The organism is Erysipelothrix sp. strain 2 (EsS2-6-Brazil) (assembly GCF_016617625.1).
GTDB lineage: Bacteria > Bacillota_I > Bacilli_A > Erysipelotrichales > Erysipelotrichaceae > Erysipelothrix > Erysipelothrix piscisicarius.
Genome location: NZ_SBAR01000010.1, coordinates 1 through 57,671, shown reverse-complemented (window position 1 = coordinate 57,671; position 57,671 = coordinate 1). Strand labels below are relative to the sequence as shown.

The window sequence follows — 57,671 nt, the reverse complement described above, 5'->3', positions numbered from 1 at the left end:
CCCATCAACACCCATCGCAAGCATTCGATTGACATAATTCTCTTCGTTTTCGATATCGTAGTTGGTATTCCCTACGATAAGTTGATATTTCCCCTCTTTTGCTGCTTCATCAATTCCTTTAACAATTTGATTTGCAAATGCATTGGTGATATCACCGATAATTACACCGATGAGTTTCATGCTTTTTGCATTTAATGAGCGCGCGACCACACTGGGACTGTAATTTGTTTCCTCAATGACTTTCTCAATGCGTTCGCGTGTTTCCGCACTCATTTTATCAAATTTTCCGTTCAAGAAAAATGAGATGGTGGTTTTCGATGTACCCGCCAACGAAGCGATTTCTTTAATCGTTAACTTCTTTTCCTGAGTCATGTTTAATTCCTTTCATCAACTTATTCTTTTTTTACATCATAACGTACTTATTATATTACTAAGTAAACCGATTAACAAGTTGTTAGCGCTTTGATTTAAGCGCGCATTACCTTTTGTCCGAAGCGATTTGAGCGTACAACACATTTCGCGTGGAATGGTTTTCCATTACAGTACATAATTTTTTTCCCTTGCCAAATCTCTTCGTGAAGCACACAAACCTCAATCACTTCATCATCATTTTCAAAAGCATACGCGCAACCTCGTTCATCAGCGATGGGCGTCTCGCCATTTTGAAGAATGGGTAGACGTGTTACCGTCCACTTTGGATCTACAAAGAGTGTCACGTTTACACATGCATCCACAAAATCCTGTTCTTGGACTAAAACAGAATGTGTTGATGCCTTATTGTATGTATATGAAATTACATCTGAAGCCACGGTGATCGGACTTGTACTCAATACATTTAATTTCGATTCATCTTCAAACTTTATTATACCATTTTGATACAGTAATGATTCATCTAAGTGATACTTCGTTGTAGCAACATGGTTTCCTTCAGCTTTAACTTCATCGACAATCATCCAAATACCATCATCAATAACAATCAATTTGCGTTGGTGCACGGAAGCATCCGAAACCACAACGCCTTCATAGTAATGGCAATTTCCCTCATGACGCACATAATTTTTAAGTGGTTTATAAAAAGAAGCATACGTCCATGAGGTATCAGGAATTGCGGAAGGCTTTCCATCGAGAATAACGGTATTATGACTTTCCATGCCTTTAAGGTGCATGCGACGTGGGTCATCTTCACGATAAGTTAAACGCCCTGGATCAACTAATACAGGTTTTCCTTGGAAATATGTTGAAACATGGAGATTATCTGCATGCCCGTGTCCACTTCCTAAAGACCCATTCGTAAACATAGTGAAATGCGCATCCGAACCCCAATCACTTCGCGTGGTAAAGATACCACTATCCACGCCATCGTAGTTTAAGGAAACTGGAACTTCCGTTTCCAATGCCTCAAAAGCATCCTGCATCATTACGCCGTACGCATAACAAACCTCAAAATCAAGCACATCATGAGCTTTTGATTTATACATTGGATTTTGTAACGCTACAGCGCAATACCCCAAAATGCCACCTAAAACCGTTCGATCACTATCCCCAAATGCCACAATATCGCCCTGTGGGGTTGCTTGATAATAAAGCGCGTATGCCATTTGATCAAGTGTTTGCTTAAATCCTTCTTGGTCTTTCACATACGGTAACGCCTTGAGTCCATAATTTAGAACTTCGACGTGATACATCGTTGACTGTTCCCAATGCATACCATCTGGATATACTTGAATCTCAAATTGGGTCTGTATTTCTTCATGAACCCATGTTTTAAAGTCTGTATCGGCATCGTGTTTAAGCCACCCCAAATACTTGGCCAAAACACAGGTTTGAATACTACCCCAATTACTCAATGTGTACTTGGTTAGATAGTGTTCTTTAAGATAGTTTGCTTGTGTTTCAAGACTGGTTTGAATGCGTGCAAAGACATCCTCATCTAAAAGATGATACGCCTTTAAATAAGGGCATAAATCCAACCAATTATTCATCCGCATCGCAGTATCCAGAGTACGTGTAGAGGGTCCTGAAGTGAGTGGTGTATGTTCATCAATCCAATGCAACACTCGATCTTTGGCATGGTTTATATACTTTAAATCGTCCGTTAAAACGGTCGCCATTACTAATGACGGAAGATAATCCATTCGATTCAACATAAATATCCACTCATCATCGCCATTTGGTGTGGTTGTCCATCCAAATGGATTTAAGGTGTAAGGTGTATCACATGGTTCCATATCCCAATCACGAGTGAATGTAAAGATATTCATCATCAGTTGATCTGCATAAGCGACCACTTCTTTTTCCTTAAAATTATACATTGATTTTAAGCGTTTGAGATCAAGGACGTTCGATTTGTGTTCAATTGTTTGATATAAAGAATTCTTTACCATCTTATGTTCTCCTTATGAATAAAAAAGAGAACTACTTATCGAAGTAGCTCTCTAAAGTTAAATACTAAGCTAAGATTCCGAAGAAGCTTAAGGCAACACCAAGTATTACTGTAAGAATAACAAGTTTGTATGTATTCCAACCTTTTTTCTTAATTAGGTAGTACATTAAACCTGTATAAAGCATTGGTAACAATGCAGGAGCAACTTTGTCTAAAAGACCTTGGATGTTAACGGTTGATTGTTTAACACCTTCTTGGATTTCTCCAGCTGCGAATGAAATATCAACTTTCATCTTAACAAATGTAGCTGCAAGACCTGAAATAACTGTAACACCAACAATGTTTGCTGCTGTTGAGATTTGTTCCATCTTTTCACTTAATTTATCAATAATGCTTGTACCAACTTTATAACCATAAACACCCATTCCGTAACGAATACCGAATAATACAGCGTTAATAGTGATTAAGAATAGAAGCGGAGCAATTGAAACACCATCCATTGCAAGTGATGCAAAGATTGTTGAGAAAAGTGGTGCAATCGCAAATTGTGATAAGGAATCACCGATACCAGCAAGAGGACCCATTAAAGCCATCTTGATTGGACGAATTTCTGACTCAGGACGTCCTTCATCAGCCATTACTAAGTGTAATGAAGTAATGAAAGGAAGTAATTGAGGGTTTGTGTTATAGAATTCACAGTTTGCACCAAGTGCTGCTGCGAAATCATCATCGTTTGTATGTACTTTTCTTAATGCTGGATAAAGAACTAAAGCATAACCAAGACCTTGGTAGTTACTGTAGTTAAATCCGTTTTGTAAAAAGTATGAACGTGCTGTTGTTTTAAAATAATCTTTTTTTGTTAATTTATTAGATCCAGTCATCGTTACCTGCCTCCACTTCTGTTCCTGATACATTTACTGTGTTTTGTGAATCATTGTATTGTTTTACTGCAAAGATAGCACCTACTAGAGCAATACCGATAACTGGTAATTGGAAGTAAGCTGCACATACGTAACCTAAGATTACGAAAGGAATTAATTCTTTCTTAACCATTACAGATAAGATCATTGCGAATCCAATTGCAGGTAACATACCACCAGCAACGTTTAAGCCTTTTAATAACCATTCTGGAATTAATCCAACAAGTTGTGTTAGAAGTTCCATACTGTAAGCACCTAAGAATCCTAATAGGAAACCTACGATAGCAAATAGTAATACTGTAAAGTTTGTAGTCATACGGAATTTCTTGAAATCTTTGTTTTCTAATGCTTTTGCAGCACTCTCAGGAGCACCAGCGCGGATTGTGTAAACAAATGTTTGTAAGAATTGAATTGCAACAGCAAATGGAATTGACAATGCTAATGCACTTTCAGGTGTAATTGAAGAGTTTGTAATCGCCATCAATGTACCGATGATACCAGGACCGATTGGGTTAGGTGGAACAGTTCCTCCGGCTCCAACACCGAATCCCATAAATGCTAATTCAGAAATAGCACCAACTTGTAAAGCTGTTTGAAGTGCACCTGGGTGACTTCCGTTTAAGATTAACCCAACACCAAATGCTAAGAATAAAGCACGGTTTGAGTAGATACCCCATAACATACCTGCGTAACAGAATGCAGTCCATAGACCGATTAGTATCGCTTGAAATAATGTAATATTCATTATTAAATTCCTCTCTTTTCCTTTTAGAAATAAATAGTTATTGCCTTAATGCTTAAATATATTTACGGATGTCAACTGGTGCTGCACCGTCTCCACCATTAGGTGTTGTTTGAGTGTTGAAAGCAATATCTTTTGCTACCATTTTTCTTAGGCAGTCTTTATCATCTTCACCTAAGAAGATTGAACGTGTAACTTTTTCTTTGCCTTCACAATTGTGAATGTTTCCAATATTGATCTCTGAAATTGGAACACCACCTTCAACTAAACGTAAAGCATCTTTTGTATCTTTCACAATCAAGAAAATGGATTGTTGTGGAGACGCTTTATGAATAACTTCGATAACTTTGTCAACGGGGAAGAAACGCATTGCAACTGATTTTGGAATTACAGTTTTCATGAGTGTCTGAGCCATGACATCTTGTGCAGCTTCATCATTTGCCACGATAACGGTGTTAACGCCAAGTGATTTAATCCAAAGCTGACCTTGACCGTGAACGAGACGTTCATCGATACGTGTCATTACAATATTTGGAGTACTCATAATTTTACCTCTTTCTTACCAATACAATTCCCAGTCTTTATAAAGACGCATTAGAGCTTCTAGATAATAGTAGTCGCCCCAGATGTTTCCTTCATCCACACCTTTTCCACTGTGCCATGAATAGACACCGTGATAAAGCACTGGATTTCCTGGTTCATGTGTTGTTTTTGTATAGTTGTCGATCAACGATCTTAAGATTGTGTGTGATGCTCCCTCATACACAGTTTTAAGTTCATCATTTTTCATATATTTGATCATTTCTAGCATACCACATACTGCAATCGCTGCAGCACTTGAATCACGTGATTGGTCATCACCATCTGTAAAGATGAGATCCCAATAACATACGAAATCTTTTGGTAAACGGTTTAAGAAATAATTTGTCATTCCTTCATGCAGTGGGAACACTTCGTCTTCATGTGTATAACGATAGTTTAATGGAATACCATATACACCCCAAGCTTGGCCTCGTGCCCAGGATGATTCATCATTATAACCTTGACGTGTTGCTCCACGTACTGGACCACCTGTTTCAGGATCCATGTAGAATGTGTGGAATGCACTTGCATCATCACGAATTACGTATTGACAGCTTGTGTAGAAATGACGCTCTGCGATATCCGCATATTTGTCATCACCCGTAACTTCTGTTGCCCAATATAATAGTGGGATGTTCAATAAGCAATCAATAATGAAACGGTAATGCTCAGGATTATTATACTCGCCCCAGGCTTGTATAAATTCTCCCTTTTCTTGCCAACGGGTAAGGAGCTTATCAGCCGCTAAAATAGCAGCTTCTTTTGCTTTTTCAGAACCTGTTAGTTTGTAACTTGCCACACATGATAATGAATATAGGAATCCAAGATCATGGTGATCAATTTCAATATCATTTACAACACGATGGTGGAAAGAATCAACATTTTTATCTGCGAGCTCACGATACTTCTCATCACCTGTGTATTCATACGCCAACCACAATAGACCGGTCCAAAATCCGTCTGTCCATTCGATATTATCGATGATCGGATATTTCAGATCTTTTGTTGCTGACCATGGGAAGCGCTCACCAATGTGCTCCATATTGAGATCAATCTTTTTAATGGTATCTTCAATTGCTTGCTTCACTTCTTCTTTTGTAAGCAGTGTTGCATTCTTGAAAATATCAATATCGCGGATTGGCTCAATGGTCACTTGCTTAATATGCTTTTCCATGTAAGTACCTCCTTGAAAAACGTTTATAAACTGGTTTACTGGACATACGCATTATAGCCCTTGAATTTTGTCATGTCAACGGTTTTTTTTAATAAATCTAACCGCTTTCATGTGAAATTATCATTTTTTTCACAATTTAGTCCTTATATATAGGCGAAACATTATTTTTTTGGTAAACCAGTTGACAAAACCGGTTTACTCACCTATTATTGTCTTAGCTGGTTTGCTAGAGACCGACTGGACATTGGTCAAAATAAAAGGGAGACTACTATATGAGTGAAGTTTTAAATAGAGTTGAAAAAATCGGTATCGTTCCCGTAGTTAAAATAACTGAAATCGAAGATGCGTTGCCAATGGCACAAGCACTTTATAACGGTGGCATCGATTGTATGGAAATCACATTCCGAAGTGAATTTGCGTTACCCGGAATCGAAATCATCGCTAAAGAATTACCAGATATGTTAATTGGAGCGGGTACCGTCTCATCAGTTTCCCAAGCCGAAACTGCAATCAAGGCTGGGGCACAGTTCATTGTAACACCTGGATTTAATCATGACGTTGTGAAATGGTGTGTTGAAAATGATGTTCTTGTATTACCTGGAATTTCTACAGCATCAGAACTTGAAACAGCAATCTCTTATGGATTGACAAACGTTAAGTTCTTCCCTGCAGAATCAAGTGGTGGTGCTAAGAAGATCAAAGACCTCAGTGCACCGTATGCTGACATTACATTTATGCCAACAGGCGGAATTAATGCTAAGAACATGCATGATTACTTAGCTTTACCTTGCATTAATGCTATTGGTGGTAGCTTCATGTTGCCTGCTGATGCGATTGCAGCTAAAGATTGGGATACTGTTGAACGCCTAAGCCGTGAGGCAGTGGATGCATTGTTATCATATGAATTAATTCATATTGGTTTCAATAACAACACTAGTGAAGAAGCCAAAGAAAATGCTGAAGTATTATGTAATTTGTTTGGATTTAAGTATTATGGAAAACCTAAGAGTCATTTCGCAGGTCGCGGTTTTGAATTCCTTAACTCAGTTGGACGTGGTGAACACGGACACTTTGGAATTTACACACCTTACCCAGAACGTGCTCTTTATCAATTAGAGAAAAAAGGCATCCATGTTGTAGAAGATACAATTACTCGCAATAAGAAAACAAACAAAATCAACTTTGCATACTTAGATAAAGAAATCGCAGGATTTGCCATTCATTTGATTAATCCTGACGTAAAGATGTAGAGAGGGTATTTAAATGAAAAAAGTAATTACATTTGGAGAAATTATGCTTCGTCTTGCTCCAGAAGGTTACCTCCGTTTCTCGCAAGCTGATCGATATCAAGCGACTTACGGTGGTGGCGAAGCAAACGTTGCCGTTTCACTTTCAAACTTTGGAGTGGACGCAGCATTTGTAACAAAATTACCAACACATGCAATTGGACAAAACGCTGTTAACGATTTACGTCGTTACGGTGTCGATACAAGCAAGATTACACGCGGTGGCGATCGTGTTGGTATCTACTTCTTGGAAAAAGGTGCTTCACAACGTGCAAGTCAAGTTGTTTATGACCGTGCACATTCCGCAATCGCTGAAGCAACACCAGAAGATTTTGATTGGGATGCAATTTTTGAAGGATACGACTGGTTCCATACAACAGGAATCACACCTGCTTTAGGTGAAAACGTAGCCGAGATTACACTACAAGCTGCAAAAGCAGCTAAAAAACACGGTTTAACTGTAAGTTGTGATCTTAACTTCCGTAAGAAGTTATGGAGTAATGAACAAGCAAATAAAACAATGGGTGAATTAATGGAGTATGTTGATGTTGTCATCGCTAACGAAGAAGATTCACACGATGTATTTGGAATTTCAGCTTCAAACACAGATATCACAACAGGTGAAATCAACCATGATGGTTATATTGATGTTGCAAAACAACTTCACGAGCGCTTTAACTTTAAAGCAGTTGCAATCACATTACGTGAAAGCATCTCAGCAAGTGATAACAATTGGTCAACAATGCTTTATACAGGCGATCAAGCTTATTTCTCAAAGAAATATAACGTTCGTATTGTAGACCGCGTTGGTGGTGGCGATTCATTTGGTGCTGGATTAATTTACTCCATGCTCAATGATTATGCACCTCAAGATGCAATTGAGTTTGCTACAGCAGCGAGCTGTCTAAAACACTCTGTAGAGGGTGATTACAACCGTGTTACTGTTCAGGAAGTGGAAACACTTGCTAAAGGTGACGGTTCAGGTCGTGTACAACGATAGGAAAGGAATTGAATATGAGTAACTTTAAAATGGAAAACTTCCGTTTAGACGGAAAAATCGCTCTTGTAACAGGAGCATCATACGGAATTGGTTTTGCTTTAGCTCAAGGATATGCTGAAGCAGGCGCAACAATCGTATTTAACGATATTAATCAAGACCTTGTAAACAAAGGACTTGCAGCATACGAAGCAGAAGGCATTAAAGCTCATGGTTATGTATGTGACGTAACAAATGAAGAACAAGTTACAGCAATGATCAAACAAATTGAAACAGAAGTTGGAACAATCGATATTCTTGTAAATAACGCTGGAATCATCAAACGTGTACCAATGATCGAAATGTCTGTAGAAGATTGGCGTCAAGTTATTGACATCGACCTTAATGGACCATTCATCATGTCAAAAGCTGTTCTTCCTTCAATGATCGAAAAAGGACACGGTAAAATCATTAACATCTGTTCAATGATGAGTGAGCTTGGACGTGAAACAGTAAGTGCTTATGCTGCTGCTAAGGGTGGTTTAAAAATGCTTACTAAGAATATTGCATCAGAATACGGTGAACACAATATTCAATGTAATGGAATTGGACCTGGTTATATTGAGACACCTCAAACAGCTCCATTACGCGTTGATGGACATCCATTCAACAGCTTCATTATTTCAAAAACACCAGCTGCACGTTGGGGTAAACCAGAAGATTTAATGGGACCTGCTGTATTCTTAGCTTCAGAAGCATCAGACTTCGTAAACGGACACATCCTTTATGTTGATGGTGGTATCTTAGCTTACATTGGTAAACAACCAGCATAGTTTAAAACCAAAACGATGTATCGAACGCCACGTGGTGGACACATCACGTGGATTATTAGAAAGAGGATTAAATATGAAAATCGCATTAATTAACGAAAACTCACAAGCTGCTAAAAACGGAATTATCTTAGCATCATTAACACAAGAGGCTGAAAAAGCTGGACACACAGTTGTAAACTACGGTATGTACAACGGTGAACAAGAACACCAATTAACATATGTTAAAAACGGTCTTCTTGCTTCAATCTTATTAACAACAAAAGCAGTTGACTTTGTTGTTACAGGATGTGGAACAGGTCAAGGTGCTATGTTAGCATGTAACTCATTCCCAAATGTACTTTGTGGACACGTTACAAACCCATTAGACGCTTACCTATTCGGTCAAGTAAACGATGGTAACTGTATTGCAATGCCATTTGCACAAGGATTCGGTTGGGGTGGAGAATTAAACCTTAACTACACATTCGAAAAATTATTCTCAGAATCATTTGGTGGTGGATATCCTAAAGATCGCGTTATCCCTGAACAACGCAACAAAAAAATCTTAGATGGTGTTAAAGAAGTTACACACCAACCATTAATTAAAATCCTTAAAGAAATCGATCAAGACTTCTTAAAAGAAACAATTGACTATCCTGAATTCAAAGAATTATTCTTTGAAAGCTGTCAAGATGCAGAAATTGCTGAATACCTTAAATCAGTATTAGCTGCTTAGTAAAATAATTATTTATACGAAGGCTCCACAAATCATTCGTATAAACATTTCTCCAAATATTACACTGAATCTGTGTCTTACAACTTGTAATTTCTCCTTTATCACAATTCAGTGCCCTTCTACCGGCTTCCAATCGTAGAGGGTCAACTCAATCTTAATTCTCCGATATAGTTAAGGTTAAGTTATGATAGCAGATAGACGTTTACGTCGCTCTTCCTTAATTACACTGCTATCAGTAAGCGCAATGCTATCGCCTATATCCCGTCTTAGTCGATAGCACAAATAATATAATAATATGAAAAAGACCCTGCTTCCTGGGTCTTTTTTTTATCGTTTTGATCGTAACAAGATACCTAGGACGCACAGTAAGGAGCCTAGAAACCAAGAAGATTGCTCTGTCACACCCGTAGCGGGTAAGTGCTTCGGTTTACTGTAAAGAGGATCTTGTTGTTTTGAAGCGTTAGATTGCGATGGTAACATCTGTTGTGGATTCGCATGAGTTTCTGATTTAACGGTTTCCATTGGATTTTGAACACCCATCTTGCCTCCCGAAATATTGAATGTGGCTGTTGGTATGTTTTGATGCGGTTGAGATGCAATGGATTGATTCGCATTCGCATTTCGAACAAGTGGACGCTTAAGTTCCAATGACACCAATTGATTTTGAGTTTGTGTATAAACGTTACCGCCTTGTTGTGCCAATGGCAATTGAGTCGTTTCGAAATTTTGTTCTTGCTTTAACATCTCAGTTACCAAGTGATGCATATCCGAATGCGATGAAGGCTCAATCTTCCCTGCTTTCCCATCTTTCAATACAACCATTGCAGATGCGATGGTTGCTTTAAGATTACTTGACTGTCCTTTTTCTGGCTCTACTAAACTAAGGGGTGAACGTGTCGTTTTCACCGTATCTGTTACAGAATGTCTTGGCCCTACTCGATGACGTAATCTTTCATGTTGAAGTTCTGTGGACAATTCAACAGGTTTTATTTCAAGGTGATCCTGATGTTCAATGATCGAATTGACTGGTGGTAGTGACTCCGTTAACTTAATGGGATAACGTGGCGCTTGCATCGTATGCTTAGCCACTGCACTTGCCCCCGCTTGAGGAGCAGGCGCTACATTTTGAAGTCTTGTAGATGATTCAACATGTAATGTTTTCGATTGATCTGGTTCCCCGATGGATTGACCCACAGGATCGTTTAAATCCGTTGATTGAGTCAAAACATCCTCAGTTGTTTTTGGAGTCATTGATATCAGGGTTTTAGGCTTTGGATTAAATGGATAGATATTCAGATCATAGTGCTCCATTAAATCAGCTAACGCTTGACTCGTCTTGACCGAATATTTCTCACTCAAACTTTGCTTGGTACTTTCATCAAGTTGATTGAATCGACCTACCATTCGGTTTACAAGAGCATCCACACGTTTATCATGTTTTTTCTTTAAGTCTGATAAGCTGCATCCCGGTTTGCGATCATTGCTATACACATGATGAACCATTTGACCAATCGGTGTTTGATGTTCTTCCAATATTCGAACTTCATCCAGCTTCTCAAATTCTTTCCCTTTACGTTTTTGATCAAAAAAATCAAAACGTGCTCGAATTCCCATGGGTAAATCGTTCAAAGGTTTGCTTGGATCTTTGGTAACGGATGCGCTGCTTCCTTCCACCTCAAACTTTAATTGACCGTATCCATAGGTGCCATCATCCACAAGGCGAATGTGTTTCATTCCTTGCTCGAGAGTCACTTCAATGCGACCTCCTTCAAAGCTCATCGATGGTCTTGACTTAGAGAGTGTATACCGTTTTACATCCGGTTCTTGCTCTGCTCTTGGACGAATAACCGTCACCGCGATATCCACAAGTTCCTTAAACAGCAAATTATTATGATCATCATTTTCAATATGGAATGGACTGAGGAACAAATCATATCCCACCATCCCTTTACCACCTTTTTGAACACCTCGATAATCATCATTTACATCCACATACCATTGTGTCGTTCCCTCATCTTTTTTAAGACTTCGAATTTTAAACGGGAGTCGATTCGGTAACGACGCATCATATTGAGGCATAGAAATTGCTTGTTTTCGGACTAAACCTCTCATATCATAACGATTTGTACGAATTACAGGATCCTCCCGTCCTGTATCAATGAGATAGGCATAATTCTGATAATTATCAATCCCTTCATCCAAATCATCTTGTAAGAGTGTGAAATAGTAGTCCAATTCTACCTTGTCACAGACAAACGCTTGCGAACCATCTTCAAACAGTTGGATAACAGGTCTAAAACTATCTTCATGAATCGTATATTTGTCACGTAAGTGCTGACGTGCGGCTGCATCCATTGCATTATCCGCTGCCACAGGCATGATTAAAAACGAACCAATTATTGTAAGTAATATTGCTTTAAATTTCATTGCTAACTCCTTTCGACGCAAGTATAGCATTGAAATATATTAATCAATCTTAAATCGAAACCGTTTGCGTATAAAAAAATGCCCGAAGGCATTAAGACGTTGGAGAACAGGTAAGGTTGTTATCTTGAAGCTCAAGCAAAACATTTTCCAAGGATTGTTGATTTGAGACAGGTTGCATCGGCATCAGCATCGACTCATCAATTTGGTCCCCTTCCAGCATCAAGTTTGTATAACCTGAAGCAATCGCATATGCTTTATGTTTATGTTCATACTGATACACAAACATCAATGTCCCATTTACATAAGATTGTTGCGAGTCACGATCACGTGCATTTGCGATGTTCTTAGGGAGAATTCCATAACAAACATATACTTCTTGCGCGTCCGCATTAACCGTTTCCTCGACACGTTTTTTCGCATCACTTCGAAGCACATCCAGATTATTAATGTGCTCAATGTTTTTAGGTACGACCGCTAACGCATCTACATCAAAAGCCATACTTGTTTGTGCCAACATAATTTGATGTTCTAACATAAACGTTTTCCCTGCTGTAGAAGGTTTAACCGTAACAGTTACAGAATCTCCAATTGATAATTCAGATGGATTGACAATGGCATACTCTAACATCGAAAACAATTCCTTCATCGTATCATCAGCCAGCGTAACCCCTGATGTATCCAATTCCGCAATGCCTTCACCATTGGTTCCACTAAATCGCAATTTAAAACCATCAAAAGGATCAAACACGACCTCATTGTGAATTTCTTGAACGGTAAATACTTTTTCAGTATCCGTAAATACAAGTTTATTGGAGTCCATAAAACGTTGCGTAGACTCGGGAACACGCGCTTTTAAAACAACACGATCGCCAATTTTTAAATTTTCATTTGGTTCTAGCGAATACTTAATCGCTTTGTGAACGCGATTGAGCTGTGGATCGGACTCAATTAATTTTTTATTGATATCAATGTAGCCGCTTGCCCCTTCTTCATCCCCTTGAAATCGAACACTTACATTGGCAAATGGATCAATTTTCGTAATGCGATAGATATGATCCCAAAGAAAATAACCGCCAACAGAAATAAAACCGAGAATCAACAAGATAATCACACAGCGCGTCCGATTCTTATTAGATTCGCTGGGCAAAAAGGTTTGTGTCTTTTCATGTGTACTCAGAGTTTCAGAATGATCATTTTGATTTTGCTGATGATGTGACATAGGACCTCCTTTTCTATAATAATAGCATGGAATGAATTGTTATTGTACCTATATACTGTCCTTTACGATACTTTTATTGAACAAAGAAAAAGCACACCGTAGTGTACTAATCTTCGAGCGCAAAAAGCCCTGCTGTATAGCCTGTTGAAAAAGCGGATGTAATATTAAATCCTCCAGTATATGCATTATAATCCATCAACTCACCACAAAATGAAATGGTTGGATTAATTTTTGATCGCATTGTCTTTGGATCAATTTCTTTAAGATTGACGCCACCATTCGTAACAAATGCATGTGCGAACCCACGTGTAGCATAAACGGTCATTGGGAATTTCTTAAGTGTTTGAATTATCTCATGATCATTCTTACAGAATGTTTTGAAGTACGCGATTAAGCGCTTTGGAATGCCTTTTTCTTGTACAAATGCTTCCCAATCCTCATGAAGCTGTAGTTGTTCAAGTGAAACATTGGGCAAGAAATCGATACTTAAATTGACAGGACTCTCCTTATCGAGAATGCGCATGACATAAAAACTTGCCCGTAATGCCGCAGGTCCTGATATTCCAAAATGCGTAAACAGAAGATCATGCGTAATACTGTGCTTAATTTTTTGACCCTTATAAACATGAATGGTTACATCATGGAAGGACAGCCCTTGTAAGGTCTTCTCTTGAACAAATAGATCATTGGAAACTAAAGGAACCTCAGCAGGCACTAAGTCCGTAATTGAGTGCCCAATCGATTCTGATAAGGCATAGCCGTTACCATCTGAACCCGTTCCGGGTAAAGTACGGCTTCCCGTCGCAAGAATCAGATGATCATAAGGGAATTTTTTTGCTTCCGTATAAACAACATTCCGATCCGTATCAATTCCGGTTACAAATGCATGAAGATGTACTTCCACATCTGAATTTTGAAGTTTTCGATTTAAGGCGTCCACTATATCTTGAGATTTGTTACTTTCTGGAAAAACACGGTGATGATCTTCAATCTTTAAAGGACAGCCATTTTCAGGAAAAAAAGACTGAATATCTTGCGGATTAAAATTCGTCAAACTTGAAAAGAGAAATTTACCGTTTTTAGGAACATGTTTGATTACTTCTTCATTACTCACATTCGCCGTAACATTACAGCGGCCGCCACCGGTCATACGTAATTTTTTACCCAAACGTTCATTACGCTCCAATAAAATAACATGGGCGTGAGGATGATTTTTCTTCGCCGAAATTGCAGCCATCATCCCCGATGGGCCGCCTCCAACAACAACAATATTTTTCATATAAAACTCCAATCTTTATCTTATTATACATAAAAAGAGTGATGAATTCATCACTCTTGAATTGCAGATTGGATTCGCTTAAGACCTGCCTTTAAAATTGATTGGGGACAGGCTAGATTCATACGCATAAACCCTTGACCCGATTCACCAAATTTTGAGCCCGGGCTCAAAAACACATCGTGTTCCTGAAGCTTTTCGATAAGCTCCGCTTCCGTCAATCCTGAATCTCGGAAATCGAGCCATTGAAGATAAGTTCCTTCAAGTGGACATACACGAATTGGTATGTTTTCACGCGCGATAAATGACTTAACCAGTTGATGATTTGCTGCAATCAAACAAACAAATTCATCAAACCAAGATTCGCATTGTGTATAGGCAATTTGAGTTGCAGCAAGCCCGAGGACATTTGTATTCAAAGATCCTCCATCTTGCGTTACTGAATCCTGATATTGATTTCGCAATGATTGTGACGGAATGATCACATGTGCATTGTGGAGCCCTGCAAGATTAAACGATTTGCTTGCGGATACAAAGGTGATGCTGTGTTGACGTGCTGTTTTGCTTAAGGTTGCATAAGGTATAAATCTGTACCCGGGCATGATTAAATCACCATGAATTTCATCTGAGAAAACGAGTACATCGTATTTATCACAGATTGCTTCAATTTGTTTGAGTTCATGCTCACTCCATACGCGACCAACTGGATTATGGGGGCTACACAGTAACAATACTTTTGTGTTTGCATCTGCTGCTTTCGCTTCAAAATCTTGGAAGTCAATGACGATTACATCATCCACTTCGACAAGCGTGGTTTCAACCACCTTACGTTTTAAATTCTCAATGCTCCGTTTAAAAGGATAATAAACAGGTGACATAATCATCACCCCATCCCCTTCCTTAGTAAACGCTTTGAGGGCATGATTAATCGCCACGACAACTCCGGGTGCTTGAAGGATCCAATCTTGTTTGAGTTCCCATTGATGGCGTCTTTGATACCAACTGATGACGGCCTCATAATACAAAATGCTTGGTGCCGTGTATCCAAAGACCATATCATCCAGATAAGCCTTTAACCCTTCGGTGAGGGCTTTGGGATGATACATATCAACATCCGCGACTGTAAAAGGAAATGCATCAACACCATGGTTGGGCGCATTCTGTTCCATCTCCATCCACTTATATGAGCGGTCATTGCGACGATTACGTATTGTTTTAAAATTTTCCATACAATCCTCCTAATTTCTACTTTAACAATATCTTCACAATCTTGTGTGAATAACAGCAAAAATCTTATGGTATAATACAGATACAAGGGGTGATTTTCATGCAACAACGTCATTGTGATGAATTAATGCGTGTGGGTAATGAATTAAAACGGGCACTTGAAAATGCACTGGCAACGATGGATGGTGCATCAAATTGGGGTCTTCTTGATCTTTTGAGCGGGAATTATTATATGACATTTACCAAATATCATAAAATCGAATCTGCAGAAGCAAATCTTGCGCATGTAAAAGATTTAGCTCGCCAATTTGAATGTGAACTGGAAGCGTTTGATCAAAGCAACCCTCGTACCCTTGATACCGCGCCATTTCATACCATTTCTCATTATTTCTTTGATCATCTTTACGTTGATTTTTTAATTCAAGGCAACATCACGGAAGCCAAAGAAGCGCTGAAAGAGATGATTCGTTGTACAGAAAATATTTTAAGAACTGTGAATGCTCAATCTTAAGGAGGCTTTATGATTAAGACGAAAGTTTTTCATGACCATAGTCATCAAAACGAAGCACCGCTCGATGCTTTAGAACAAATGGAACGATTTATTAATCAAGAGGATGTTGAGTATCTCGGTCACTCCCATGCCAACCGTACATCCCGTCAACACTTAATCGGTTGGACGGAAAGTCATTATGACCGTGAAATTATTCTCGTATATAATCAGAAATAAGTCATAACATAAAGCCCTTATTCAGTTGAATTTGAATAAGGGCTTTATTTATTGATTTCGATTCGCGCGGTGAGTAAGTTTAGATGTGGGTATCGCGGAATGCTTGTAAAATACCAAAGGCATCGCGGTGACGCATTAATCTATGATACTGTTTCTTATTGCGAGCATCATCAAGGCGCCGCATTTGATAAGCATGAACATCCATCTGGGATCGGTCAAGTATTATTATTTGATTAAACGCATAAGCAAAGACAACGATGCGATAAAGCGGTGAGATTCCTGTAACTTCAAACGTTCCATCTTCTAAAACATCTCTTAACGTACGCTGAATCTCAGCTTGTATCCCTTCAAAGTGATTCTCTAACACATGATGGTTTAAAAGCTGTTCGATGTGATTAGGCGCAACATTTTGAATCATAAAATGTTCTAATTTTGGGGATGGGATTTCAAAATCAAGATGATCATATTTTAAGGAATCCGCATAGATTGTTAAGATGAGGTTGTCAATGGGAAACGTGGAATCCGTCAAAACCATGGCCTGATAAAGCGTATGCATGCATTGGAGTCCAAATTCTGACATGTGAAGCATCTGCTCCACAAATTGATTTAAAACCCGTGTGCGGGGATCAATGGCAGCATGACGCAATAAATACAACGCACTGAATAAAAGCAACCCCAGCCAAAGACTTGAGAAGATTAAGAGGTGTAAACGGGATAATCCCATCAAATCCCCTCCCGTAATACCCACTAAGATTAAAATTGACGAAAGTCCAATAATCATGCGTTCATTAAACTTAAATGTTAATTTACGTTTTTGATATAAAAAATCAAAATAGCATTCCAAAAAAACCCAAGAAAGTAAGATTGTAAATACCGCAATGGGAATCCCTGAAGTAGGTGACTTATAGAAAAATGAATAATACGCATACGCCATTGCACTTGCAAACAACAGCCATTTAATTTTAAATCTTTGCATATAAGCCCTCCTTAATCGTTCTCATTATATCAAGTTTTATTTCACCCGTCTTTGATAATCATCTCATATTTTATGGATTGCGTCGGTTTTGATCCCAAGTGGTCGCATACATAATTTCAAACGTTGTACGTGTCGTAGAAAACCGTAATAAGTCTCGAAGCGAAACAGAAGACAGTTTGGATGAATGTTTGATCATCATTGCCCATTCCAAAGCGATGGTGGACACTTGGTAAACATTCGCAAACGTATTTTTTAAAACTTGGTTTTTCATATTCGCAAATAAATCTAAAACTGCACTCATTTGATAATCCCATCGCAAGACTTCTTGTTTTCCATCAAAAGCGTTAACAACGACGATTGTACAATAAAGCCCCAGAACACTTCCTTACGGTATTGTAATCCACGTAATAATAGCGGAAAGCACTGCAAGAAAAAACCAAACATTTGTTATTTTCTTCATAAATATCCCCTCAAATATTAGCTTTATGATAGCAACTTTTTGTTTAACATTCGGATTGTAAACAAAGGGTGGGTAATAATTTCATGATTTTTCAAGCGTTTCACTCATTGTTCATGTTTTTATCCGTTATAATAGATAAAACAAGGAGAAAAATATGGCAAATTTAAAAGATTTGGTAAAGCAATTTTTACCACAAGATGAAACAACCGATGCACTCATGGATAACTTCGATGTGAAATCATTGATGGGTCTTGCAAGCAATCCTTCCGCAATGGTTACTGAAATGTTGAAGAAAACAGGTCAAGAAGATTTAGTCCAAAATCTTATGAACCAAGCCCTTTCCCATTTCACAAAAACAGAAAGCAACAAAGGGAATCAATTCTTTGATGTAATCATCCAGGCCATTACATCACAATTAAGTATGGATACCGGTGTTAAGGTTGTAAAATCATTAATGGAAACCATGATTGGTAATAAATCATTTGATGTTGTTAACGATTTAAATCACGCTTTAACGTCACAAGACGTCAAAGAAGAAACACGTGGATCGATCGTTGATACCATTACACAAAAAGCATTTGATTTAGTTAAAGGGGCTTAAAAGCACTAAAGTACAACACTTTAGTGTTTTTTTTGCACCTAAATATCACACATCCAACCTATAATTATCATGCATAGGGGGGATTCTTATGAAAACTGTTTTATGGGTATTTGGCTTTCTTCTTGTTGATCAAGGAAGCAAGTATTATGTTGCTTCGACTTTGAATCAATCAACGCTTTATCTCTGGGGCGATTCACTGCAAATCCATCCACAAATAAACACCGATTTAAGCTGGATAAACCACTTCTTAAAAGATACATTTAACCTTAGTATTTCAGCTCATTTTATGCTGATGATGCGCGTGTTCATATTGCTCATGATTGTAATGTATTTAATTTACCATGTTGGTATCGATAACCGCCGACTTGATGGTCACTACCGCATCAGCATTGCCCTTATTTTAAGCGCAACCCTTGCATCCATTCTCGATCAAACCTTATGGGGTGGTTCCTTTGATTGGATTCAATATACCACGCAATCATTAACACAATTCTCTTTTGATTTAAAAGACTTATTTCTCGATTTAGGGCTGCTTTCACTCGTTGGTGCCATGCTTATAAACCACGAAGGACGCTTATCAGAAATCATTTTTTTACGTAAATGGGTCAATTAGGACGTAAATACGACTGTTAAGCACCTTTTACGTTATTCCGGCTTCCCTTACGATATACTCAATCTATAAATGATGGAGGTCGCGTTATGACAAAACAATATGTTGAAATTCAAGAAGCAATTCAAGCTGGAGAACAACTCTTGTATCAATTGGAACAATCACGTGCTCAATTAAAGAAAGCATCGGATTGGGGCCTGTTTGATATGTTTGGGGGAGGAATGTTTGTGACAATGATCAAACATAACCGTATTAATGAAGCAAAACAACATATGAATGATGCGCAGTTTCTCCTACAACGATTCAGTAAAGAATTACGGGATGTGCACGGTACCTTTGATGACCTTGGTGATTTGAATGGTTTTTGGACCTTTGCAGATTATTTTATGGATGGTTTTTTTGCGGATTATATGGTGCAAACAAAAATAAACAATGCTCTTTCGAAACTTGATGGTTTAATTCATAGTGTTCGCGGTATTGTTAATGACCTCCATCACATGCAATAAAAAAGACGCAAAGCGTCTAAATATTATGAGATCTTCGTTCGGGTATTAGGGCGAAGATTTTTTCAATTGCAGGAGCGCATAGAATGTACAAGGACCAGCCAATCATGCCACCAAAGGTATTGGATAAGAGATCGTTAATATCCGCGACACGACGTGTATACAGCGTTAACTGCATCATAAGTTGGGTCATCTCAATACACAGTGAGAAGGTCATACTTAATAGCACAATTTTAATAAAACTTGGTTTTTTAAGTTTATAATTCATTAAAAAACCAAACGGCACCAACATCACAATATTTGGAATTAAATAATCCATATAACTGGAATACTGACTAACAAAAAGATCCACGAAAAATGGCTGGATATTGTAATTCAGTCCAAACTTGAGTGCTTGATTCGCAATAATCTGTTTATCATTCATCGGAATTGGTAGCAGTGCGACTTCAAAAACACCACAAAAATAGATAAAAAACAGACTGTTTATAATACAGTCACTACGCTCTTGTTTTCGAAAGTACATAAAATAACACATGATAAACAATGCAATGTATAAGTAAATGCCGGTATTCAGTTGGACGGGTCCATTGCGAAAAGCATCCAACCATGCACTGATTAATATGATCACCAAAAACTCCTTTACGGGTTACGCTAACTGTCATTGTATCACATCTCTTCCAAGAGACCAATGCGTCTAAGATTAAAGCATTTTCACAAATTTATAATGGGTTGATTCAAAGCCATGCGCTGTATAAAATGCATGCGCTCGTTTTCGTTTTTTATTTGTCGTAAGCTCTAATTGAAGTGCTCCCATTTCAATCGCAAATAATTCCGCATGATTCAGTAAAGCCGCTCCATAACCTTGACCGCGACAGGATGGATTCATCACAAAATCATTAATTTCCGCAATCAAACCACTGTGATGAAGTTGCACATCCACTCGCATATTCAAACACCCCACAACCTCCTGTTTATCTTCATACACAAACATGTGCATGGAGGGATTGGAATAGACCGCATCAAAAGCAGTACAAAATGCTTCATAGGGAAACTCTGTATCCTCTAAATCATTCATTAAATGCCAAATCGCAGGTAAATCATCCATTTGTGTTTTTCGTATCATCACATTTCTCCTTTTAAAAAACAGGCCTTGGCCTGTTAGACATTTATAAGATTCAAAGAACCTTTATTTAATTTAACTAAAATTTGGATGGGTCTTGTCAACACAAGTATTGCAAGAACAACACTTAAACATACTGTTGCATTCATTCCAAAGACCGTATGAATTTGCGTAATCTCTGTAAAGAATTGGTGTCTAAAGAAATATTCCGAAAATGCATAAAGAATTCCAAAATGAATCAATTGACTGATACCTTCCACAAAACTGGTACGACCCCATACCCCTTTCAATTCACATTGAACAAGTATTGCTTTCATTAACTCTAAAATAAAGTGAATAAAAACCATTGCCATAATATACATTAAGGCTTCGCCATCAAACATAAACGCAAACACGCCAAATACAACTGCATGCACCCCAATATGTGCAATCAACCAAGAAAATGATGAGCTCTTGTTCTCAAACATTTTATTGGATTGTAGATGGAAATCTGCAAGAATATGTAGAATGGCAACATATAAAAACAAATTAATCATAACCTTCTCCATTCGTTCCCACTTCATTAGAGTATACATGAAATGTTTTTATAATATCAAGTATTTTTTACAAAAATAAAAAGGCAAGTGGTGACTTTGCCTTTTTAGGAGAATTATTTCATAAAAATACGAATGCGATCCATTGCGACAAGGGATCCATTATACAAGACACTTGCGGCAACAACGGGCATATAAATAAAATAAAGTGCATAAGCTTGTTGGTTCGATGGTACAAGACCTTTCGCTGCAAGACCTAAAAGCAAGAGAATCGAAACCGCATTAATAATGAGAGGTGGTAACCATCGTTTGGAGGTCACTTTATTCAACAGGAATGTCGCTAATACCGATAAACCCATAAACACGATTCCATAATAGAACCATCCGATAATTAATTGACTTAAAGTCATCAAACCAACTCCTTCTAGTTTTCGTTCATCGCTTTCACAAAGCGATTTGTGATTTCTTGAGGTCGTGTAATCGCACCCCCTACAGTAACACAGTGAACCCCACATTCAATCGCTTTTCGCGCTGCTTCAGGAGCATGAATTCGTCCTTCCGCAATCACGGGTATGGATACGTTTTGAACTAAATCTACCATCAGTTGATAGTCTGGTCCTTCCAGTTGGGGTGAGTAATCGGTATAGCCACTGAGTGTTGTGCCCACACAGTCCATACCGATCGCTTCACAATGCATCCCTTCTTCTAACGTTGAAATATCACCCATTAAAATACAGTCTGGATATTTCGTCTTAATTTCATGAATAAATGTTTCGATGGTTTTACCATCGCCACGCGGTCTTAAGGTTGCATCCAAGGCAATAATATCACAACCGGATGCTACGAGCGCATCAATTTCAGTCATGGTTACTGTGATATATTGTTGGTAGTTTGGATAAGGTTTTTTAATAAGCCCGATCACTGGAAGATCCACTGCAGCTTTTATTTGCTTGATATCCGTAACCCCTTGTGCTCGTATTCCTACAGCACCTGCTCGTGCTGCTGCTTGAGCCATTAACACCATGATCCCACCCTCTTCACGATAAAGAGGCTCATCGGGAAGGGCTTGACATGAAACGACAAGACCCTTCTCGAGTTGTTTAAAAATACTATGCTTTTTCATATGCTTATCCTTTCACAGCACCTACTGTAACACCTTGTGTAAAGAAGCTTTGGAAACAGAGGAACACAACAATCATCGGTAAGGATGCAAGTAATGCCCCTGCCATTAGAAGTCCGTAGTTTAATGAGAACTCTGCAGACTGTGCCATGGAAGCAAGGCCTAATGGAAGTGTCTTCATAACTTCCGAGTTTGTAAAGACAAGTTGTGAGAAGTAATCATTCCAACTTGAAATAAAGGTAAAGATTGCAAGCGCTCCAATCCCTGGTTTTACAATTGGAAGTACAATGTGCCAGAATTTCTTAATTTCACCACAGCCATCGATGTCCGCAGATTCTAACAAAGAATCTGGAACAGCATGCGAGAATTGTTTCATTAAGAAGACGCCAAAGGGCCATCCAACTGCTGGAAGAATGAGCGCTGCATACGTATCCATTAACCCAAGTTCGGTAATAAAACGTAGAAGCGGTATTAAGATTACCTGTTTTGGTAAAGCCATCGCAGCAATAAAGATTGCGAAGATCAGCTTAACCCCAGGGAATTTTTTCTTCGCTAAGGCATATCCAGCAAGCGAAGCAGTTGTACACACTAACAATGTCGTTGTTAAGGACACAAACACTGAGTTAAAGAACCAGCGAGCGGTTAGTGGTTGTAGTAATAATTTATAGTTATCAAATGTTGGATTTAAAGGAAACCACTCGGGTGGCAAGGCAATCGCAACATCTTGTAATTTAAATGAACCGGATGCAATCCAATAGAATGGAAAGATAAAGAATATGGTGAGTGCGACTAAGAATATCATTGAAATGATATTAAAGAGTCCAAATTTTTTAAACTTCATATATGTTCCCCCCTAATAATTAACGTCATCGGACAAGAATTTAAATTGTAAGGTCGAGATAATTGCGATAATTACCGCAAGAATAACTCCCATCGCTGACGCCTTTCCATATTCTTGTAGAATAATCGCCGTTTCATAAACCAGATACATTACGGTTGAGGTAGAGTAGTTTGGTCCTCCGGCTGTCATTAATTGAATCAGAGAGAAGATTTGGAAACTGTTGATGGTTGTTGTTACCACAATATAGAGTGTGGTTGGTTTGATCAGTGGCCAGATTATTTTTCTAAAAATAACCCAGTTTCCAGCACCATCAATGCGTGCTGATTCCAATAACTCTTCTGGAACGTTTCCCAAAGCTGCAACATACAGAATAATGGGTTGTCCAAGACTTGTGGTAATAAGGACTGCAATAATTGCATAGATTGCGGTCTTAGAATTTCCAAGCCATTGTACATTTTCACTAATAAGTCCTACATTTTTTAGGATATAGTTCAAGATTCCAAAATCCGGGTTATAAATCCATAGCCATACGACTGTAATGGAAACAACCGAAGAGATTGCAGGAATATAGAATACACCCCTAAAGAATGATCGAACTGCAGCGTGTTTATTATAGATATGGATTGCGATAAAGAGTGCCAACATTACCACAATTGGTACCGCCACTAAGGTGATAACCGCTGTATTTCGCATTGATTTTAAGAATATATCATCATGCATTAAGTTTGCGTAATGATTGAGTCCATAGAAGACCTGGTTACGTCCTCTAAATCTGAAAAATGATAAGTAGATCCCTTTGACCATGGGATATAAAACGAATGTCACGAAGAATAACATTGCAGGGAGTAAGAATAAATACCCACTGGTATCAATATGCTTCTTTTTAATTTTCTGTTTTAATGCCTTCATACATATCCCCTTCTAATAAAAATGGGAGATGAAACAAACATCCATCTCCCATACTATGATTGATAACCTATTGTGCTTCTTTAATTGTATTATTTGCTTTTTCTACAAATGCATCCGCTGCGGCTTTCGGTTCTGCTTCACCACTCATTACAGATTGTAACATTGGGAACCAGTAAGGACGCATTTTTGCATAACCTTCAATGGTATTGTAGTAAGGACCAAATTGAGGTGTGAGTGATTCTGCGAATTTAAGTTCTGCATCATCGTATAATCCTGTTTGACCTTGTTGTGCTGAGAAGTTTCCTGTTGCAAGAAGTGTACGTTTACCCCAGACTTCATCATTAATCATGAAGTCTGCGAATTTTTGAGCTGCTGCTGCTTTTGCATCGTCACCGTTGTCAAATACAGCAGGACCCGCAACTAAGAATTCATATTTAGGTGCTTTCGCATCATTTGGATAAGGTAAGAAACGTGCATTCATGTCGGAACCTTGCATGTGTTGTGTACGAAGTCCTGGAGATGAAAGAATTGAAATTGCGGTTTTATTGGATTTGAAGTATTCTTGACCATCTTTTGATTCAAGACCTTGTCCACTTCCAAGTAATCCCTCTTTTGAAGCTTTAGCTACCCATTCAAGACCCTTAACACCTTGTTCGTTATTAATGGTATATTCTGAGATTGCTTCATCTGTAATCCATGATCCGTATAAGTTTGAAACAAAGGCACGAGGACCTTGATCCCCTGCTGCTGATTTTGCATAAAGCAATGTCGGAATCATTTCTGGATCTTTTTCTTTAACTGCTTTTAGGAATGTCTCAAATTCATCAACAGTCCAATTACGTCCTGGATTGTCTTCTTTATCTAATGGAAGAAGATCTGTAATCCCTAACTTATCTGTTACATTGGTATTTACAGCCATTAAGAATGGTGCAATCCCTTGTGGGTAAAGATAGAGTTTATTATCAAGACTACTTGCTTTTACTGCAGATGCATCCAGTTGTTTTGTATCCACATCTGCAAATTCTTTGAGGTAACCCTTTGAAGCCCAGTCAATGACACGTCCTGGAGCATCATAGATTACATCAGGATTTGTTTTGGATTGAATTGCGGTTTCAACTTTAGCTGGACCATCTGTAAAGTCAATTTTTTGGTACTCAACTTTAATTGTTGGGTTCTTTTCCTCAAATGCTTTAATAAGTGCTGCATCGTAATCTGCTGAATCTGGAAATTCTTGATCATTGGTAAAGTTTGGGAAGTTCCAATATTTAATGGTTACTTCTTCAGAATCATTCTTTTTACCACATCCTGTTAACAATAACGCTAACGCTGCTGTTGTAATAACACCTTTCGTAAATCGTTTCATGCTTTTCCTCCTCTAACATGCATATCAAGCATTTGGATATGCTGTGCGTAATTTCATAATAGCATCTATTTATATCTTTGCAAGCGTTTTCATAAAATTATTTACAATTTCATAATTTATGAAATTCATTTTCGTATTCACGCTTTGGATTTTACTTTTATTAAAAAAATTTTCGTAAAATACGCCTTTAAATAAACCTATTCTTCCGTTTTCTCATTGGCTTTCTTAATAATCGCATCAACCGTCTGGCTCATTACATAACTGTATTGATCATCTTCCAATAATTTCATGGAGATAATATCAACAAGATACATAATCGCAAACTGTGAATTCACAAAACGTTTGTTGTCGATAAATAAACTGTTGTATACAAACATTTGATAGTCACTAATATGGGCCAATTCACTTTCTGAGAAACTGGTCATGGACAGTATTTTAGATCCATTATTCTTCGCTGTTTTCACAGCATTAAGGACTTCAATGGTTTTCCCCGATGTGGAGATACCAATCACAAGATCTTTTTCTTTGGTAATGGTTGAATTAATCAACATCATATGGGAATCGGTAATACCGGAGACATTGAACCCCATACGTAATAATCGTTGCGTCATTTCCATCGCTGTGAGCCCTGAACTCCCAACGCCATAGATAAAGATTCTCTGAGCATCTTTTAAAGCTGTAATCACACGTTCCAACTCTTCTTTGTTGATGTTTTTCTTGGTACGATCAATCACGCGATTGTAGTAGGAATAAACACTATCAAAGATATCCGAAGACTCAAGCGGTATCCCATCTTGTTCTGCAGCAGAAATTTGAATTTTCATATCAACAAAACTCTCACACCCAATCTTGCGACAAAAGCGTGTAATCGTTGCACTGGAAGTTCCCGTTTGTTCCGCCAATTTGCCAATATTAATATTTCTTATTTCATTATTTTTTTGCAGAATGTACATGGCAATTTGTTTCTCTTTCTGAGAGAAATTGACATATTGTTTTTGTATTTCATCGAGGATATCCATGTTATCCTTCCTTTCTTCTTAAAAAATGATAGAGTGCACCAACCATGCCGGCATCATTTTTAAGTTTCGCAAATTGGATGTTTGCGGTATTAAAGGATGGGATCATGGCGTTTTCAAGTGCAGCTTGAATCATTGGTTCAAGATAATCCTGCTGCGCCATAATTCCCCCACCAAGGACGATCACCTCAGGGTTGATTAAGTATTGAATCGTAGCAAGACCTTGAACTAAATGATCTACAAATCGTGTAAGTGCTTGTTGACAAATAAGATCCCCTCTTTTTGCATTGGCAATTACCAATCGTCCATCAAAAACTTGATCACTGGGATGATGTCTCATCACATCTTCAACCAATGCAGTTGTGGACGCTAAATCTTGAAAATATGCGTTCTTTATTGGAATGTAACCAACTTCCCCAGCCGTACCGCTTGCACCATGCCAAAGATTTCCTTCAAACATTAAAGCTCCACCAACCCCTGTACCGATAGTGAGGCATACCACAGATGATGCACCGCGTGCAGCACCCTTCCAATATTCACCCATACAGGCACAATTCACATCATTCTCTACAAAACATGGAATGTGATAAGTTGATTCGATTATTTCTTTAAGCGGGGTTCCCGTGTAATCGGGAATCGTATACCCCGCATATTGAATCGATCCGGTTTCTAAATCCACAACACCGGCCGTAGAAATCGCAACACCATCGACATCTAAATCCTGTTTTAAAATTTGGTGCAAGGTATCAACAATTTCATGATTGCCAGGTGTTTGCTTTACAGAAAGGGTTTCTGTTTCAGTTAATGCATCACCCAACTCGTTATAACATGCATGTTTTATCGAAGTGCCTCCGATATCAATGCAACGGTAACGCTTCATGACAAACCTCCTTTATGCTTTTACATACATTTGGTGAATCTCAATAGCACGTTTACGTTGTGCATCTTGAGGTGCTTTCATGGGTTCGCGACAAATACCTGCATGAACCCCTTCCTCCGCTAAGATTAATTTTAATGTGTTGTAGAGGCCATTATCTAAGACCGCACTGATTAAGTCATTGGTCTCTTTTTGAAGTTGTAATGCGGTTTTTAAATCCCCTGCGTCCACAGCATCCATCGTTTGACGTGCTTTTAATGCATTCACATTAAAGGTTGAACCAATCGCACCATCAACACCCAATGCACACGCTGGCAACAACATCTCATCAAAGCCTGCATAAATTAATTTCTCAGGGAATGTTGATCGCATACGCTCAAGAAGATAGAAATCCGCAGCCGTAAACTTAACGCCCTTAATTTTCTCGTTTTCAAAGAGCTCTGCAAATTGATCCAATGAAAGGGATACACCGGTTAGATAAGGAATTGAATAAATAATCATCTCTGTATCAATATCTTCTAAGATGCGGTTGTAGTAATTTTTAACTTCCTCAAAATCAAATTTGTAATAGAAAGGCGTAACCGCTGAAATTGTTTTATATCCGAGATCCGTTACAAAACGTGCAAGTTCTTTGGCTTCTTTAAGGTTTGTGGAACCTACTTGCGCAATCAAATCACATGCCCCTTGTGTTTCATCAAAAGCAATCTCAAAGATACGTTTTTTCTCTTCAGTAGAGATTAAGAAGTTTTCCCCCGTACTTCCTCCGACATAAAGACCATCGACGTTATTATGATCAATATTGTATCGGACAATTTCACGTAATCCTTGTTCGGAAAGATTTCCGTTTTCATCAAAGGCAACCAGTAATGCTGAATATAGTTTTTTCATTTTCCACCTCTGCGACTTTATTGGTATCGCTTACATTTGGAGTATAGCATCGAAAATTGTTTTAATCAAGATGATTTATTGAAAACAAATACCAATGGAGTAAGCCCTTTCACACTTGTGTATACTATCTTTAACTTTGTAAATGATTACCATATACAAAAAGAACCACTATAAAGTGGTTCTTCGGTTTATTTTTCTAATTTTAAATCCCATCGAAAACGGTTTTCATTAAAATTATTTTCGTAAATATATTTTTTTGTCGGTTACCGCTTATTTAATAATATCGAGGAAATCAAGCAGGTTCTTAATTTCAAAATCCGGTTTAATATCCGTGGGGTTTGCTTTCCCTTCAGGGTTATACCAACATCCTGTAAGTCCGGCATTCATGGCACCATAAACATCTGCTTTAATATTATCACCCAATACAATTGTTTCGGCAGGATTAAACGGTTGCATTTCTTTGGCGACGATTTCAAAAAACTCAATCATCGGTTTCGCATACCCAAGTTCTTGAGAAATAAAGATATGACCAAACCAATCACGAATGTTTGCGTGATCCAATCGTTTATATTGTGTATCGGTAATCCCATTGGTCACAATGCCTAAACGATAGTCATCCTTCACTGCCGCAAGTAAATCCATTGCACCCGGCATAAAAATATTATTTTCTTCAATCAGTGTTCGAAACATTTGATCCATCTCACGACCTGTATACGGTAAATCAAAGGATGCAAGGGATACACCAAAGCGCTTGTCAAGAATGGTTTGTTGATCAATCTCGCCACGTTCATGGGCTTCCCATAACTGATGGTTTACATCGTAGTAGTAATCCAAGACTTCTTTGGTATACGGCACCTTTAACGCTTCAAAGAGTTGTTTAAGTGCAATCGTTTCGGATTCCTTAAAATTTAACAGGGTATTATCAATATCAAATAGTAATGTAGTATATGTCATAATGTCCTCCAAATCCTATTTATTCTACCATACATTGAGGTTAAACATGGTATGATGACCTTAAATTGAGCCATTCTTGGTACATTTTCTTTTTTGGAGGTCTTTTATGAATACAATACCCACACGGAAACAATTACGTCAGAATCTATCCCGTTACATCCTTCCTTCAATTGGAGCGATGATCTTTTTTTCTTTATATACCATGGTTGATGGAATGTTTGTCGGTAAAGGGGTCGGTCCTCAAGCTTTAGCTTCCGTAAACCTCTCAATGCCCTACATTAATATGATCTTTGCGTTTGCATTAATGATTGCGGTTGGGGCATCAACCCGCATCACCTACTACTTCGGTCAAAAAAACTTTCATGAAAGTAATGTCATTTTTTCCCTTGGTTTTTGGTTTTTAGGGATTTTCGCACTGATCTTAGCCCTATTCATGGGGTTTATGCACAATCCATTCATTCGTGTGCTAGGGGCCACACCCGATACCCTGAACTATGTTTCTCAATATCTTAGGATCATGATTTTCTTTAGTCCATTCTTTATGTTGACCTATTATCTTGAAGTATTGGTTAAAGCCGATGGTGCTCCCGGTTTATCGTTACTGGGTATCATCTTAAGTGCCTTTGTGAACATTATCTTTGATTATCTTTTCGTAATTCAATTTCAATGGGGCATTCAAGGTGCAGCGATTGCGACCGGTATTGCGCAAGTCTTTGGCTTTATCTTCTTCTTATCGTATTTCCAATCTTCGAAGTCCACACTCAAATTCATCAAGCCTACATGGAATATTAAGACGATCAAAACCATGATTCAAATCGGCATTCCAGATGCCTTAACAGAGCTTTCTTCTGGATTTATTACCTTTGTCTTTAACCTCGCAATTGCCTTCTATTTTGGTTCCAATGGCCTTGCAGCCTTTGGTGTTTTGATGTATCTAACCAATCTTGTTACGGTTACCATGATTGGAATCAACCAAGGCATTCAACCGCTTGTTAGTTTCTATCACGGCCAAGAAGAAACAAAACTGATTGATTGGATTTTAAGCGATGCGCTCTTTGTCAGTGTTGTCTGTGGATTTGCTTTCTTTCTCCTTTGTCAGATTTTTCCAGAGGTTCTGGTTCGTGGGTTTATTAATGCGGAAAACATCGAACCGTTTACCCTTGCAGTCAAAGCCTTACCAATTTTTAGCTATGGTTTTCTAATTTCTGGAATTAATATTGTCTTTGCGGGTTATTTCACAGCCTTGGAACGCATTCGTCCAGCCATGATCATTTCCATGTCACGAGGCTACGTTCTAGTGGCACTGTGTGTTGTAGGTCTTCCCTACGTATTGGGTGCGAATTCAATTTGGTTTGCTCCCCTAGCGTACGAATTGCTTACCCTAGTCGTTTCATCACTCCTTTTTAAACACACTAAAAAAACAGCCTAAGCTGTTTTAGAAAAAATGTTTAAACGCATAATAGGTGCCATACTCCCAAAAAGGCCATGAGTGGTCTCCATCATCAAGATAATGAACATCGACCTCTGTATAGGCTTCTAAATCGGCGACAAACTGCTTTACATCCGCAATCGGTACCGCCTCATCCCTACCTCCCGTCATAACGAGAAAAGACACAGGGAGGTTTTTGGTTTGATATGACGGAAGCATTGCACTTGGATGTTGACGATTCCAAAGGTCATGATCAAATACATCATTTTGATTTCGGAATACATGCCACTCATAAGTTACGGTCGTGGGTGTCATGGTATACCAAACTGCCGGCGATAAAGCCATTACCTTTGAAAAATACTCAGGATAGCGTAAAGCTAAATTACTTGCCCCATAACCTCCCATAGATAAACCACCAATAAAGCGTTTTTCTCGGGTAGGATGAAGTCCTAAACGCGCTTCAAGTGTTGGAATAAGATCTTCGATCACGGCCGTCTCCATTTGAAAACAACGACTGTTTAGATAAAACGAGTTAAAGCCATCTACAAAAATCACAACACATTTACGACATTCACCCAGTTCCATACACTCATCCAGAAACTCCGGCAATAAAAACCGCTCCGTCATATTACGATGGTTTCCGGTTGCCCCATGTAAGAGATAAACAACAGGGAGTGAACCAAACGATTCATTACTGTCTAAATATGGACAGTAAACACTGTAATTCCAATCAAATCCTAATGATGGTGAATAGATTGTGCCATCGACCATCGCACCGTTTTTTTTCATAGAACCCCTCTTTTCTATTTTACATACTAGTCGATACTTTTTACGTCAAAGCCGCCTAAAAATTCTTTCCACGCTTCAGCAGTCTTACCATTATCCGCTACGAAATAACGACGGATACCATTTGAGTTTGTTTCACTTTGATTCGAACTTGTGAACGCATCACGGCTTGCTTTAATATTTTTGTTTAAAACATCCCAAAATGGATTGTTCTCATCTTGAAGAAGTTCTTTCAGAGCATCACGATCTAAATATCGAATGATACCCCCTCGTGTTTTTGATAAATCAATAACGTCTTCAAAATCATGCTTTGACAGTGAAATGCTTAATAAGTGGTCCATCAATTCGTCAAACATATAGATTGAGTCAACATAATTCGTATCTTCATCGTATTCAAGTAAGACACGCTTACCATTCTTTAACTCAAGAAACTCATAACCTGTCGAAAATGGTGGTAGCTCTGTCAATTTCTTCAAGGCAATGTCATTAGACTTTTTGATATTTTCAGTAACAAAAAGCCCCCCTGTATTGTTGCGATGATTCAACATATGAACCTTCTCCGTTCTAAGATTTTGACCGTTTAAAATGGTCACGGTACCAACGACCAAATCACCCTTTGTATTTTCTTTATAGTAAACACGACCATTAAGATCATCCATATTCGCATAGGAATAATCCAAGGGATTTAGATAAGAATCCAATTCACTCGATGACTCCATGTTCGAGATATAGGCTGTATAAGTTTTTCCCGCAAAAAAAGCGTCAATTGCTTTTTGTTCCGATCCTTGCGGATTCGAGCCACACCCCACCAGCACAAAACTTAACATCACCAAGATGATTCCATATACTTTTTTCATAACGCTCCTCCAATATGTATGAAAATAATAGCTTAGACACTTATGAAAAGCAATGAGTTCACGCATATCTCATACTTCTCGAGGTAATCCTTGAAACCTCTTTCAAAATCACTTATGATGATTGTAAAGAAACAGGAGGGTTTTTCATGAATCCACAACCATATCAGGAAGAAATCTATCATTTACTCCATGAACTTGACATTCCCTATCGCGAAGACCATCATAAACCAATCTTTTCCGTTGAATCCGATGATCTCGATATTCCAGGTCCACAAGTTAAATATTTATTGTTACAACCTAAGAAGACGGATGAATATTACTTAGTCGTCGCACACGATGAAACACATCCTGATTTAAAACAGCTTGCTCAGGACTTGGGAACCAAGCGGCTCTCATTTCCTTCGAATGAAGCGATGAAAGATTTATTAGGGATTGAATTCGGTTCACTTACATTGCTTTCACTTATTGCAGACACCGATCATAAAGTCACCCCAATTTTTGATACCGCTATTGACCGCGATGATACCATTGGTCTTCTCGCCAACAACAACACCATCACCTTAACCTTACAGGTTCGTGATGTGGTAAAATACCTCAATCATCTTGGGTATACACCCCGATATCTTGAATTGAAACAAAAATAAAGACCTCCTAGGAGGTCTTTTTAATGATATACAAGTTCAAACTCAATGAGATCTTGATCTTGCATCTTTACGGTAAAACCGAGATCTGTTAAAAGATGAATGGCCGGCGTATTGTGAGGAATGGCATAGGCAACAATTCGCTTTAACGCCAACGTTCTAAAACCATACTCAATGAGGGCTTCGCTCACTTCACGACCAATCCCTTGCTTTTGAGCACTCTGTCGTAAAATCCAGCCCATTTCATACGTCTTTAAATGATCCCCAACATCCTCAGACTCCAATTGATGAAAAATAACATGTCCAATCGCTTCTTGAGTTTCCCGATCTTCGATCGCAAACAAAGGGGGATTTTCAATGAGACAGTACGTCTTTAAAAACGCTTTTATTGTTTCATCATCCATAACCGGTTCAATAAACTGCATCACCGTGGAATCATTCAGCCATGTCTTAGCATAATTAAAATCTTCCCTACAAAAGGGCCTAATAATACATTTGTGTGTTTTGAGTTTCATCATTCACCTCACTAATATCATATCAAGTTCATTTGGACTATGCGTGAAAATCTCGTTTGTGTTGATTTAGTTGTTTCCAATATACCACCATGGAGTAAAGTAAAACACAGTATTGTGCAAGAGGAACCGAGAGCCAAACCCCCTGTAAACCAAAGGTATGAGGAAGCACCCCTAACAAGAGTATTGTGGTAAGAATCGGTTCACTGTATATCAGGCGATAAGCAGTATGATTATCCCGTGTCGCATAGGCGTAGGATGTGGAAACACGCAAGAATGCAATCGGGATTAATCCAAGTAAGAATAAAGGCATGACTTCCGCAATCATCAAGGCAACTTCTTCTGATGCACCAAAAAATCCAGGAATCATAAATCTTAAACTGTATAGAATTCCCATACAGGTCAGTGCAACCCCTAACGCAAATCGAATCGCAATGGAAACAATCTCATGAACTTTGTCCATACTGTCATTACCATAATAACGACTGATTAAAGGTTGGCATCCATCACCAATGCCTTGAAGTAAGAGTTGAACGCTAAAGACGACATAACAAATAACACCATAACTTGCAGCAGCGACATCCCCTCCATATTGAATAGCGGATTGGTTTAATACTATAATCATTAAATTCGGTGCTAAGATGAGCCCAAAAGGTGAAAGTGAAACCTTAAGGACTTGAATGATTGAATCGCGTGTAATGTTTATTTTTTGTGTACCACCAAATGGAACATGTTTAAACATATAACCGATACATAATAGCATCGTTAACGCCTGGCCAATAATCGTCGCATAACCCGCTCCAGCAGTTCCTAATTTAAGGACCGAAACAAAATAACCATCCAAGATGACATTCGTGATAAATCCGATAATCATCGCAACCATCGCAAACATTGTTCCACCATAATTTCGGATAATGGGAACCAAACCGGTCGCAAGAATTTGAAATACCGAAAACAGAATAATAATGCGAATGTAGTCTGCAGCATAATCAAGAAGACGTCCTTGCGCACCAAAAAACGTTAAAATTTGAGGATAGGTTTTAAAGAGCAAGACAAAAGCTACAATCGAAGCACCCAAAAGCATGATTACCGTTGTTTTGAGAAACCGTTCTTGTTCTTGTCGATCATGAGAGCCAAGAGCAATCCCTATTTGAATCGCACCCGCAAGGCCAATTCCCGTTCCTAAAGCCTGTATAAAGGACGTAATCGGATAAGCTAAATTAATTCCAGCGATGCCTAAATCGCCTACATTTTGACCAATAAACCATCCATCGACAATGGCATATAAACCCGAAAATGCGAATGCAAACATCGCGGGTAACACATTGCGATAAAAATCTTTACGCATATCATAAACCTCTATTATTTTCTAAACATAATGATAAGTATAGCAGATTTTATTTACATCGCAAGACACACCACTTAGCAAGAATGTTCCTTGTAATCACGTTATATTTGCGTTACGATTGAAGTACAAATAGAAAAAGGAGCAATAGAATGAAAAATCAATACGGACAACAGATTACAGACTTATTGCACGAACTGAATATTGAATATCGTGAAGATCATCATGAACCCATATTTTCAGTAGAAGTTGAAATCCCCGAACTTCCTGGCCCACAAATTAAATATCTTCTTGTGAAACCGAAAAAAACGGAACATGAGTTCTATTTAATTCTTGCGCATGATGAAAAACATCCCGATCTAAAAGACTTACAAGCTCAACTTGGAACCAAACGCTTAACCTTCCCGACCAGTGAAGAGATGCGCGAATTAATTGGCGTTGAATTTGGAAGCCTTACTGCAGCTTCTGTAATTGCGGATAAAAATCATGAAATTACCGTGATTGTGGATGAAGCCATTGATCGTGATGATACAATTGGAATTCACCCAAATGATAATTCGATTACGTATACCATTGCCTTTAAAGATCTTGAACGTTACCTTGATCATCTTGGCTATACACCTCGTTACATTCCATTATTGGATAAAGAATAATTATCATATAGCACATGCGAAAGCGTGTGCTTTTTTTGTGTTTTGAAGCCTTAAATACTGTTTTCTTAAATAATATTAAGAGCGTTGAAATTACGTGTTTAAGACGGTTTAATAATAAGGTAAGGAGGTGTAACATGTCACAGTTTAAAACCATAAATCGGTTAATAGCATCATTCTTAGCGGTAGCTATACTCAGCGTATTTGTCACAGTAGCTTACGCATCAAACTGGAGTTCAAAGTTGGATGTTCACATGCCACCATGGGGTAAGTGGTCCAGTCCAACACATGGATTGAAAAAGAATGATAATTTGTCCGGTCAAATTCATTTTATTAGTACATCCACTTGGTTTACAACTTACGGTGATCTTTGGGGAACTCATTATGGTTATCGAGCTTCCAAAACATATTATCCTGTACCTTATTATGATAAATCAGGTGAACGAACACAAAGTATTGTGAATTTTTCTTACTCGCCGAACAATGAAGACTGGAATGGATACTATGTTTCAGCACGGATGTCGTCCTCAGATTATGAGCCAAACTGGAATATAGCAACCATCGAGTTTTCACCATAGTAATTTTCAGAGCACAATTCAATTGTGCTCGCTTATTCATGAAGGGGAGGAAACCATGATTAAACGAAATGTATTCTATTTTTCTGTGCCAATTTTTGTTCAGGTTCTTTATATATGCGTTACAGAGCACTTTCAATTTCCAAATGGACTACTTAATTTCTATTTTGTATTTGATGGTCGAAATGCTATTTACATTACAATCTATGCATTTATGCTTGTTCTTTATGCAACAAACTTTGATTACACGATCATAAACAATCATTTTGATGACTTTGCACGCATCCGATTAAACAATGCGTTCTTATTGAAACAAATACTTAGGGTTATTTTAAAATCACTTTTATTTGCATTAACAATGATGCTTTCTGAGATGGTGCTTCTACACGTTTTCAAACAGCCACTTTTTCCACTGAATGCACCCATCGAGCATGACCACCTACAAATTTTACCTTTCACAAATGACCCTATATCAAATCAAGTGGTTTATTCAGGTTTAAGAATTCTAGGCTCAATTATTATTTCATTGTTCTTCTTTAGTCTAAGCCGTTTTATTAAACATCGTTACCTCTATGTTGGACTTATTCCTACACTTATTATCGGATTAATCTGTTTCTTGGGAGTCTTAGGTCCCGTATGTTTACGCACCTTTGGCTATGAAGGAATTTTACCAAAAATTTTATCAACTACGATGATTGGAAATGTCTTTTCAGCTGGAATGTTTCAAATGCGTACACCACGTATCTTTGCAGGTCTTGCATCTTCAATATTCTATTTAGCACTCACGGTGATTAATTTGTATGTAAGTAATCATCTACGAAAAAAAGGAGTGGTTTAATTCTGATAACGTCGTATTTGAAATTTAGATTAGATTGTTTGATACCTAGGCGGTATCAGTTTTGCTATATTGCAATCACTGTCTTCAATATATTAAATGCACAAAGTCTGTATCGAAAAAGTGAGAATCCACTTCAAATTCTCATTTGTCATAATTTTTTTTGGATTAGTACTTATTTGATCTATCAAGTGATACTTTTAAAAATGAGCAATCAAATTCGTAATCTTCTTAATACTCTTCAATTGCGAATATCGATTGATTCTTTATTGACACAACTCTTGATTTTTTTTCTTTTAAAAGCTTTTCTTTTAATCACCATACATATCGGTCCATTTTTATTCTTTATTCACATGACAAGTGATATAAATCGTTTTCTAATCTATATGCTCATCATATCGAATCTCTTTATTCTAAATTCATTCCTTGTTACTTATCTTGTAATCATTAGAAATCGAACCACGACATTACTACTAACAACGGTAGCAATCTTTCTACCGATCGCTGTTCACCGACTACTTATTAACTTTTTAAACTGAAAGGAGTTTTTATGATTCAACTACACAATATATCCAAATCATTTCGAGATCAGAATGTGCTTAAATCCGTTGATCTTACGATACAAAAAGGTCAAACCATCTATATCAAAGGCGCAAACGGTTCAGGAAAATCAACTCTGCTTAAAATCATTGCGGGATTGATCAATCCTGATGGTGGAAGTATTTCAGGTGTTTCAGGTTTGGACGTGGGTGCTCTCATCGAAAATCCTAGTTTTATTGAAGAGCGACCCCTCTTAGATAACCTAAAATTTCTTTATACATTAAAACAGAAGTATGACTATGATGCGATTAAAAAATATTGTGACCGTCTGCAACTTGACATCACCAATCCTAAACCCATGCGAAGCTATAGTATTGGAATGCGTCAGAAAGCAGGTATTATTCAAGCAATTATGGAACGTCAGTCACTCATTCTCTTTGATGAACCTACACGAGGCTTAGACAAAGAATCTGTAGATGTCTTTATCGAACTCATACATCAAGATCTTAAAGACAGAACCATCATCATCTGTGCCCACGAAGGGATTCAGAACATCCAGTTTGATCAACACTATGAGCTTAAAAATGGGATTCTTACAACGATCTAAGTTTTTAATCATTACTAATCTCGTTTCATTATTTATATCTTCACTAAAAATTGATTCAGATGAGTACCTTCGTATGCTGTGTCTACTCCCAACTGAAAACAGCCCTTATGTCAACACGCTTGCTTCACTCCTGTTAACCCTCTTGCATATTTTGACAGTGAGTTCTTACATTTCTTATATGATTGAAATGCGAGCAATGATTCAAGTTCGTATTCAAAAATACTACTGCATCCGTTTGATCCAAGAAGTCATACAGATGAGTTTTCTCCTACTAATCTTACAAAGCTTATCTTACAATCTTTTATGGAGCCATCAAGTCTTACTCATCCTCGCTTACTTCACATTCGTTTCGAGTTGTCTGATTATTTTATACTTTAAAACATCTAAACTTTGTGTCTTACCAACATTTTTACTTACACTTATTTTCAGACTTATTTTATCCCTCACATTCGTTTAAAAGACATGCACCATGCATGTTTTTTCTATTTTTAGCGTTTCATCATTACCTTAAGTATCTTTGGATAACGTCCCCGCGAAATAACAATCGCCTGAGGATCGTTCTTTAGAAATAATGTTTTTGGATTCAGTTGAGAAATATAATTTACATTTACAATCGTCCCGTGATTTGCTCGTACAAAACGTGCGGCATCTAACACTTCTTCTATTGATTTTAAAGATTGGTTCATGACCGTATATGTTCCTGTATCGGTATAAATAACGGGATGACGCTTCTCATAGATGATTGCTTTAATTTGATTTTGTACCAATCTTACCATACCCTCTCGTGTTTTAAAGATGATGCTTTGATCACAGTTCTCAATTTTTAAAATCGCAGCCCGTAATGTTTCCTCTAAAGTTGATTCTATATTTTCTTGAAACATTAATCCATAAATATTAGTTCCATAGACCGTATGCATTACATCATCAAGTGACGATATAAAAATTACGATAAGATTTGGATTCAAACGTTCAAGCGTATGGATACATTCGATTCCTAATTGATCGGGTATGGCTACACTGATGATTAGAATATCAATCTTTAAACATAATGGGTCTGTTTGAAGATCTACAAATTTTTTATATAAGAAACACTCGTTAATGCTATGGCGTTTTTTTATCCGTAAAAGACTTTGGAAAAGCTGGTGCCTAACATCTTCGCACTCATGAACAACTGCAATATGATACATCTGTTTCCCCCCTTAGAATATTACTTAATACGCTATAAACAAGTAAAACCCTTAAAAATTTTATACACTACTTTTTAAATAATACGGAGAAACAAATCAATTGAGTAGTTTATTTGTACGAGTGGTAAAAAAAAGATCTCATGAAACTGAGATCTTCGCTTTAATAACATCAAGTGCATAATCAAAAAGTTGCACAGATAACGCAAACGCCTCCGGTAATGTATAACTCACGCCACCATTACATGGAACGTCATCTTTAGCAATGAATTTGATTGAACTGCACGATTTTGAGGCAACACAACAACCTGATTTCGCATTGGGAACCCATACCTTCAGTGGGATGTCTTGGAGGTTATCACGTGTGATTCTAGTGCCATCAAGGCAAATTATTTCCGAATTGTTCAGTGATAAGAAGCACATGGCATCAAATGCACACATTGCGTAGACTTTCTCAACACCGGGGATTGAAACTTCAAAAGCGGTTTTCTGACCTGATATTGGGTAACATGCCTTACAAGATGCATTAATTAGGTCACAATCGTAAAGTGCTGGTGAACATGATAACCATGCTTCGTCATCGAGTTCCCCTTCTAAAAGTCGCGACACAAATGCTTGATATTCTTTCTGCAGTTCAAATGAAAGAGCTTGATACCGGTCATTAAAATCAGGATTTAAATCTAGCTGTTTTTTTAAGATTTCATATTGATTCATAGCACACTCCCTTCGCACTTATTTTATTCTAATTGCGAACGATTTGCAACAACTTTCTAATCCTTCAGTTTTTGAGATAGTTCTAAAAGCTTGTAGACGGTATTGGCGGTTCGGAGTGTTACACAATTATTAATTGATGTACTCGCAGTTTTGGACCAACGGGATTTCGAATAGTATTGAAGGTCTGCGGACCAATAAATAACATCCGATCCCGATTGAACCGATTCAAATTCCGCATTGGCTTCACCCATAACTTCAATAATATCATCTTGTTGTGCTGGTGGTATTATAAAAATTGCAGTGTGATAATAGGCTTTGTTGGCCTTATCCCACCAAGCAGGGGCTTCCTTTAAAACTTGTTCTAGCTGGTCAAGCGTTATAATCACAAGCGGGATTTCGAAATGAAAAAAATCTTTGAGGGTTCCTTCTAATGCTTCTTGCATTGATCTTAATGCTTCGTTTTCACTCTTAAAAATAACATTTCCACTGTTTATGTACGTTTTAACGGAAGTATAACCCAGTGATTCAAAAATCTGTTTTAAGTCAGCCATTGCAACTTTATGCTTCCCGCCAACATTAATACCTCGTAATAATGCAATGTATGTTTTCATAAGCATCCTCGTTTCATCTTTGATTATACGCGTAAACATTTGACCCTACAATCCAAGACGATTTCAATAAAATTTTATTTGTCTTGTTTAACGATATGGTATGCTTAAGAAAAGCGACTAAGGGGGATGTTATGAATATCCGTACATTTCAAAAGAATTTTAAGATTAAACACGAAGAAACCATTCTGGCTTGGATTCACGATGGTCTTATTCCAGGTGCCTATTTTGATAAGCCGAAACAAACATGGGTACTTCCGGATGAAGCTCGACCACCCTATACAAAAGCACGTGCTAAAAACACTTCTGCCATTTACGTAAGTATTGTAAGAGGTTGTATTGATCGATATCATGTCCTACCTCAGCTTTATCATCTTAGTCAACAAGAGTTTGATGTTTACATCCAACAACTTCTTAAAGCCAATTTAATTTCGGTTGTCTATCATGATCAGATTGCTTACTATTACGCGACACCCGAGAGCGAAGCTTTTATTGCATCCAAGAATCCGTTGCGTTACCTTGAAACACTCTTAGGTGTCGCAGTGAAAGCGGCAGCCGAAGGAACCATTAAAAGTATGTTTTAAATGAAAAAAGCCAAGGAAACTTGGCTTTTTACGTTTTAAGGACTTCTTTGAGATAACCATCTTGAAATATAAGTTGGGTTGGACATGTAACTGCAAGTGATTGTGCATGGGTAACAAGAATGATGGTGACACCTTGTTCATGAATCGCTTTAAGAATACGCATAATCATCTGCGCATTCTCAACATCCAATGCACCTGTAGGTTCATCTGCAAGGATAACCGTAGGATTTTGAATCAGTGCTCTTGCGATAGCGACGCGTTGTTTTTGCCCCCCTGATAGTTGATGTGGATATGCATTCTTTTTATCTTTGATATTTAACATTTCAAGTAATTGTCGTGCTTTTTCTTGATGTTCTTTTCGAATTCGTTTTACGGGCAGTAATACATTTTGAATCACCGTCATCGTTGGAATTAAACCAAAGTTTTGCATAATGTATCCAATGGATTGATTGCGATAGTTAGCACGTAAAGCATCATTCCAATCAAGGATGTTTTTCCCTTCAAACAAGACACTTCCCTGTGCATCTTCAATTAAACCAGCAAGGGTATTGAGAAATGTCGTTTTTCCTGAACCGGATAATCCCGTTACGGCAACAAAATCACCGCGTTTAATCTCAATATTTACATTATTTAGAGCATGTACCTTCGCGTCATGATCTCCATACGTTTTTGAAAGTGATTTAATGGTATAAATTGTATCAGACATTTTCTCCTCCAATAATATTTAAAATTTGAATTGCGGTAATGCGTTTGGTGATAAATTGACTTAATAGGGCAACAAGTACGATTAAGATTGAAAAACCAATGCCAAGCACAGTCCACGTTAAATCGAGGGTAATGTGCATCGTAGCAATTCCAATCAACGTCGATATAAAGATAAGCCAAAATATCGATTTGAGATATGAACGGATAAGATATTGTTTCGAGTATCCCACAACTTGATATAAAGCAAAATCTAGAGAGCGATAATGAATATCTACGAATACCGCACAAATCAAGCCAAATAAGCTAAAAATCATATTAATCATTCCCACGCCGAAATAACTCGCCAACATCAACATTTTCTGATGATAGAATCCTTCTTGAATGCTTTTAATCGATGATACTTGGTACTTAAATGTTGGTTCATTTAAATCATTCCTGATGCGTTCCACCTCATCTTCTGAAAGATTCATAAAAAAGAGTTCATCGATAAAATTACTGTTGGTTAATTGGAGATGTTGATTAATGTTTGAGATATCAAAATAGGCAATTTGGTAGTCCTTAGACGAGAGTTCAGTATAGTCGCTGGGACCAAGGAATGTAAATGGCTTTTCAACAACTTCCGCAATGACATAGTTTAACCCTTCTGATTGAATTTGATCCCCTACAGTGTATCGGGAGTTACTTGTAATGATTGGTATCGTATCAGTATTCTGATACCGTTTCACGGATTCTGTATTTATGTTATTAAGTTTTAAGGTCGTTTCGTTTAGGAATATAAGATTTCCAAGTGTATTTGATGAGTGGGAATCAAGATAGAACACAATCAGATGATCGTGGTATTTTTCGTAGGTGGTAGCGAGTTTATTGAGGATATCACCACGATAGAACTCAGGATTTTCTTCAATTTTCATGGTTTCTTGAAGCGATTCCGGATACTTAGCAGACACGGACCAAGCTGAATCTAATTGAGCATAGTTTTTATAAGGTGATACTTGCCGGTTTAAATCCTCAAAAAGAATGAGCGATACAAACAACAACATCAAAGAGGTCGAGAATTGAAATACTAAACCCACTTTCTTGGTGATATTAAGACCAACACTTTTATTTTTCCTATATGCCCTTAAACATCGCCAAAATAAAATATTGATGATCAACCCCATCACAAGAATCATGATCGTTCCAGCTATGATAATCGGCATTCCAATCGGCAATTTAAAATAGTTCAAAAAAGGGACTGACAGAAGTGATGAGAAGATAAACGTTGCGACGAGTTGCACCATATAATCTAAGGTGAAAGAGCGTAGTATTTCTGAATAAGTAAAACCTACAATACGCTTAATTTTGAGTATATCTTTAGATACAAAAATCCAATATTCTGAAACATAAAAGAGATTCAAACCAATTGAAATGAGTACAATCGAAAATAAAACCAATAAGAACAAATTGTCTTTGATGAAATAAATGAGATTCGATAAGTTGGAAACATTATTTTTCGCTATATCACAATATTGATTGAAAAAGAACGAAGTACATACAATCATATACAGTGATAAAAGCACATGATAAATTGTCAATAATTTTTTTTTATTCATATTTAACACCCCTTATAATAACTCCCTAGTGTATTAGGGAGTTCCATCGATTAGTATGCGTTACCCCAGGTATAGCACGTTTCGTTATATCCTGAAAAAGCAACTGCATGAACCGATGTATATGGACTTGGACTGTAAGCATGTTTTCTAGTTTGCTTTGATCCTATTTTTGCTGTCGCCGACATATATGAATATTTAGGTTCATCAAAAACGGTAGTTTTTGAGTTACATGCCTTCGACAAAAAATTTGCGCCTGACCAACCGACATTTTCCCAACCTACTTTGGCGAGTGCGGTTGCCTGTGCGCCGAGAATCATCAGTCCAAATAACAGCATTGTCGATACTGTGTTCTTAACACTTCGTCGCAAAATATCCCCCCTTTCACTTTGATTTTATTCTTTGTTTAATAATTTTCAAGTCAATATGATTACATTGCAATCTTTCACGATTACTTTGTAAAGAGACCTGATAATTTAACAAATGGGGATTGACAAAATTTGAAGTCAATCCTAGAATATAGGTGTTGGCACTCGTAACAATAGAGTGCCAGAGGTCGAAATAAAGGAGGAAACGCATCATGATTAAACCATTGTATGACCGCATTTTGTTAGAAGAGATTCTTGCAGAGTCCGCTACTGCAAGCGGAATCTTATTGCCGGAATCCAAAGAGAAACCTTCTATGGCACGCGTTGTTGCTGTAGGAAATGGAGCGAAAGATAAAGAAGGTAATACACTTCCCATGGATGTAAAGGTTGGGGATTGTGTCATCTATAAAAAATATGCAACAACAGATGTAACTTATCAAAACAAAGATTATTTAATTATCGACATGAAAGATGTACTTGCAATTGTGGAGGATGATAAATAATGGCTAAAGATGTACGTTATGGACAAAACTCAAGAGATTTACTCTTAAAAGGAATGGACACACTTGCTAATGCGGTAAGTGTAACGCTCGGTCCTAAGGGACGTAATGTTGTTTTAGAGCGTAGTTTTGGTTCACCGCTTATCACAAATGACGGTGTAACCATCGCTAAAGAAATTGAACTTAAAAACCCTTTTGAAAACATGGGGGCAAAGTTGCTTTATGAAGTGTCCAATAAGACTAATGATGTGTCTGGAGATGGAACAACAACCGCTACATTACTTGCACAGGAAATGATTCATAAAGGATTAGTGCATGTTGATCGTGGCGCAAATCCCGTATTAATGCGTCTTGGTATTGAAAAAGCATCGCGGGCAATTGCTGACTACCTGCTTGAAAACAGCAGTAAAATTGAGACAAGCAGCGATATCGCAAACGTTGCCTCAATCAGTGCTGGTAGCGAAGAAATCGGAGCAATCATTGCGGAAGCAATGAAGAAAGTTGGAAATGATGGTGTCATTACAGTAGATGAGTCCAATACATTCGAGACTGAATTAGAAGTTGTGGAAGGACTTCAATATGACAAAGGTTATATTTCACCTTATATGGTTTCAGATCGTGAGACCATGGAAATTGAGATAGAAAACCCTTATATCTTGGTTACAGATCATAAAATCTCAACAATCCAAGAAATCCTTCCCCTCTTAGAGCAAATTGTTCAACAAAATAAACCATTCTTTATTATTGCTGAGGATATTGACAATGATGTTGTCTCAACACTTGTAGTCAATAAACTCCGTGGAACCTTCAATGTAGCTGCAACAAAAGCACCAGGATTTGGAGACAATCAAAAAATGATGCTTGAAGACATTGCGATTGCGACAGGCGCTACATTCATCAGTAAAGAACTTGGAATGAACATCAAAGAAACTGAAATCGAACAACTTGGAACGGCTTCAAAAGTAGTCATCCGCAAGGACGAAACAACCTTAATTGGTGGAGCAGGAACCAAAGAGGCCATTGAAGAACGTGCAAGCGAAATTCGTTCTCAAATAAACAATGTAAGCAGCGACTTTGATAAGAAAAAACTTGAGGAACGTCTTGCGAAACTTACAAATGGTGTTGCTGTCATAAAAGTTGGAGCAGCAACTGAATCCGAAATGAAAGAGAAAAAGCTACGCATTGAAGATGCACTCAACGCAACCAAAGCTGCGGTCGCAGAAGGTGTCGTGCTTGGTGGTGGATATGCCCTTGCTCGCGCCTACATGGATTTAAAAGATAACCTCAGTTCAGAAAATCAAGACGAAAATAGAGGTATTAAAACTGTCTTTGAATCAATCCTAAAACCATTATGGCAAATAGCTGAAAATGCTGGATTTGATGGAGATGAAATCGTAACAAAACAACTTGAATCAGAGTTGAATATTGGATTTAACGCAAAATCAGGACAATGGGAAAACCTACAAGAATCAGGAATCCTTGATCCTACACGCGTAACACGCAATGCATTACTCAACGCTGCATCGATCGCATCCCTATTCCTTACAACAGAAGCTGCAGTTGCATCGTCAGTTGAAGAGAAACAAATCTCACCTGAAATGCCCCCAATGTATTAACAAATAAAAAATGGAAGCCCATAAAGGGCTTCCTTTCTTCATCTATAGACTTCCTATAAAATCAATAATTTGAAATAGTATCTATCATAAGTGGTCAGTACTAGAGGATATCTTATGTTAGAGTTTTTAAAAAGAGGTAAATGCTATGAAGTTTGAGAATAAAAAAAGAAATAACTAACGAAGATTTAATTGTCCTCTTTCCACGGAGAACGGTAAAAGAACAAAATTATGAAATTTGGCGATGTTAATAGAGTTATACTCCTCACAGACTATGAACAGAGAGTTGTCGATCCTGATTACATTGGTAAAATAGAATTGCTGATTTATGATCTAGATGAGGAGTTTGAATACAAGTATTATATCTTTGATGATTTACTGAGTGAGACGGTTGATTGCTATATTGAGAATTTGAAGGTCTAACGACTAAAAAGAACTATCTCCTAAATTGGGATAGTTCTTTTTGGTCTAGTCTAAATTGACCTACTATAAATTACATCTGAAGAGGTTCTAATTGTTAAAATGTGTTAGATTGGCACTAATGCCTGTTTGATTTTCTGAATAATAAAACGCCAATCCCTGAAATTAAGAAGCCAACAGCTATCAAACTAATTCTCGCGATTAGATCTACCATTTCTAAATTAACTTGTATATTTAAGACTCTGTAAAAAATAACATCTGTAATAATAAAGCTACCTAAGGTACTTCCTCCGAAACCAGCAAGAGCAAAACCTAGAAATATTAAAAGAAATGAAATTGATTTTTTTTCAGTCATGAATTTTCCCCCTGCTTTTGTATCTCAATTATAAGCATCAATATAGAGAGTTTCAATAAACACTATCACCGAATAATTCAATCTTAACCGTAGATATCCACTTTGATTTTTTAGGTGATTGCTAGATTTACGGCTACATCAAGATTTCAACTTTTTTATATTACTTCATCAGTTTTCTTGCTTCTTCTAGATCAATTTTTACTTTATGACCGTGCTTTTGCAACATATATAATAACTCTGAGCCATTAATTAAAGTGATCGGTTTATCTTTGGCAAATCCATATGAATCTGCACCATAATTCGAAGTCGTAACTAAGATGCCTTTATTGGCCCCCTCATTTAAGAGCGTCCCATATAAATCTCGAACGGCTGAAACCCCCACTACATTAGTATATCGCTTCGCTTGAATAATTATTTTTCCACCTTTTAGAGGATCTGGATCAAAAGCGACAGCATCAACGCCACCATCCCTGCTTGCTTGTGTAATTTTGACTTCGCCACCATTACTGTTAAACTCTTTCTCAAATAATTCACGAATTAGATTTTCGAAATCCATCCAGTCTAAACTCGCTAAATTTGTATCATCATCCATAGTATTAATGATTTCATAGCCATCAACAAATCGATCGTCCTCTCTATTGATTCGCGCTATTGGAGCTACTGGAGTCAACGTAGTTAATTTTGTAGCAGATATCCCTTTGTTTTTTCTGAACCATTCCTTAGGATCAATGTTTGCTAGATTAATGATTTCAAAATCAGATTTTTTTACCTCTGTAGACAAGATGAAAGGCGAATGATTTAATCCAGTTGATAGATCAACCGTCTCTATAAATCCATTAATAATGACACTCTCTACATAATTATATCTGTTATCGGAAATAAATATATTTTTTAAAACAACAAGAACTAAACTATAAATCACTTTTTCGTATAGTTTATCAATATACGTCTTTGAAAAAGCTACTTCTTTAAATTCTTTACGCGATTTAATATATTTAACTTCTTTAATGGTTGGTAGATCTTCGATAGTCGGGAGTTTTAAATCTACAATTAAATAATTTCCTTCCACATTATATTCTACGAAACTATCACGAGAATATTCGACTGGGAAAATTAGCTCATCAATAATTGATTGGAAGTATACCTCAATACTTTCCTGGTTTCCCTCAGAAAATTTTTCTCTTAATAAGTCTATGTTTTTGTTTTCTAATTCTCTTTCGTTATCATAGTTGAGCTTATCATGCTTCCATTTTTCAACAAGGCCCTCATATAAAGCAACTTTCGACTGGTATCGTTGCTCCTCACTTTCTACGAATTGCGACCATTTTTCAACATCAGCATTGAAGAGTTCTAAATTTTCGTTTTGATTTCGCTCACGATTATCTTTACTTAATAATTTTATGAAACCGAGTTTTTTATTATATTTAAAATCACTTCGTTCTGGTTTTGGTTGTGGTTCTGGCTTTTGTGGTTTCACAGGTTTCTGAACATCAAAATTCTCAAAATTTTTTAATGTATCCCAATCAAATCCTCCAAAAAGAAAATCATTTTCCAGTATTGATTCCAGCATTTTTTGTTTTTCTTCTGCCTCATACGTTAGTGCAATGGCTTCTTCTTGATTATCTGCATGTTCCTCTCGAACTTGTTCATTCATTAATCTCCGAGAGGCAACCTCTTGTTTTCGTCTCCACTCTTCGTCCCATTGGTTCTCTAAGAGTGCAACTCTATTTTTTAACTCACGTCTGTTTGGTGCCTTAATGATTCTGTGTTTATTAAGCCCCTCATGCGTTACTGTTTGTCTATAATAATATTTAGTCATGTACTCTCCCCTCATAGTTATAAACTTCTACAATCTACACTATCATATTTCTCTATTTTATGCTCGTATTAATGGCCTTTAATTAATCAACGCAACAAATAGTAAGAAATCGAAGTTCTTATTCGGGTAGTTTCAACGTAGTGAATAGACTTATTATTCAAGGTCTTGATTCGTTTCAAAGCTGCATCGTACGAATCCCATTTAGTAATGTACTTTATGATTTACAAATAATGCGTTTAAATCAGAATTATTTGTTATAATTTATCTAGTATACTTAACAAATTATGGGAGGGTATTATGAATAAGTCTATGGTAGCAATTAATAAATTTAGAGATGAACGAAATTGGCGACAGTTTCATAATGAAAAAGACCTGGCTATTTCTATCTCGTTAGAGGCAAGTGAACTTTTGGAACTGTTTCAATGGAAAACAGCAGACGAAGGTAAAAAATTCGTTAATGAAATTAAGGAAGAACTCGCGGACGTGTTAATTTATGCATATATGATGGCAGACAATATGAATCTCGATATCGATGAGATTATTTCAGAAAAACTTACTAAAAACGCTAAGAAGTATCCAATATCAAAGAGTTTTGGTAACAAAAAGAAGTACGATGAATTGGACAACGAAAAATAAAATGGCAAAATATAACTATATAGAATTAGATCTCAAAAATGGTGACATTCTCAATTTTGAGTCACTAAGAAATCCAGAAAAAAATATTTTAGAAAATGGTTACGTTGTATATATCTATAAAAGTAAACAGACTAAGCAAATCTATATTGGACAAACGAAACACTTTTTAACACGAAATAACCAACATTATTCCGGGAGTGAAGAAAAATTTGATAACGCTAAATTCAATCAAGCAATAGTAGTGTTCTCTTCTTATTTTCATGGTTCAGCTTTAGATGATGTTGAGAATCAACTTATTACCTACTTCATGGCAGATTCCCAAAACGTTAAGAATCAAAAAATATACTTTGATGATCATGAGATTATCAACAAAACAAGCGGAAATAGTATAAACGAATATAACACACGTGAGAAAGTTGCATCGGAGGTTATTATCCCATTCTGGGAAGACTTATTCCGAAAAGGCTGGGTTAAAACACCGACACTTGAAACTTTAAAAAGTGAGGTTTTAGTTAAGTATAGCCCCATCAAAGAATTAACTGAGCAACAGATGAATTTAATCAATGAAATAGAATTGAATGAAACCACAAGTTATGTAATTAATGGTGATGCAGGTACCGGTAAAACAGTTCTTCTTACCCATCTTGTTGCAAAACTATTAACAGAAAACGGTGATAAAAAAATAGCAGTTGTACTTCAACCAAATTGGATTAAGACAGCCCGAGAAATCTTTAGTGTTTATGGTTTCAATAAACGCAATCTGACAATCGCGACATCGACACAGCTCATTAATAAGAGCGATACATATGACACAATCATAATTGATGAATCCCATAAGTTATCGAGAAAATTTTCAAAACAGATGGCATCTTTTAATAGCGTCTATAAAGGAAAATTTCAAAACGATGAAAATCATCTGCAGTGCCTTCAAAAAAAAGGAAATCAGTTAATCTTAATGTATGATGCGCTTCAGGCAATTCGTCCAGCTAATATGACTCGTAATCAATTTGAGGATGCAACCGTTGATTTTGAAAAAAGGTACCTCAAAACTCAATTTCGTATACAAACTCCTAAAGGAAAATCATATACATCTGATGATTATATTAATGGCATTAAATATCTTTTATATAAGGATACAGGATTATTAAATCAGACAAATTTCAATCCCCATTTCGATAAGGGTGTTTTTATGGATAAAGACATCGATTCATATTTTGGTTATTTCGAAAATAACCCCCTGGAAAACTTAATCAGTTGGATTGAAGAGGACCGAAATTTCAATAGTAATCATATAAATCGAATTGTAGCCGGTTTGGTTGAGCCTTGGAAACAGTCTCATGGAAAAGATTCTTCAATTAAACACTGGCATGAGAATGAAATTCACCGAAGATGGAATTCAACCCAAGAAAACTGGATTAATTCCAAGGACGAAGATGCAGAGGATCAAATCGGATCGGTTTTCGCCGTTCAAGGAATTGACTTGAATAAATGTGGTGTTTTAATTGGTAATGATCTTCAAATTGATGCAAACGGACATCTATTCGGAAATCCCGATAATTTTCATAATGTTAATGGTAAATTTTCTAAAAATGATTTTAACCCAGAAAATGAGAGAGAATTTACTCTATTTGTATTGAATATCTACTATGTACTAATGACACGTGGAATCGATGGTATTCGTTTAGGATTCTGGAAGAACGAAGAGTTTAAATTATACATGAAGGAAACTTTGGAAATTTAAGTACAACCTGATAAACATTACAAAATATATTATATTTATAACCTACAAAGTTTAAAAACAGACAACCGAATACACATTTACCATTATAGAGGAGCATAGTATATGTAGACCGATTATTTAATTATTGACTTAAAAAACAAACCGAATCTTATTGACGCCGCAGCACTTTGGTTTCATTTGAAATGGGATGTTCCACAAGAAGCTTACCTTGAAAGTATGAACGAGGGTCTTTAGGCAAAGCATAGTGTCCCAAGCTGGTTTGTTGTCACGGATCAGAATGAAAAAATTATCGCAGGTGTTGGTGTTATAGAAAATGATTTCCATACACAAGTTGACTTGACCCCGAATGTTTGTGTACTTTATGTCGAAGAACAGTACCGAAATAAAGGAATTGCAAAAAAGCTTCTTGATAATGTCTGTAAGAATTTATCCTTATCAAGCATTGATGAGGTGTATTTGATAACATCTCATACTAATTTTTATGAGCGATGTGGCTGGGAATTTTATGACACGATAGAAGAGAATGATGGTAATATGATTCGAATGTATAAACATAATAATGGACAATAGAAATAATTGAGTGTTGATATTTAATAGAATGATTATTTATATATCCAGATGATTCATTTCGTTATCTAAGTAAAAAAAAGAATTAGGCTGTGATTTATGACTCTCAAGATTGTATAGGGTTCATAAATCAAACTTAATTCTTTTTTGTATTATTCTAGAATTAACGGTTTAATATATTCCTCAATAAGATTTACTCTATCGAGTACTGAAGGTTTGAAATAAGAAGTAATCGCTATAACAACCTTGTTTTCTGAATCAAGATAGAGAATATTTCCGCTATCACCAATAGCTGCATAAATATTTTTCTGGGTATCAAGAATCCACCATAAATAACCATATTGGCTATTTTGGAAACGTTCTAAAGGACAACTTGTAGGTTCAACAATTTCCTCTATCCATTTCGTTGAAATGATTTGTTTTTCTTGATATATTCCTTTATTTAGGCATAGATTTCCAATTTTTACTAGATCATTTGCAGATAAGCATAATCCGTATCCTGCTGTAGCAACATTCAGGGGATCACACAGCCAAATGTTTTGTTTAGGCTCTTTTCCCATAATAAATTCTTTATGCTCCGCTGCTGTTTTGACATAATAATTATTATAACTTGTTATTCCGATATGATTAAATAAATATTTATTGGCAAACTCAACAGTAGAAATCTTACTAACTTGATATAACAGTCCTGTTAATATATGTAAACAAACTGTTTGATAATTAAACACCTCTGTAAAACCTTCTCTTCCGCCCAGAAAGTTTAAAGAGGCTTTAGTCCAGTCTTCACTTGAGCAGACTTTCGTCCAAGGATTGCCTTTACATTTGTATGGAGCTTTCATAGTGAGCAGGTGCTTGATTGTTACATCATATATCGTTTTTTCATTTCGTTTTACTGTATATTCAGAAAAATAATCCAATACTTTATCGTCAATACTTTTAATGAGTCCCTGGTCTACGGCTATTCCAACGAGTAAAGATACAATACTTTTTGTTGCTGATGCAATATGGCAGGTGTCATTCTTTTTATAATGATTCCATTCGTTAGAATAGACCTCTTTGCCATCTCTATATGCAACAATTTGGCAAATATTAGGATGATTCGTTCTTATAAAAGTATTCAACGCTTCTTTTTTCATAGACAAAACCTACGCTTTCTTCTTTAAGCGTAATTCGATTTAAAATATATTTCAAGATTATTTTTTAACCACTACTTCAATGGCTACTTATTAATAAAGTTTTGCTAACTCCTAGTATCGATCATTTTTGCCAGTAACGGATAATTGGCTTTTATTTCTTCGCCATCAGTAAATAGAGAGTTAAGTTTGTAATTTTGTCACACATCAAAAAAACTTCCATGATGGAAGTTTAAATAAAACTAAATCTATTAAAAATATTCTTAAAAATCAACCAAACTCTCCATAAGTGGTCTTCGTATTAAACTGAATAAATATAAATTTGACAAGGGTTATGTTCATCCCATAAATCAGTTATGACCTCAAATTGATCAAAGCCTAAAGATTGATAATATGAATTTGTTTTATCATATGAATCATAATATCCACTTTGTACAGTTTTAACTTGAATATACTTATAGTTAACCTTTTTAGCCACATCAATCGCCTCTTCAAATATCAATCTACCAATACCATGTCTATGATAGTTTTCTAATACACCACAAACATATATTTCTAGTACTACGTCACTTGTTGGTTTTAATGCATAAAAACCAATAACTTGCCATTTATATTTTTATAGACAAAAAAAGTACAATCAGATACGTTGGCAATATATTCATTTATTCAATCTTCTAGGCCAAACCAAAGAGATAACTCATTCGACATTTTTTCTGTAATTTCTCGTTTTATAGATGATTCGTCTATGGCTAACGATCTTGATTTAATATATTCATTTTGAGAATTGTTCTAATTATATAGTGCTCAAAGAAGTTGGTGAAAGATTTCACTGTAAATTTCAGAAATACTAGTATTTGCAATTGAAAGTTGTGTATCAAACCCTTGAAGTAAATCACCTGCTAGTGTATTTACAGAGCCTTCATTTTTGAAAAAGTTTTTAAATACGAAGCTCTCGCTTTTTTGAAGTTCTTTGATTTCATGGTTGAATAAAGCAATTATAATTTTAAGAATACGGCCAGTTAAATCCGTCCATTTAACCCTGTTTTCAAAATAAATTGAGTCATCAAAATAAACCTCAATTTCCTCTCTATTGTTATAGTAGATCTTTGATAAAACAGATATAATAAAAAATTGAGCAAGTCCATAGTCTGCAATACTTTGATTTAAGATTTCATTTTTATACTCAAGAACGGCTTGATGCAAATCGTAAAATCTAATTATATTTGAAGCTGTTATGTTCTTATTGAATATATCTTTATATCTTCCATCAAAGAAAGATGCTTTTAAGTGAGTATTAAATGGTCTAAATAAATAACAAGATGATATTAATTGAGCTGCATAACCACTATCAAGTTCTATATATCCATCAGTAACTGGAATTCCTTTTCTAGCAATATACTGAAAATTTGTAGTATAGTCATTATTTATTCCTTCAAACTCTCTCTCTATTCTTTTTTGAATTTTGTCTCTAGATCTTAGATCCTTCATTGTTATCGAATTTTGATTATTATTGAAGTGAGAAATTGACCTAATCAATTCTTCGTTTTTCTTAACTTGAGTTAGTTTAATCATCACTCGTATATTATCATTAATATTTGCTCTTTCTTGGTAGAATGAAAGTACTGATTGAGCACCATTAACTATAGAATAGTTTTTAATTTCTAATTTGCTAGTTTCTTTAGAATAATCAAAATCCTCACATACCATCGATATTCCATTATGAAACAAGAGAAAATTTACATTTTCTTCTTCATCATTTATAGTATTCCTTATTGCTTTGTTTACTCTAGTGTTACCTAAGCCATATCTTACATTTTTTGAAAATAGAGTTAAATCATCTATCCCTTTTAGTTGCAGTAATTCGGTTGCAGTTAAAATGAAAAACATCGATTTCAAATCTTGATCAGAAGCAATTTCTACTTCAATTGCATTATTAACATGTTCAATCAATTGCGTATCTTGAACCATCTCGTCATCTCTAATCATATGGTAGTAATCAAAGAGCTTAGCGATATCCCAGATATGGGTGTCTGCTATAGTTTTTATATATTCTTCAGTATCTGTATTTATATAAGTGTTGCTTACAAAATGATACTCTATTTTATAATCATCTACGATATCAACTATTTTATTCTCTAGAATCAAACTTTTCAGATCAGGATTTATTGTTGATACTTCTAAGTTCTCAACCGAATTTCTATTTTTGAACCATTCTTTGGTGCCCATAAAATCTCTTATATTTCTATCTCCCATTTGAGCACCATTAATAGTTCGAAACTTCGACTGATAAATATATATTGTCTCCTCTTGATCATCAACATAAATTGCATCTATTCCTTTATCATTTTCTCCATCACAAACAATAGTTTCAACAAGGCTCTCGTCTATGTCAAAACAGTTGGATAGCATCCACATTAATAATTGTATACTATCAGTATTATCTCCTCTTTTGAAAGTTTTTATATCCTCTCTAAGATAATCTTCAAATTCATTTAATTCCATTTTTCTCTCCTTTTCTCACTTATGACTACAGCATATCTCGTCCCACGACTGTTTTATATGCTCTATTTTGATTATTTCCTGTATTCACTTAATTCACTAATCTAGAGTATCTATTAAACTGTATTGAGGTGAATTAGTACGCATAAGAATGACTAATAGTTATTGATTTCAATAAGTAATTCATACATAATATACTTTGAGACACTCTTTCAACACATCTATTCGTGTAAAAGTACATTTTTAATAATTCTCAACTTCTATTTTTTGTTTTATTTCAAATAGGACTTGCTCATGTCTATACAGTGAGACAAAATCCAAATCATCAATTTTCATGAGTTCTAACATTGAGAAGATATGAGAATCCGTTATCGGAATTATCAAGGCACCTGTTCTTCTATAGTGTCCAGACACTTTTCTAAAAGAACTTTTTTCATTCTTAATTGATCTACAAATAAGAAAACCTACCATACTTGATGATATGTTAAACCGATTAGCCAACTGATCATATTCCGGATTTGAGACGTCATTAGAGTAATTTTTGCACTCTACATAAATGTAATTTGAGGCTATCTCCGTTTTAAGATTTCTAAAAAATCCACTTTCTGAGGTGTTTGTAAAACATATGTCAATTCTCTTTGAGTCTTCATCAATGGGAGTTTCTTTTTTTGGATTTGATAGTGATGGATAGAAAATAAAGGTAAGTATTCCCAAAATACAGTCATGGTACTCATAGGCACTATCTTTTCCCGTTGGTATACTATTGAGTGTATGAATGAAAGCGTCGATCACTGCATTATAATCTTCAGTTTCGAGAGGGATTTCGGAGGATTCATATAATTGAGGGATCGTAAGAGACTGAAAGTCTGATTTTTTTCTAAATTCTTCCATAATCTTAGGATACTTTCTACAAAATTCGAGCAAATAGTCTTTTTTATCTACATTATATCTGGCCCTCAAATCTTTTTTGGTGACAAATGGTTCACCAATTTTTTCATGCTTCTTGGGAACTCTGTGTTGTATCAATGGACTACCTGGGATTTTTAATTCTTCTTCTTTTAAAAAGTTTAATACATCATGTTGTGCAAAGCCTTGCGGTTTAAAAGGATAAAACCTCTCAAAAAACACTACTCCTTTTGGAACAAGTAAGATTTTTCTACCACCAACAACTAGTTGGTCTATCTGATCAATTCTCTCCCATCTTGAGTGAATATCATTCCAAAATGGATAGGATGGAAGAGGAACAGTTGGAATATTATATAAATCACATTGATCCTTTGTATATTCGATTAATTGATATCTAATTAAATTAGTAATAACATCAGATACTGTATCGTTACCTACATCCTTAATAAAAAATTTTAAATCACTAAGCGTTTTCACGACATCAAATAGTTCAGAATCTTCCTCATTTAAATGATAAAGTTCTTTGAATACTCTGACTATATTCTCTGGTCTATGAAAAGCGCCCTGTGGTCTCCCACTTGAATATCCAAGACAAGTTTCATTAGGTTCTTTTAAGGGTTCACAAACTTCTAGTAGCTCATCCACTTTATCTAATCGAATTAATTCATTAACACATCTAAAGAAATCTTCAATGGTCGAATTACATTTTTGAGACCATAAATCATTTCTTCTAGAAAAAATATGCGCGTCTAAAAACAGAGGGATTTCATTATCCAAGTCAATATCTATAAAATCTAATTCACACTGCGTCTTTTCTAATCTGAATATTTCTGAAATTTTCAATTTCTTCTCCTCTCGATAAATACTTATAGTATTTTGAGTATATCACTAGTGTTGTATCTGAATAAGATTGATTCTTCCAAAGACATATCTAAATCGATTATCATTTATCTAATCTCATGTTTATCCCCTCCCTATTTTTAGTAATATGTTCTGATAATTTGATTATATCATCTAAATTATGCAAACTCGAATATATCCTCCTTTGCAAAGTATAATTATTAATCTACTTTATTACTTTTTAGATATTGAGCAATCATAAAACATGGATTATTGGAATAGAAAAAAGAACTGTAACCCCTTTTAAATAAAGGTGGAACTGACCTAGTTCCTTGGGACTAAAGAAAAAACCTCTTGTATGAGAATTATTGTAAAATAGTTCAATATAGGAGGTTTTTATATGGGAACACGAACTATGCATAGCTATGAGACAAAGATGAAAGTTATAGAAATGAAGTTGGCAGGATACTCAAGCAAGTTTATCCAGACTGAACTAGGAATAAAAAATGTAACTCAAGTCAAAACATGGTGGAGATGGTATCGAAATGGTGAACACTATCGATTTTCTCAACCGGTAGGCAAGCAATATACTTTTGGAAAAGGGCGTGAAGGAGACACGGTCGAAGAAACACAAAGACTTAGAATTAAATCTTTGGAGCAACAAATTGAACTATTAAAAAAATATTTGGAAAGAGAGAGGATGTGGTTCCTGAAATAATCATCAAGCGCGTTGAAGAGTATCGCAACACTGTATCAATTAAAGATATCTTGAATCTTTTTGGGGTACCTAAGTCAACGTATTACCGTTGGACTAAAAAAGAGCAACTAGATTCTAATAATTATTCTGTCAATGAA

The 57,671-nt window shown here is 36.5% G+C and carries 61 protein-coding genes and 2 pseudogenes (1 of these 63 running past the window's edge); 23 read left to right on the top strand and 40 right to left on the bottom strand.

Features of this window, described 5'->3' with window-relative positions; translation table 11 throughout:
• The 6 genes from EPJ89_RS06890 to EPJ89_RS06865 form a co-directional block, all read right to left on the bottom strand.
• Window positions 1–372, bottom strand: the 5' end (the start) of a protein-coding gene (locus EPJ89_RS06890; RefSeq protein ID WP_125164245.1) for a LacI family DNA-binding transcriptional regulator. It extends 651 nt beyond the left edge of the window; 372 of the gene's 1,023 nt are visible here — the first part of the coding sequence; the start codon lies at window positions 370–372; its stop codon lies off the left edge, out of view.
• Window positions 373–467: 95 nt separating this feature from the next.
• The gene (locus EPJ89_RS06885; protein WP_200549332.1) at window positions 468–2,384 is read right to left on the bottom strand and encodes a heparinase II/III domain-containing protein; all 1,917 of its coding nucleotides are present in this window, start codon (window positions 2,382–2,384) and stop codon (window positions 468–470) included.
• Window positions 2,385–2,448: 64 nt separating this feature from the next.
• Entirely contained in the window at window positions 2,449–3,264 is an 816-nt protein-coding gene (locus tag EPJ89_RS06880) for a PTS system mannose/fructose/sorbose family transporter subunit IID (RefSeq protein ID WP_161637283.1), read from the bottom strand.
• Window positions 3,251–4,048 (bottom strand): PTS mannose/fructose/sorbose/N-acetylgalactosamine transporter subunit IIC, encoded by a 798-nt coding sequence (locus EPJ89_RS06875; protein ID WP_200542783.1) that lies wholly within the window; start codon window positions 4,046–4,048, stop codon window positions 3,251–3,253. Before EPJ89_RS06875 ends, EPJ89_RS06880 begins: the two co-directional genes overlap by 14 nt.
• Before the next feature lie 52 nt (window positions 4,049–4,100).
• Window positions 4,101–4,589, bottom strand: a complete 489-nt coding sequence (locus EPJ89_RS06870) for a PTS sugar transporter subunit IIB (protein ID WP_161637281.1) — start codon at window positions 4,587–4,589, stop codon at window positions 4,101–4,103.
• 15 nt (window positions 4,590–4,604) lie between these two features.
• A complete protein-coding gene (locus EPJ89_RS06865; protein ID WP_161637280.1) occupies window positions 4,605–5,801 on the bottom strand; it encodes a glycoside hydrolase family 88 protein in 1,197 nt (398 codons plus the stop codon).
• Window positions 5,802–6,073: 272 nt separating this feature from the next.
• Here EPJ89_RS06865 and EPJ89_RS06860 point away from each other — a divergent pair, with 272 nt between their 5' ends.
• The 4 genes from EPJ89_RS06860 (at window position 6,074) to EPJ89_RS06845 (ending at window position 9,611) form a co-directional block, all read left to right on the top strand.
• A complete protein-coding gene (locus EPJ89_RS06860) occupies window positions 6,074–7,051 on the top strand; it encodes a bifunctional 4-hydroxy-2-oxoglutarate aldolase/2-dehydro-3-deoxy-phosphogluconate aldolase (RefSeq protein ID WP_123171239.1) in 978 nt (325 codons plus the stop codon).
• A 13-nt stretch (window positions 7,052–7,064) separates the two neighbouring features.
• Window positions 7,065–8,087, top strand: coding sequence for a sugar kinase (locus tag EPJ89_RS06855; RefSeq protein ID WP_161637279.1), 1,023 nt, complete (start codon window positions 7,065–7,067; stop codon window positions 8,085–8,087).
• 14 nt (window positions 8,088–8,101) lie between these two features.
• Window positions 8,102–8,896, top strand: coding sequence for a gluconate 5-dehydrogenase (locus EPJ89_RS06850; protein ID WP_003775084.1), 795 nt, complete (start codon window positions 8,102–8,104; stop codon window positions 8,894–8,896).
• Window positions 8,897–8,969: 73 nt separating this feature from the next.
• The gene (locus tag EPJ89_RS06845; RefSeq protein ID WP_125164240.1) at window positions 8,970–9,611 is read left to right on the top strand and encodes an RpiB/LacA/LacB family sugar-phosphate isomerase; all 642 of its coding nucleotides are present in this window, start codon (window positions 8,970–8,972) and stop codon (window positions 9,609–9,611) included.
• 327 nt (window positions 9,612–9,938) lie between these two features.
• Here EPJ89_RS06845 and EPJ89_RS06840 read toward each other — a convergent pair whose 3' ends face one another.
• From EPJ89_RS06840 to EPJ89_RS06825, 4 genes are all read right to left on the bottom strand, one after another.
• Window positions 9,939–12,038, bottom strand: a complete 2,100-nt coding sequence (locus EPJ89_RS06840; protein WP_200549330.1) for a hypothetical protein — start codon at window positions 12,036–12,038, stop codon at window positions 9,939–9,941.
• Window positions 12,039–12,129: 91 nt separating this feature from the next.
• On the bottom strand, window positions 12,130–13,257 hold the full coding sequence (locus EPJ89_RS06835; protein ID WP_200549328.1) for a hypothetical protein: 1,128 nt from the start codon (window positions 13,255–13,257) through the stop codon (window positions 12,130–12,132).
• Window positions 13,258–13,363: 106 nt separating this feature from the next.
• Entirely contained in the window at window positions 13,364–14,536 is a 1,173-nt protein-coding gene (locus tag EPJ89_RS06830; protein ID WP_200542788.1) for an NAD(P)/FAD-dependent oxidoreductase, read from the bottom strand.
• A gap of 50 nt (window positions 14,537–14,586) precedes the next feature.
• The gene (locus EPJ89_RS06825; RefSeq protein WP_200549326.1) at window positions 14,587–15,762 is read right to left on the bottom strand and encodes a MalY/PatB family protein; all 1,176 of its coding nucleotides are present in this window, start codon (window positions 15,760–15,762) and stop codon (window positions 14,587–14,589) included.
• A 98-nt stretch (window positions 15,763–15,860) separates the two neighbouring features.
• Here EPJ89_RS06825 and EPJ89_RS06820 point away from each other — a divergent pair, with 98 nt between their 5' ends.
• Both EPJ89_RS06820 and EPJ89_RS06815 read left to right on the top strand, forming a co-directional pair.
• Complete coding sequence (locus EPJ89_RS06820; RefSeq protein ID WP_200549324.1) at window positions 15,861–16,271, top strand: hypothetical protein; 411 nt, start codon at window positions 15,861–15,863, stop codon at window positions 16,269–16,271.
• Window positions 16,272–16,280: 9 nt separating this feature from the next.
• Entirely contained in the window at window positions 16,281–16,487 is a 207-nt protein-coding gene (locus EPJ89_RS06815; RefSeq protein ID WP_125164235.1) for a hypothetical protein, read from the top strand.
• A 79-nt stretch (window positions 16,488–16,566) separates the two neighbouring features.
• Here EPJ89_RS06815 and EPJ89_RS06810 read toward each other — a convergent pair whose 3' ends face one another.
• Window positions 16,567–17,463, bottom strand: coding sequence for a hypothetical protein (locus EPJ89_RS06810; protein WP_200549322.1), 897 nt, complete (start codon window positions 17,461–17,463; stop codon window positions 16,567–16,569).
• Window positions 17,464–17,533: 70 nt separating this feature from the next.
• Window positions 17,534–17,764, bottom strand: coding sequence for a hypothetical protein (locus EPJ89_RS06805; RefSeq protein ID WP_161637272.1), 231 nt, complete (start codon window positions 17,762–17,764; stop codon window positions 17,534–17,536).
• A gap of 313 nt (window positions 17,765–18,077) precedes the next feature.
• Here EPJ89_RS06805 and EPJ89_RS06800 point away from each other — a divergent pair, with 313 nt between their 5' ends.
• The 3 genes from EPJ89_RS06800 (at window position 18,078) to EPJ89_RS06790 (ending at window position 19,640) form a co-directional block, all read left to right on the top strand.
• The gene (locus tag EPJ89_RS06800) at window positions 18,078–18,524 is read left to right on the top strand and encodes a hypothetical protein (protein WP_125164232.1); all 447 of its coding nucleotides are present in this window, start codon (window positions 18,078–18,080) and stop codon (window positions 18,522–18,524) included.
• Window positions 18,525–18,612: 88 nt separating this feature from the next.
• Window positions 18,613–19,137, top strand: a complete 525-nt coding sequence (locus tag EPJ89_RS06795) for a signal peptidase II (RefSeq protein WP_200549320.1) — start codon at window positions 18,613–18,615, stop codon at window positions 19,135–19,137.
• Window positions 19,138–19,223: 86 nt separating this feature from the next.
• Window positions 19,224–19,640, top strand: coding sequence for a hypothetical protein (locus EPJ89_RS06790; RefSeq protein WP_200549319.1), 417 nt, complete (start codon window positions 19,224–19,226; stop codon window positions 19,638–19,640).
• A gap of 16 nt (window positions 19,641–19,656) precedes the next feature.
• Here the strand turns inward: EPJ89_RS06790 and EPJ89_RS06785 are convergent, their stop codons facing one another.
• From EPJ89_RS06785 to EPJ89_RS06730, 12 genes are all read right to left on the bottom strand, one after another.
• Complete coding sequence (locus EPJ89_RS06785; protein WP_200549318.1) at window positions 19,657–20,265, bottom strand: VanZ family protein; 609 nt, start codon at window positions 20,263–20,265, stop codon at window positions 19,657–19,659.
• Window positions 20,266–20,337: 72 nt separating this feature from the next.
• A complete protein-coding gene (locus EPJ89_RS06780; protein WP_200542792.1) occupies window positions 20,338–20,760 on the bottom strand; it encodes a GNAT family N-acetyltransferase in 423 nt (140 codons plus the stop codon).
• Window positions 20,761–20,795: 35 nt separating this feature from the next.
• Window positions 20,796–21,293 (bottom strand): DUF3307 domain-containing protein, encoded by a 498-nt coding sequence (locus EPJ89_RS06775; protein ID WP_161637268.1) that lies wholly within the window; start codon window positions 21,291–21,293, stop codon window positions 20,796–20,798.
• 113 nt (window positions 21,294–21,406) lie between these two features.
• Window positions 21,407–21,700 (bottom strand): hypothetical protein, encoded by a 294-nt coding sequence (locus EPJ89_RS06770; RefSeq protein ID WP_200549317.1) that lies wholly within the window; start codon window positions 21,698–21,700, stop codon window positions 21,407–21,409.
• 14 nt (window positions 21,701–21,714) lie between these two features.
• On the bottom strand, window positions 21,715–22,413 hold the full coding sequence (locus tag EPJ89_RS06765; protein WP_200542794.1) for an N-acetylmannosamine-6-phosphate 2-epimerase: 699 nt from the start codon (window positions 22,411–22,413) through the stop codon (window positions 21,715–21,717).
• A gap of 4 nt (window positions 22,414–22,417) precedes the next feature.
• Window positions 22,418–23,251 (bottom strand): carbohydrate ABC transporter permease, encoded by an 834-nt coding sequence (locus tag EPJ89_RS06760; RefSeq protein ID WP_123171223.1) that lies wholly within the window; start codon window positions 23,249–23,251, stop codon window positions 22,418–22,420.
• Window positions 23,252–23,263: 12 nt separating this feature from the next.
• The gene (locus EPJ89_RS06755; RefSeq protein WP_161637265.1) at window positions 23,264–24,160 is read right to left on the bottom strand and encodes a carbohydrate ABC transporter permease; all 897 of its coding nucleotides are present in this window, start codon (window positions 24,158–24,160) and stop codon (window positions 23,264–23,266) included.
• A gap of 67 nt (window positions 24,161–24,227) precedes the next feature.
• Window positions 24,228–25,523, bottom strand: coding sequence for an ABC transporter substrate-binding protein (locus EPJ89_RS06750; protein ID WP_161637264.1), 1,296 nt, complete (start codon window positions 25,521–25,523; stop codon window positions 24,228–24,230).
• A gap of 197 nt (window positions 25,524–25,720) precedes the next feature.
• A complete protein-coding gene (locus EPJ89_RS06745) occupies window positions 25,721–26,542 on the bottom strand; it encodes a MurR/RpiR family transcriptional regulator (protein ID WP_161637263.1) in 822 nt (273 codons plus the stop codon).
• A 1-nt stretch (window position 26,543) separates the two neighbouring features.
• Entirely contained in the window at window positions 26,544–27,419 is an 876-nt protein-coding gene (locus EPJ89_RS06740; protein ID WP_161637262.1) for an ROK family protein, read from the bottom strand.
• A 12-nt stretch (window positions 27,420–27,431) separates the two neighbouring features.
• Entirely contained in the window at window positions 27,432–28,304 is an 873-nt protein-coding gene (locus EPJ89_RS06735) for an N-acetylneuraminate lyase (RefSeq protein ID WP_161637261.1), read from the bottom strand.
• Window positions 28,305–28,574: 270 nt separating this feature from the next.
• The gene (locus EPJ89_RS06730) at window positions 28,575–29,258 is read right to left on the bottom strand and encodes a YjjG family noncanonical pyrimidine nucleotidase (protein ID WP_200549316.1); all 684 of its coding nucleotides are present in this window, start codon (window positions 29,256–29,258) and stop codon (window positions 28,575–28,577) included.
• 106 nt (window positions 29,259–29,364) lie between these two features.
• On the opposite strand from EPJ89_RS06730, the gene EPJ89_RS06725 reads away from it, so the two are divergent.
• Window positions 29,365–30,687, top strand: coding sequence for an MATE family efflux transporter (locus EPJ89_RS06725; protein WP_200549315.1), 1,323 nt, complete (start codon window positions 29,365–29,367; stop codon window positions 30,685–30,687).
• Window positions 30,688–30,693: 6 nt separating this feature from the next.
• Here the strand turns inward: EPJ89_RS06725 and EPJ89_RS06720 are convergent, their stop codons facing one another.
• Together EPJ89_RS06720 and EPJ89_RS06715 are read right to left on the bottom strand one after the other, a co-directional pair.
• Complete coding sequence (locus EPJ89_RS06720; RefSeq protein WP_200549314.1) at window positions 30,694–31,476, bottom strand: alpha/beta hydrolase; 783 nt, start codon at window positions 31,474–31,476, stop codon at window positions 30,694–30,696.
• Window positions 31,477–31,502: 26 nt separating this feature from the next.
• A complete protein-coding gene (locus EPJ89_RS06715; protein ID WP_200549313.1) occupies window positions 31,503–32,330 on the bottom strand; it encodes a hypothetical protein in 828 nt (275 codons plus the stop codon).
• A 146-nt stretch (window positions 32,331–32,476) separates the two neighbouring features.
• On the opposite strand from EPJ89_RS06715, the gene EPJ89_RS06710 reads away from it, so the two are divergent.
• Entirely contained in the window at window positions 32,477–32,974 is a 498-nt protein-coding gene (locus EPJ89_RS06710) for a YbaK/EbsC family protein (RefSeq protein WP_200549311.1), read from the top strand.
• A gap of 20 nt (window positions 32,975–32,994) precedes the next feature.
• Here EPJ89_RS06710 and EPJ89_RS06705 read toward each other — a convergent pair whose 3' ends face one another.
• Window positions 32,995–33,486, bottom strand: a complete 492-nt coding sequence (locus EPJ89_RS06705; protein WP_161637593.1) for a GNAT family N-acetyltransferase — start codon at window positions 33,484–33,486, stop codon at window positions 32,995–32,997.
• Window positions 33,487–33,523: 37 nt separating this feature from the next.
• Window positions 33,524–34,831: an MATE family efflux transporter gene (locus tag EPJ89_RS06700; protein WP_200549309.1), complete on the bottom strand. Its 1,308-nt coding sequence runs from the start codon at window positions 34,829–34,831 to the stop codon at window positions 33,524–33,526.
• A 149-nt stretch (window positions 34,832–34,980) separates the two neighbouring features.
• Between EPJ89_RS06700 and EPJ89_RS06695 the strand changes: the two genes are divergently transcribed.
• From EPJ89_RS06695 to EPJ89_RS06680, 4 genes are all read left to right on the top strand, one after another.
• Window positions 34,981–35,481, top strand: a complete 501-nt coding sequence (locus tag EPJ89_RS06695; RefSeq protein WP_161637595.1) for a YbaK/EbsC family protein — start codon at window positions 34,981–34,983, stop codon at window positions 35,479–35,481.
• A gap of 134 nt (window positions 35,482–35,615) precedes the next feature.
• A complete protein-coding gene (locus EPJ89_RS06690) occupies window positions 35,616–36,056 on the top strand; it encodes a hypothetical protein (RefSeq protein WP_200542800.1) in 441 nt (146 codons plus the stop codon).
• A gap of 55 nt (window positions 36,057–36,111) precedes the next feature.
• Window positions 36,112–36,891 carry a hypothetical protein gene (locus EPJ89_RS06685; RefSeq protein ID WP_161637597.1) on the top strand — a complete coding sequence of 260 codons (780 nt, stop codon included), beginning with the start codon at window positions 36,112–36,114 and terminating at the stop codon, window positions 36,889–36,891.
• Window positions 36,892–37,438: 547 nt separating this feature from the next.
• The gene (locus EPJ89_RS06680) at window positions 37,439–38,035 is read left to right on the top strand and encodes an ATP-binding cassette domain-containing protein (RefSeq protein ID WP_200549307.1); all 597 of its coding nucleotides are present in this window, start codon (window positions 37,439–37,441) and stop codon (window positions 38,033–38,035) included.
• Window positions 38,036–38,523: 488 nt separating this feature from the next.
• On the opposite strand, the gene EPJ89_RS06670 is transcribed toward EPJ89_RS06680, so the two are convergent.
• The 3 genes from EPJ89_RS06670 to EPJ89_RS06660 form a co-directional block, all read right to left on the bottom strand.
• On the bottom strand, window positions 38,524–39,222 hold the full coding sequence (locus tag EPJ89_RS06670; RefSeq protein ID WP_200549305.1) for a LytR/AlgR family response regulator transcription factor: 699 nt from the start codon (window positions 39,220–39,222) through the stop codon (window positions 38,524–38,526).
• 138 nt (window positions 39,223–39,360) lie between these two features.
• Window positions 39,361–39,933 (bottom strand): alkylmercury lyase, encoded by a 573-nt coding sequence (locus tag EPJ89_RS06665; protein WP_161637600.1) that lies wholly within the window; start codon window positions 39,931–39,933, stop codon window positions 39,361–39,363.
• Window positions 39,934–39,989: 56 nt separating this feature from the next.
• Window positions 39,990–40,544 carry a DUF1697 domain-containing protein gene (locus EPJ89_RS06660; RefSeq protein ID WP_200549303.1) on the bottom strand — a complete coding sequence of 185 codons (555 nt, stop codon included), beginning with the start codon at window positions 40,542–40,544 and terminating at the stop codon, window positions 39,990–39,992.
• Window positions 40,545–40,675: 131 nt separating this feature from the next.
• Here EPJ89_RS06660 and EPJ89_RS06655 point away from each other — a divergent pair, with 131 nt between their 5' ends.
• Window positions 40,676–41,125 (top strand): hypothetical protein, encoded by a 450-nt coding sequence (locus EPJ89_RS06655; protein WP_200549301.1) that lies wholly within the window; start codon window positions 40,676–40,678, stop codon window positions 41,123–41,125.
• A gap of 28 nt (window positions 41,126–41,153) precedes the next feature.
• Here EPJ89_RS06655 and EPJ89_RS06650 read toward each other — a convergent pair whose 3' ends face one another.
• Genes EPJ89_RS06650 through EPJ89_RS06640 form a run of 3 tightly spaced genes read right to left on the bottom strand, consistent with a single transcriptional unit; the run spans window position 41,154 to window position 43,790 of the window.
• The gene (locus EPJ89_RS06650; protein WP_200549299.1) at window positions 41,154–41,831 is read right to left on the bottom strand and encodes an ABC transporter ATP-binding protein; all 678 of its coding nucleotides are present in this window, start codon (window positions 41,829–41,831) and stop codon (window positions 41,154–41,156) included.
• Complete coding sequence (locus EPJ89_RS06645; RefSeq protein ID WP_200549297.1) at window positions 41,824–43,422, bottom strand: hypothetical protein; 1,599 nt, start codon at window positions 43,420–43,422, stop codon at window positions 41,824–41,826. The genes EPJ89_RS06650 and EPJ89_RS06645 overlap by 8 nt, the downstream gene beginning before the upstream one ends.
• A 50-nt stretch (window positions 43,423–43,472) precedes the next feature.
• Window positions 43,473–43,790: a hypothetical protein gene (locus EPJ89_RS06640; RefSeq protein WP_244660813.1), complete on the bottom strand. Its 318-nt coding sequence runs from the start codon at window positions 43,788–43,790 to the stop codon at window positions 43,473–43,475.
• 209 nt (window positions 43,791–43,999) lie between these two features.
• On the opposite strand from EPJ89_RS06640, the gene EPJ89_RS06635 reads away from it, so the two are divergent.
• From EPJ89_RS06635 to EPJ89_RS06625, 3 genes are all read left to right on the top strand, one after another.
• The gene (locus tag EPJ89_RS06635; RefSeq protein WP_200549295.1) at window positions 44,000–44,290 is read left to right on the top strand and encodes a co-chaperone GroES; all 291 of its coding nucleotides are present in this window, start codon (window positions 44,000–44,002) and stop codon (window positions 44,288–44,290) included.
• Window positions 44,290–45,903, top strand: a complete 1,614-nt coding sequence (gene groL, locus EPJ89_RS06630) for a chaperonin GroEL (protein ID WP_200549293.1) — start codon at window positions 44,290–44,292, stop codon at window positions 45,901–45,903. The genes EPJ89_RS06635 and groL overlap by 1 nt, the downstream gene beginning before the upstream one ends.
• A 228-nt stretch (window positions 45,904–46,131) precedes the next feature.
• Window positions 46,132–46,323: a hypothetical protein gene (locus EPJ89_RS06625; RefSeq protein WP_200542806.1), complete on the top strand. Its 192-nt coding sequence runs from the start codon at window positions 46,132–46,134 to the stop codon at window positions 46,321–46,323.
• A 115-nt stretch (window positions 46,324–46,438) separates the two neighbouring features.
• On the opposite strand, the gene EPJ89_RS06620 is transcribed toward EPJ89_RS06625, so the two are convergent.
• Together EPJ89_RS06620 and EPJ89_RS06615 are read right to left on the bottom strand one after the other, a co-directional pair.
• Window positions 46,439–46,675, bottom strand: a complete 237-nt coding sequence (locus EPJ89_RS06620) for a hypothetical protein (protein ID WP_200549291.1) — start codon at window positions 46,673–46,675, stop codon at window positions 46,439–46,441.
• A gap of 160 nt (window positions 46,676–46,835) precedes the next feature.
• Window positions 46,836–48,494 carry a restriction endonuclease gene (locus EPJ89_RS06615; RefSeq protein WP_200549289.1) on the bottom strand — a complete coding sequence of 553 codons (1,659 nt, stop codon included), beginning with the start codon at window positions 48,492–48,494 and terminating at the stop codon, window positions 46,836–46,838.
• A gap of 297 nt (window positions 48,495–48,791) precedes the next feature.
• On the opposite strand from EPJ89_RS06615, the gene EPJ89_RS06610 reads away from it, so the two are divergent.
• From EPJ89_RS06610 to EPJ89_RS08925, 3 genes and pseudogenes are all read left to right on the top strand, one after another.
• Window positions 48,792–49,130 (top strand): nucleotide pyrophosphohydrolase, encoded by a 339-nt coding sequence (locus EPJ89_RS06610; protein ID WP_200549287.1) that lies wholly within the window; start codon window positions 48,792–48,794, stop codon window positions 49,128–49,130.
• A complete protein-coding gene (locus tag EPJ89_RS06605; protein ID WP_200549285.1) occupies window positions 49,108–50,871 on the top strand; it encodes a DUF2075 domain-containing protein in 1,764 nt (587 codons plus the stop codon). Before EPJ89_RS06610 ends, EPJ89_RS06605 begins: the two co-directional genes overlap by 23 nt.
• 264 nt (window positions 50,872–51,135) lie before the next feature.
• A pseudogene (locus tag EPJ89_RS08925) lies at window positions 51,136–51,441 on the top strand (GNAT family N-acetyltransferase); the annotation flags it as partial.
• Window positions 51,442–51,590: 149 nt separating this feature from the next.
• On the opposite strand, the gene EPJ89_RS06595 reads toward EPJ89_RS08925, so the two are convergent.
• The 4 genes from EPJ89_RS06595 to EPJ89_RS06580 all read right to left on the bottom strand — a co-directional run bounded on the left by EPJ89_RS06595 (window position 51,591) and on the right by EPJ89_RS06580 (window position 56,819).
• A complete protein-coding gene (locus EPJ89_RS06595; RefSeq protein WP_200549283.1) occupies window positions 51,591–52,574 on the bottom strand; it encodes a serine hydrolase domain-containing protein in 984 nt (327 codons plus the stop codon).
• Between the two features lie 298 nt (window positions 52,575–52,872).
• On the bottom strand, window positions 52,873–53,169 hold the full coding sequence (locus tag EPJ89_RS06590) for a GNAT family N-acetyltransferase (protein WP_200549337.1): 297 nt from the start codon (window positions 53,167–53,169) through the stop codon (window positions 52,873–52,875).
• A gap of 206 nt (window positions 53,170–53,375) precedes the next feature.
• Window positions 53,376–55,073, bottom strand: coding sequence for an AIPR family protein (locus EPJ89_RS06585; protein WP_200549281.1), 1,698 nt, complete (start codon window positions 55,071–55,073; stop codon window positions 53,376–53,378).
• Between the two features lie 240 nt (window positions 55,074–55,313).
• On the bottom strand, window positions 55,314–56,819 hold the full coding sequence (locus tag EPJ89_RS06580; protein ID WP_200549279.1) for a hypothetical protein: 1,506 nt from the start codon (window positions 56,817–56,819) through the stop codon (window positions 55,314–55,316).
• 397 nt (window positions 56,820–57,216) lie between these two features.
• Here EPJ89_RS06580 and EPJ89_RS06575 point away from each other — a divergent pair.
• Window positions 57,217–57,671: pseudogene (locus EPJ89_RS06575) on the top strand (IS3 family transposase); the annotation flags it as partial.

Coding starts and splice junctions, on each gene's coding strand:
- EPJ89_RS06885 (WP_200549332.1), bottom strand. CDS start 2,384: ATGGTAAAGAATTCTTTATATCAAACAATTGAACACAAATCGAACGTC.
- EPJ89_RS06880 (WP_161637283.1), bottom strand. CDS start 3,264: ATGACTGGATCTAATAAATTAACAAAAAAAGATTATTTTAAAACAACA.
- EPJ89_RS06875 (WP_200542783.1), bottom strand. CDS start 4,048: ATGAATATTACATTATTTCAAGCGATACTAATCGGTCTATGGACTGCA.
- EPJ89_RS06870 (WP_161637281.1), bottom strand. CDS start 4,589: ATGAGTACTCCAAATATTGTAATGACACGTATCGATGAACGTCTCGTT.
- EPJ89_RS06865 (WP_161637280.1), bottom strand. CDS start 5,801: ATGGAAAAGCATATTAAGCAAGTGACCATTGAGCCAATCCGCGATATT.
- EPJ89_RS06860 (WP_123171239.1), top strand. CDS start 6,074: ATGAGTGAAGTTTTAAATAGAGTTGAAAAAATCGGTATCGTTCCCGTA.
- EPJ89_RS06855 (WP_161637279.1), top strand. CDS start 7,065: ATGAAAAAAGTAATTACATTTGGAGAAATTATGCTTCGTCTTGCTCCA.
- EPJ89_RS06850 (WP_003775084.1), top strand. CDS start 8,102: ATGAGTAACTTTAAAATGGAAAACTTCCGTTTAGACGGAAAAATCGCT.
- EPJ89_RS06845 (WP_125164240.1), top strand. CDS start 8,970: ATGAAAATCGCATTAATTAACGAAAACTCACAAGCTGCTAAAAACGGA.
- EPJ89_RS06840 (WP_200549330.1), bottom strand. CDS start 12,038: ATGAAATTTAAAGCAATATTACTTACAATAATTGGTTCGTTTTTAATC.
- EPJ89_RS06835 (WP_200549328.1), bottom strand. CDS start 13,257: ATGTCACATCATCAGCAAAATCAAAATGATCATTCTGAAACTCTGAGT.
- EPJ89_RS06830 (WP_200542788.1), bottom strand. CDS start 14,536: ATGAAAAATATTGTTGTTGTTGGAGGCGGCCCATCGGGGATGATGGCT.
- EPJ89_RS06825 (WP_200549326.1), bottom strand. CDS start 15,762: ATGGAAAATTTTAAAACAATACGTAATCGTCGCAATGACCGCTCATAT.
- EPJ89_RS06820 (WP_200549324.1), top strand. CDS start 15,861: ATGCAACAACGTCATTGTGATGAATTAATGCGTGTGGGTAATGAATTA.
- EPJ89_RS06815 (WP_125164235.1), top strand. CDS start 16,281: ATGATTAAGACGAAAGTTTTTCATGACCATAGTCATCAAAACGAAGCA.
- EPJ89_RS06810 (WP_200549322.1), bottom strand. CDS start 17,463: ATGCAAAGATTTAAAATTAAATGGCTGTTGTTTGCAAGTGCAATGGCG.
- EPJ89_RS06805 (WP_161637272.1), bottom strand. CDS start 17,764: ATGAGTGCAGTTTTAGATTTATTTGCGAATATGAAAAACCAAGTTTTA.
- EPJ89_RS06800 (WP_125164232.1), top strand. CDS start 18,078: ATGGCAAATTTAAAAGATTTGGTAAAGCAATTTTTACCACAAGATGAA.
- EPJ89_RS06795 (WP_200549320.1), top strand. CDS start 18,613: ATGAAAACTGTTTTATGGGTATTTGGCTTTCTTCTTGTTGATCAAGGA.
- EPJ89_RS06790 (WP_200549319.1), top strand. CDS start 19,224: ATGACAAAACAATATGTTGAAATTCAAGAAGCAATTCAAGCTGGAGAA.
- EPJ89_RS06780 (WP_200542792.1), bottom strand. CDS start 20,760: ATGATACGAAAAACACAAATGGATGATTTACCTGCGATTTGGCATTTA.
- EPJ89_RS06775 (WP_161637268.1), bottom strand. CDS start 21,293: ATGATTAATTTGTTTTTATATGTTGCCATTCTACATATTCTTGCAGAT.
- EPJ89_RS06770 (WP_200549317.1), bottom strand. CDS start 21,700: ATGACTTTAAGTCAATTAATTATCGGATGGTTCTATTATGGAATCGTG.
- EPJ89_RS06765 (WP_200542794.1), bottom strand. CDS start 22,413: ATGAAAAAGCATAGTATTTTTAAACAACTCGAGAAGGGTCTTGTCGTT.
- EPJ89_RS06760 (WP_123171223.1), bottom strand. CDS start 23,251: ATGAAGTTTAAAAAATTTGGACTCTTTAATATCATTTCAATGATATTC.
- EPJ89_RS06755 (WP_161637265.1), bottom strand. CDS start 24,160: ATGAAGGCATTAAAACAGAAAATTAAAAAGAAGCATATTGATACCAGT.
- EPJ89_RS06750 (WP_161637264.1), bottom strand. CDS start 25,523: ATGAAACGATTTACGAAAGGTGTTATTACAACAGCAGCGTTAGCGTTA.
- EPJ89_RS06745 (WP_161637263.1), bottom strand. CDS start 26,542: ATGGATATCCTCGATGAAATACAAAAACAATATGTCAATTTCTCTCAG.
- EPJ89_RS06740 (WP_161637262.1), bottom strand. CDS start 27,419: ATGAAGCGTTACCGTTGCATTGATATCGGAGGCACTTCGATAAAACAT.
- EPJ89_RS06735 (WP_161637261.1), bottom strand. CDS start 28,304: ATGAAAAAACTATATTCAGCATTACTGGTTGCCTTTGATGAAAACGGA.
- EPJ89_RS06730 (WP_200549316.1), bottom strand. CDS start 29,258: ATGACATATACTACATTACTATTTGATATTGATAATACCCTGTTAAAT.
- EPJ89_RS06725 (WP_200549315.1), top strand. CDS start 29,365: ATGAATACAATACCCACACGGAAACAATTACGTCAGAATCTATCCCGT.
- EPJ89_RS06720 (WP_200549314.1), bottom strand. CDS start 31,476: ATGAAAAAAAACGGTGCGATGGTCGATGGCACAATCTATTCACCATCA.
- EPJ89_RS06715 (WP_200549313.1), bottom strand. CDS start 32,330: ATGAAAAAAGTATATGGAATCATCTTGGTGATGTTAAGTTTTGTGCTG.
- EPJ89_RS06710 (WP_200549311.1), top strand. CDS start 32,477: ATGAATCCACAACCATATCAGGAAGAAATCTATCATTTACTCCATGAA.
- EPJ89_RS06705 (WP_161637593.1), bottom strand. CDS start 33,486: ATGAAACTCAAAACACACAAATGTATTATTAGGCCCTTTTGTAGGGAA.
- EPJ89_RS06700 (WP_200549309.1), bottom strand. CDS start 34,831: ATGCGTAAAGATTTTTATCGCAATGTGTTACCCGCGATGTTTGCATTC.
- EPJ89_RS06695 (WP_161637595.1), top strand. CDS start 34,981: ATGAAAAATCAATACGGACAACAGATTACAGACTTATTGCACGAACTG.
- EPJ89_RS06690 (WP_200542800.1), top strand. CDS start 35,616: ATGTCACAGTTTAAAACCATAAATCGGTTAATAGCATCATTCTTAGCG.
- EPJ89_RS06685 (WP_161637597.1), top strand. CDS start 36,112: ATGATTAAACGAAATGTATTCTATTTTTCTGTGCCAATTTTTGTTCAG.
- EPJ89_RS06680 (WP_200549307.1), top strand. CDS start 37,439: ATGATTCAACTACACAATATATCCAAATCATTTCGAGATCAGAATGTG.
- EPJ89_RS06670 (WP_200549305.1), bottom strand. CDS start 39,222: ATGTATCATATTGCAGTTGTTCATGAGTGCGAAGATGTTAGGCACCAG.
- EPJ89_RS06665 (WP_161637600.1), bottom strand. CDS start 39,933: ATGAATCAATATGAAATCTTAAAAAAACAGCTAGATTTAAATCCTGAT.
- EPJ89_RS06660 (WP_200549303.1), bottom strand. CDS start 40,544: ATGAAAACATACATTGCATTATTACGAGGTATTAATGTTGGCGGGAAG.
- EPJ89_RS06655 (WP_200549301.1), top strand. CDS start 40,676: ATGAATATCCGTACATTTCAAAAGAATTTTAAGATTAAACACGAAGAA.
- EPJ89_RS06650 (WP_200549299.1), bottom strand. CDS start 41,831: ATGTCTGATACAATTTATACCATTAAATCACTTTCAAAAACGTATGGA.
- EPJ89_RS06645 (WP_200549297.1), bottom strand. CDS start 43,422: ATGAATAAAAAAAAATTATTGACAATTTATCATGTGCTTTTATCACTG.
- EPJ89_RS06635 (WP_200549295.1), top strand. CDS start 44,000: ATGATTAAACCATTGTATGACCGCATTTTGTTAGAAGAGATTCTTGCA.
- groL (WP_200549293.1), top strand. CDS start 44,290: ATGGCTAAAGATGTACGTTATGGACAAAACTCAAGAGATTTACTCTTA.
- EPJ89_RS06625 (WP_200542806.1), top strand. CDS start 46,132: ATGAAATTTGGCGATGTTAATAGAGTTATACTCCTCACAGACTATGAA.
- EPJ89_RS06620 (WP_200549291.1), bottom strand. CDS start 46,675: ATGACTGAAAAAAAATCAATTTCATTTCTTTTAATATTTCTAGGTTTT.
- EPJ89_RS06615 (WP_200549289.1), bottom strand. CDS start 48,494: ATGACTAAATATTATTATAGACAAACAGTAACGCATGAGGGGCTTAAT.
- EPJ89_RS06610 (WP_200549287.1), top strand. CDS start 48,792: ATGAATAAGTCTATGGTAGCAATTAATAAATTTAGAGATGAACGAAAT.
- EPJ89_RS06605 (WP_200549285.1), top strand. CDS start 49,108: ATGAATTGGACAACGAAAAATAAAATGGCAAAATATAACTATATAGAA.
- EPJ89_RS06595 (WP_200549283.1), bottom strand. CDS start 52,574: ATGAAAAAAGAAGCGTTGAATACTTTTATAAGAACGAATCATCCTAAT.
- EPJ89_RS06585 (WP_200549281.1), bottom strand. CDS start 55,073: ATGGAATTAAATGAATTTGAAGATTATCTTAGAGAGGATATAAAAACT.